The sequence below is a fragment of the Streptomyces sp. NPDC127108 genome (assembly GCF_042677545.1).
In the GTDB taxonomy this organism is placed as follows: Bacteria; Actinomycetota; Actinomycetes; order Streptomycetales; family Streptomycetaceae; genus Streptomyces.
On the sequence record NZ_JBHXTE010000028.1, the window covers coordinates 56,224 to 111,834 of the forward strand.

The 55,611-nt window shown below is 73.2% G+C and carries 48 protein-coding genes (2 of these 48 cut by a window edge); 28 read left to right on the forward strand and 20 right to left on the reverse strand.

From position 1 onward, the window contains the following. Nucleotides 1–565, reverse strand: the 5' portion of a protein-coding gene (locus ACFVHO_RS23965; protein WP_385718096.1) for a response regulator transcription factor. Its footprint begins 281 nt before the window's first position; the window shows 565 of its 846 coding nt (coding positions 1–565); the start codon lies at nucleotides 563–565; its stop codon lies beyond the left edge, outside the window. Between the two features lie 301 nt (nucleotides 566–866). On the opposite strand from ACFVHO_RS23965, the gene ACFVHO_RS23970 reads away from it, so the two are divergent. The 7 genes from ACFVHO_RS23970 to ACFVHO_RS24000 all read left to right on the forward strand — a co-directional run bounded on the left by ACFVHO_RS23970 (nucleotide 867) and on the right by ACFVHO_RS24000 (nucleotide 5,818). Further along, nucleotides 867–1,712: an alpha/beta hydrolase family protein gene (locus ACFVHO_RS23970; protein ID WP_385718098.1), complete on the forward strand. Its 846-nt coding sequence runs from the start codon at nucleotides 867–869 to the stop codon at nucleotides 1,710–1,712. 21 nt (nucleotides 1,713–1,733) lie between these two features. Beyond that, a complete protein-coding gene (locus ACFVHO_RS23975) occupies nucleotides 1,734–1,988 on the forward strand; it encodes a MoaD/ThiS family protein (protein ID WP_030362231.1) in 255 nt (84 codons plus the stop codon). 10 nt (nucleotides 1,989–1,998) lie between these two features. Continuing rightward, nucleotides 1,999–3,255, forward strand: a complete 1,257-nt coding sequence (locus tag ACFVHO_RS23980) for a hypothetical protein (RefSeq protein WP_385718101.1) — start codon at nucleotides 1,999–2,001, stop codon at nucleotides 3,253–3,255. A 129-nt stretch (nucleotides 3,256–3,384) separates the two neighbouring features. Next, nucleotides 3,385–4,137 (forward strand): DUF2993 domain-containing protein, encoded by a 753-nt coding sequence (locus tag ACFVHO_RS23985; RefSeq protein WP_087884730.1) that lies wholly within the window; start codon nucleotides 3,385–3,387, stop codon nucleotides 4,135–4,137. Nucleotides 4,138–4,356: 219 nt separating this feature from the next. Then, on the forward strand, nucleotides 4,357–4,437 hold the full coding sequence (locus ACFVHO_RS23990; protein WP_350893136.1) for a putative leader peptide: 81 nt from the start codon (nucleotides 4,357–4,359) through the stop codon (nucleotides 4,435–4,437). Nucleotides 4,438–4,645: 208 nt separating this feature from the next. Then, a complete protein-coding gene (locus tag ACFVHO_RS23995) occupies nucleotides 4,646–5,491 on the forward strand; it encodes a sulfurtransferase (protein ID WP_385718104.1) in 846 nt (281 codons plus the stop codon). Nucleotides 5,492–5,530: 39 nt separating this feature from the next. Next, nucleotides 5,531–5,818 carry a DUF1416 domain-containing protein gene (locus ACFVHO_RS24000; RefSeq protein WP_030362227.1) on the forward strand — a complete coding sequence of 96 codons (288 nt, stop codon included), beginning with the start codon at nucleotides 5,531–5,533 and terminating at the stop codon, nucleotides 5,816–5,818. 77 nt (nucleotides 5,819–5,895) lie between these two features. Here the strand turns inward: ACFVHO_RS24000 and ACFVHO_RS24005 are convergent, their stop codons facing one another. Continuing rightward, nucleotides 5,896–6,153 carry a DUF3099 domain-containing protein gene (locus tag ACFVHO_RS24005; protein ID WP_385718107.1) on the reverse strand — a complete coding sequence of 86 codons (258 nt, stop codon included), beginning with the start codon at nucleotides 6,151–6,153 and terminating at the stop codon, nucleotides 5,896–5,898. Between the two features lie 239 nt (nucleotides 6,154–6,392). Here ACFVHO_RS24005 and ACFVHO_RS24010 point away from each other — a divergent pair, with 239 nt between their 5' ends. Genes ACFVHO_RS24010 through ACFVHO_RS24020 form a run of 3 tightly spaced genes read left to right on the forward strand, consistent with a single transcriptional unit; the run spans nucleotide 6,393 to nucleotide 8,484 of the window. Next, nucleotides 6,393–6,965: an FABP family protein gene (locus ACFVHO_RS24010; RefSeq protein ID WP_087884728.1), complete on the forward strand. Its 573-nt coding sequence runs from the start codon at nucleotides 6,393–6,395 to the stop codon at nucleotides 6,963–6,965. A 49-nt stretch (nucleotides 6,966–7,014) separates the two neighbouring features. Beyond that, a complete protein-coding gene (locus ACFVHO_RS24015; RefSeq protein ID WP_385718110.1) occupies nucleotides 7,015–7,464 on the forward strand; it encodes a Fur family transcriptional regulator in 450 nt (149 codons plus the stop codon). Nucleotides 7,465–7,518: 54 nt separating this feature from the next. Further along, complete coding sequence (locus tag ACFVHO_RS24020) at nucleotides 7,519–8,484, forward strand: YgfZ/GcvT domain-containing protein (protein WP_385718113.1); 966 nt, start codon at nucleotides 7,519–7,521, stop codon at nucleotides 8,482–8,484. A gap of 57 nt (nucleotides 8,485–8,541) precedes the next feature. Here ACFVHO_RS24020 and dtd read toward each other — a convergent pair whose 3' ends face one another. Continuing rightward, nucleotides 8,542–8,967, reverse strand: coding sequence for a D-aminoacyl-tRNA deacylase (dtd, locus tag ACFVHO_RS24025; protein ID WP_385718116.1), 426 nt, complete (start codon nucleotides 8,965–8,967; stop codon nucleotides 8,542–8,544). 308 nt (nucleotides 8,968–9,275) lie between these two features. On the opposite strand from dtd, the gene ACFVHO_RS24030 reads away from it, so the two are divergent. Both ACFVHO_RS24030 and ACFVHO_RS24035 read left to right on the forward strand, forming a co-directional pair. Further along, on the forward strand, nucleotides 9,276–9,917 hold the full coding sequence (locus tag ACFVHO_RS24030) for an ABC transporter substrate-binding protein (RefSeq protein WP_385718119.1): 642 nt from the start codon (nucleotides 9,276–9,278) through the stop codon (nucleotides 9,915–9,917). A 218-nt stretch (nucleotides 9,918–10,135) separates the two neighbouring features. After that, complete coding sequence (locus tag ACFVHO_RS24035; RefSeq protein ID WP_385718121.1) at nucleotides 10,136–11,119, forward strand: asparaginase; 984 nt, start codon at nucleotides 10,136–10,138, stop codon at nucleotides 11,117–11,119. A 181-nt stretch (nucleotides 11,120–11,300) separates the two neighbouring features. On the opposite strand, the gene ACFVHO_RS24040 is transcribed toward ACFVHO_RS24035, so the two are convergent. Beyond that, a complete protein-coding gene (locus tag ACFVHO_RS24040; protein ID WP_030362219.1) occupies nucleotides 11,301–11,486 on the reverse strand; it encodes a hypothetical protein in 186 nt (61 codons plus the stop codon). Nucleotides 11,487–11,764: 278 nt separating this feature from the next. Between ACFVHO_RS24040 and ACFVHO_RS24045 the strand changes: the two genes are divergently transcribed. Continuing rightward, entirely contained in the window at nucleotides 11,765–12,628 is an 864-nt protein-coding gene (locus tag ACFVHO_RS24045) for a winged helix-turn-helix domain-containing protein (RefSeq protein ID WP_385718124.1), read from the forward strand. 30 nt (nucleotides 12,629–12,658) lie between these two features. Here ACFVHO_RS24045 and ACFVHO_RS24050 read toward each other — a convergent pair whose 3' ends face one another. Then, nucleotides 12,659–12,847, reverse strand: a complete 189-nt coding sequence (locus tag ACFVHO_RS24050; protein WP_385718127.1) for a hypothetical protein — start codon at nucleotides 12,845–12,847, stop codon at nucleotides 12,659–12,661. Between the two features lie 124 nt (nucleotides 12,848–12,971). On the opposite strand from ACFVHO_RS24050, the gene ACFVHO_RS24055 reads away from it, so the two are divergent. From ACFVHO_RS24055 to ACFVHO_RS24070, 4 genes are all read left to right on the forward strand, one after another. Then, entirely contained in the window at nucleotides 12,972–13,883 is a 912-nt protein-coding gene (locus ACFVHO_RS24055) for a winged helix-turn-helix domain-containing protein (protein WP_385718265.1), read from the forward strand. A 45-nt stretch (nucleotides 13,884–13,928) separates the two neighbouring features. Continuing rightward, complete coding sequence (locus tag ACFVHO_RS24060) at nucleotides 13,929–14,636, forward strand: HAD family hydrolase (protein ID WP_385718129.1); 708 nt, start codon at nucleotides 13,929–13,931, stop codon at nucleotides 14,634–14,636. Between the two features lie 195 nt (nucleotides 14,637–14,831). Beyond that, entirely contained in the window at nucleotides 14,832–15,950 is a 1,119-nt protein-coding gene (locus ACFVHO_RS24065) for an aminoglycoside phosphotransferase family protein (protein ID WP_385718131.1), read from the forward strand. Nucleotides 15,951–16,039: 89 nt separating this feature from the next. Next, nucleotides 16,040–16,897: a hypothetical protein gene (locus ACFVHO_RS24070; protein ID WP_385718134.1), complete on the forward strand. Its 858-nt coding sequence runs from the start codon at nucleotides 16,040–16,042 to the stop codon at nucleotides 16,895–16,897. Here ACFVHO_RS24070 and ACFVHO_RS24075 read toward each other — a convergent pair. Both ACFVHO_RS24075 and ACFVHO_RS24080 read right to left on the reverse strand, forming a co-directional pair. Beyond that, nucleotides 16,878–17,609, reverse strand: coding sequence for an ABC transporter permease (locus ACFVHO_RS24075; RefSeq protein WP_385718268.1), 732 nt, complete (start codon nucleotides 17,607–17,609; stop codon nucleotides 16,878–16,880). The two genes, ACFVHO_RS24070 and ACFVHO_RS24075, sit on opposite strands and share 20 nt — an antisense overlap. A 130-nt stretch (nucleotides 17,610–17,739) precedes the next feature. Continuing rightward, on the reverse strand, nucleotides 17,740–18,765 hold the full coding sequence (locus ACFVHO_RS24080) for an ATP-binding cassette domain-containing protein (RefSeq protein WP_385718137.1): 1,026 nt from the start codon (nucleotides 18,763–18,765) through the stop codon (nucleotides 17,740–17,742). 233 nt (nucleotides 18,766–18,998) lie between these two features. Here ACFVHO_RS24080 and ACFVHO_RS24085 point away from each other — a divergent pair, with 233 nt between their 5' ends. Then, a complete protein-coding gene (locus ACFVHO_RS24085; RefSeq protein WP_385718271.1) occupies nucleotides 18,999–19,787 on the forward strand; it encodes a TetR/AcrR family transcriptional regulator in 789 nt (262 codons plus the stop codon). On the opposite strand, the gene ACFVHO_RS24090 is transcribed toward ACFVHO_RS24085, so the two are convergent. Continuing rightward, the gene (locus tag ACFVHO_RS24090) at nucleotides 19,771–20,499 is read right to left on the reverse strand and encodes a TetR/AcrR family transcriptional regulator (RefSeq protein ID WP_385718140.1); all 729 of its coding nucleotides are present in this window, start codon (nucleotides 20,497–20,499) and stop codon (nucleotides 19,771–19,773) included. The genes ACFVHO_RS24085 and ACFVHO_RS24090 overlap by 17 nt on opposite strands. Nucleotides 20,500–20,573: 74 nt before the next feature. Between ACFVHO_RS24090 and ACFVHO_RS24095 the strand changes: the two genes are divergently transcribed. Both ACFVHO_RS24095 and ACFVHO_RS24100 read left to right on the forward strand, forming a co-directional pair. Continuing rightward, nucleotides 20,574–22,763 carry a HelD family protein gene (locus tag ACFVHO_RS24095; protein ID WP_385718143.1) on the forward strand — a complete coding sequence of 730 codons (2,190 nt, stop codon included), beginning with the start codon at nucleotides 20,574–20,576 and terminating at the stop codon, nucleotides 22,761–22,763. A 93-nt stretch (nucleotides 22,764–22,856) separates the two neighbouring features. Next, complete coding sequence (locus tag ACFVHO_RS24100) at nucleotides 22,857–23,783, forward strand: SRPBCC family protein (protein WP_385718146.1); 927 nt, start codon at nucleotides 22,857–22,859, stop codon at nucleotides 23,781–23,783. A 104-nt stretch (nucleotides 23,784–23,887) separates the two neighbouring features. Here ACFVHO_RS24100 and ACFVHO_RS24105 read toward each other — a convergent pair whose 3' ends face one another. Further along, nucleotides 23,888–25,033, reverse strand: a complete 1,146-nt coding sequence (locus tag ACFVHO_RS24105) for a diaminopropionate ammonia-lyase (protein WP_385718149.1) — start codon at nucleotides 25,031–25,033, stop codon at nucleotides 23,888–23,890. Nucleotides 25,034–25,191: 158 nt separating this feature from the next. On the opposite strand from ACFVHO_RS24105, the gene ACFVHO_RS24110 reads away from it, so the two are divergent. The 4 genes from ACFVHO_RS24110 to ACFVHO_RS24125 all read left to right on the forward strand — a co-directional run bounded on the left by ACFVHO_RS24110 (nucleotide 25,192) and on the right by ACFVHO_RS24125 (nucleotide 29,439). Next, nucleotides 25,192–26,103, forward strand: coding sequence for a LysR substrate-binding domain-containing protein (locus tag ACFVHO_RS24110; RefSeq protein ID WP_385718152.1), 912 nt, complete (start codon nucleotides 25,192–25,194; stop codon nucleotides 26,101–26,103). Between the two features lie 611 nt (nucleotides 26,104–26,714). Continuing rightward, the gene (locus tag ACFVHO_RS24115; protein ID WP_385718155.1) at nucleotides 26,715–27,551 is read left to right on the forward strand and encodes a DUF4097 domain-containing protein; all 837 of its coding nucleotides are present in this window, start codon (nucleotides 26,715–26,717) and stop codon (nucleotides 27,549–27,551) included. 80 nt (nucleotides 27,552–27,631) lie between these two features. Beyond that, nucleotides 27,632–28,639, forward strand: coding sequence for an ATP-binding cassette domain-containing protein (locus tag ACFVHO_RS24120; protein ID WP_385718158.1), 1,008 nt, complete (start codon nucleotides 27,632–27,634; stop codon nucleotides 28,637–28,639). After that, nucleotides 28,636–29,439, forward strand: a complete 804-nt coding sequence (locus ACFVHO_RS24125; protein WP_385718160.1) for an ABC transporter permease — start codon at nucleotides 28,636–28,638, stop codon at nucleotides 29,437–29,439. Before ACFVHO_RS24120 ends, ACFVHO_RS24125 begins: the two co-directional genes overlap by 4 nt. A gap of 88 nt (nucleotides 29,440–29,527) precedes the next feature. On the opposite strand, the gene ACFVHO_RS24130 is transcribed toward ACFVHO_RS24125, so the two are convergent. Beyond that, on the reverse strand, nucleotides 29,528–31,069 hold the full coding sequence (locus ACFVHO_RS24130; protein ID WP_385718162.1) for an amidohydrolase family protein: 1,542 nt from the start codon (nucleotides 31,067–31,069) through the stop codon (nucleotides 29,528–29,530). A gap of 249 nt (nucleotides 31,070–31,318) precedes the next feature. Here ACFVHO_RS24130 and ACFVHO_RS24135 point away from each other — a divergent pair, with 249 nt between their 5' ends. Beyond that, entirely contained in the window at nucleotides 31,319–32,329 is a 1,011-nt protein-coding gene (locus tag ACFVHO_RS24135) for a Ppx/GppA family phosphatase (protein ID WP_385718165.1), read from the forward strand. A gap of 111 nt (nucleotides 32,330–32,440) precedes the next feature. On the opposite strand, the gene ACFVHO_RS24140 is transcribed toward ACFVHO_RS24135, so the two are convergent. Genes ACFVHO_RS24140 through ACFVHO_RS24185 form a run of 10 tightly spaced genes read right to left on the reverse strand, consistent with a single transcriptional unit; the run spans nucleotide 32,441 to nucleotide 51,765 of the window. Continuing rightward, complete coding sequence (locus ACFVHO_RS24140) at nucleotides 32,441–33,616, reverse strand: Rieske 2Fe-2S domain-containing protein (RefSeq protein ID WP_385718167.1); 1,176 nt, start codon at nucleotides 33,614–33,616, stop codon at nucleotides 32,441–32,443. 57 nt (nucleotides 33,617–33,673) lie between these two features. Continuing rightward, the gene (locus tag ACFVHO_RS24145; RefSeq protein WP_385718170.1) at nucleotides 33,674–36,472 is read right to left on the reverse strand and encodes a PEP/pyruvate-binding domain-containing protein; all 2,799 of its coding nucleotides are present in this window, start codon (nucleotides 36,470–36,472) and stop codon (nucleotides 33,674–33,676) included. After that, nucleotides 36,469–37,614, reverse strand: coding sequence for an SAM-dependent methyltransferase (locus ACFVHO_RS24150; protein ID WP_385718172.1), 1,146 nt, complete (start codon nucleotides 37,612–37,614; stop codon nucleotides 36,469–36,471). The genes ACFVHO_RS24145 and ACFVHO_RS24150 overlap by 4 nt, the downstream gene beginning before the upstream one ends. Continuing rightward, complete coding sequence (locus tag ACFVHO_RS24155; protein WP_385718174.1) at nucleotides 37,602–38,477, reverse strand: thioesterase II family protein; 876 nt, start codon at nucleotides 38,475–38,477, stop codon at nucleotides 37,602–37,604. Before ACFVHO_RS24155 ends, ACFVHO_RS24150 begins: the two co-directional genes overlap by 13 nt. 44 nt (nucleotides 38,478–38,521) lie before the next feature. Then, a complete protein-coding gene (locus ACFVHO_RS24160) occupies nucleotides 38,522–46,660 on the reverse strand; it encodes an aminotransferase class I/II-fold pyridoxal phosphate-dependent enzyme (RefSeq protein WP_385718177.1) in 8,139 nt (2,712 codons plus the stop codon). Between the two features lie 11 nt (nucleotides 46,661–46,671). Further along, nucleotides 46,672–48,351, reverse strand: coding sequence for an amino acid adenylation domain-containing protein (locus tag ACFVHO_RS24165; protein ID WP_385718180.1), 1,680 nt, complete (start codon nucleotides 48,349–48,351; stop codon nucleotides 46,672–46,674). 5 nt (nucleotides 48,352–48,356) lie between these two features. Next, complete coding sequence (locus ACFVHO_RS24170) at nucleotides 48,357–50,177, reverse strand: aminotransferase class I/II-fold pyridoxal phosphate-dependent enzyme (protein WP_385718183.1); 1,821 nt, start codon at nucleotides 50,175–50,177, stop codon at nucleotides 48,357–48,359. Next, a complete protein-coding gene (locus ACFVHO_RS24175) occupies nucleotides 50,174–50,434 on the reverse strand; it encodes an acyl carrier protein (protein WP_385718186.1) in 261 nt (86 codons plus the stop codon). The genes ACFVHO_RS24170 and ACFVHO_RS24175 overlap by 4 nt, the downstream gene beginning before the upstream one ends. Nucleotides 50,435–50,441: 7 nt before the next feature. Continuing rightward, nucleotides 50,442–50,723 (reverse strand): acyl carrier protein, encoded by a 282-nt coding sequence (locus tag ACFVHO_RS24180; RefSeq protein ID WP_385718189.1) that lies wholly within the window; start codon nucleotides 50,721–50,723, stop codon nucleotides 50,442–50,444. A 10-nt stretch (nucleotides 50,724–50,733) separates the two neighbouring features. Continuing rightward, the gene (locus tag ACFVHO_RS24185) at nucleotides 50,734–51,765 is read right to left on the reverse strand and encodes a beta-ketoacyl-ACP synthase III (protein ID WP_385718192.1); all 1,032 of its coding nucleotides are present in this window, start codon (nucleotides 51,763–51,765) and stop codon (nucleotides 50,734–50,736) included. 375 nt (nucleotides 51,766–52,140) lie between these two features. On the opposite strand from ACFVHO_RS24185, the gene ACFVHO_RS24190 reads away from it, so the two are divergent. The 3 genes from ACFVHO_RS24190 to ACFVHO_RS24200 all read left to right on the forward strand — a co-directional run. Further along, a complete protein-coding gene (locus ACFVHO_RS24190; protein ID WP_385718195.1) occupies nucleotides 52,141–53,385 on the forward strand; it encodes a beta-ketoacyl-[acyl-carrier-protein] synthase family protein in 1,245 nt (414 codons plus the stop codon). Nucleotides 53,386–53,488: 103 nt separating this feature from the next. Beyond that, on the forward strand, nucleotides 53,489–54,379 hold the full coding sequence (locus ACFVHO_RS24195) for a DUF6206 family protein (protein WP_385718198.1): 891 nt from the start codon (nucleotides 53,489–53,491) through the stop codon (nucleotides 54,377–54,379). An 86-nt stretch (nucleotides 54,380–54,465) separates the two neighbouring features. After that, nucleotides 54,466–55,611, forward strand: the 5' portion of a protein-coding gene (locus ACFVHO_RS24200) for a RedV protein (RefSeq protein ID WP_385718201.1). The gene runs 159 nt beyond the window's last position; 1,146 of the gene's 1,305 nt are visible here — the first part of the coding sequence; the start codon lies at nucleotides 54,466–54,468; its stop codon lies beyond the right edge, outside the window.

Genomic DNA, 55,611 nt, shown 5'->3' on the forward strand with positions numbered 1-55,611 from the left:
TCCGCGTACCGCCGAAGTAGTCGTAGCCCCAGACCTCCTGCAGCAGCTGGGCGCGGGTGAAGACCCGGCCCGGGTGCTGCGCGAGGTACTTGATCAGCTCGAACTCCTTGAAGGTCAGGTCCAGGACCCGGCCCTTCAGCTTGGCGCTGTACGTCGCCTCGTCCACGGACAGGTCGCCGTTGCGGATCTCCATGGGGGAGTCGTCGGCGGTGATCTGCTGGCGGCCCATGGCCAGGCGCAGGCGCGCCTCGACCTCGGCGGGGCCCGCGGTGTCCAGGAGCACGTCGTCGATGCCCCAGTCCGCGGTGACGGCGGCGAGGCCGCCCTCGGTCACCACGAGCACCAGCGGACAGCCGGGGCCGGTGGAGCGAAGAAGCTGGCAGAGGCTGCGGACCTGGGGCAGGTCGCGCCGCCCGTCGATCAGGATGACGTCGGCACCGGGGGTGTCGACGAGCGCCGGGCCCTCGGCGGGAGCCACCCGCACCTGGTGAAGGAGCAGGCCGAGGGCGGGAAGCACCTCCGTCGACGGCTGGAGGGCGTTGGTCAGGAGCAGCAGAGAACTCATCGCGGCCCACCTGCCTGGGTCGTCCGCCGGTTCCTCTGACTGTCGTGCACGTTTCGCTCGCCCATTACGTCGGTTCCTCCTCGGTCCCTGCGAGGACGTATGGCACTGCTTCGTACGTATGGCTCGTATGGCACTGCTTTGTACGGGATACACCTCCCGCGCCCTGGGAAGTGGCCGTCCGCGCCGTTCTTGAGGCTTCGTTTACGGGGCCTTGGTGAGCCTCGTGCGCGGGCCTGCCGGAAAGCACGAAAGGACCCGGGGGCTTCGCTGCCCGGATCCTCTGCGCAGCAGAATAGCCCACATGAGTTCCGGTCCGGCAGGTCAAACGGCGCGATCTTCTGTGCAGCCGATCACTCGTGTTCAGCCGCGCGCCACGTCGCGTTCCACGCTCCTTACCTCGGACGGGGTGCGGATCGAAGCCGCGTACGACCCCGGTCCCGGGCCGGTCGGCGGGCCCGCGATCGTGCTCGCGCACGGCTTCACGGGGGACCTGGGGCGGCCGCACGTGCGTCGGGCCGCGCGGGTGTTCGCGCAGCGTGCGGCCGTGATCACGTTCTCGTTCCGGGGGCACGGCGGGTCCGGCGGGCGCTCCACGGTCGGCGACCGCGAGGTGCTCGACCTCGCGGCTGCCGTGGCGTGGGCGCGCTCGCTCGGGCACACGCGCGTGGTCACGGTCGGTTTCTCCATGGGCGGCTCCGTGGTGCTGCGGCACGCGGCGCTGCACGGGGGGCGCACGGAAGCGCGCGTCGACGCGGTCGTGTCGGTGAGTGCACCGGCCCGGTGGTTCTACCGGGGTACGGCGCCGATGCGGCGGCTGCACTGGGTGGTGACGCGGCGGGCCGGGCGGCTCGTCGGGCGGCTCGGCCTGCGCACCCGGATCCACCCGCACGAGTGGGTCCCCGTCCCGCTGTCGCCGACGGAGTCCGTACCGCTCATCGCCCCGACCCCGCTCCTGATCGTGCACGGCGACCAGGACCCGTACTTCCCCGTCGACCACCCCCGGATGCTGGCCGCCGCCGCGGGCGAGGGGGCCGAGCTGTGGCTGGAACCCGGCATGGGGCACGCCGAGCACGCGGCGGACGACGGACTCCTTGGGCGGATCGGCGCCTGGGCCACGGCATCATGGACGTCGGCAACCGCCGAGTGACTTGAGCGAAAGGAGGGGGCAATGGCATCCGGGACCATTCGGTACTGGGCCGCCGCCAAGGCCGCCGCGGGGATCGCCGAGGAGCCGTACGCAGAGGCCACGCTGGCCGAGGCGCTCAGCGCGGCCCGCGCGCGACACCCCGGAGAACTCGACCGCGTGCTGCTGCGCTGCTCGTTCCTCATCGACGGCGACCCCGTGGGCACCCGCGCCCATGAGACGGTACGGCTTGCCGAGGGCGGCACGGTCGAGGTGCTCCCGCCGTTCGCAGGAGGATGACCCGTACGCGATGAGCAACGAACCGTACGACCCTTATCAGCAGTACCCGCAGGAGCCTCAGCCCCAGCAGTACCAGGGCCAGCAGCAGCCGTACGACCCGCAGTACGGGCAGTACGCGCAGTACCCGCAGGAGCCCGCCGCCCAGCAGGGGTATCCGCAGGGTCAGGGCGAGTGGGGGTATCAGGAGCCCTACGCGCAGCAGCAGTACGCCACCCAGCAGTGGGAGGGGCAGACCTGGGAGACGCAGGTGTCGGCTCCGCTGCCCGCGGTGGACGTGACCGAGACCGCGTATCTGCCGCCGCAGGCCTATGCGGAGCCGCCGCAGGGGTACCAGGGGCAGGCGTACCAGGCGCAGGCGTCCGGGCCGGACCACTCGGGGTCGTACCCGCAGGAGCCCGCTCCCGCAGCCGCACCCGCCCCCGCAGGGCCCGCCCCCGTGGACGAGCCCGAGTCCAAGCCCGACCCCGACGCCTCCGGATACGGCCCCGCCACCCTCACCGGCAACGCCCGCGTCACCGACGCCCAGCGGGCGCGGGCCGAGGGGCGGTCGCCGATCATAGAGCCGGGGATGCAGCCCGCCCTGCTCACGGCGCTGCTCGGGCTGCTGCTCGCCGGGGGCGCCGCGGCCGGGCAGTACGGGCTGCTCGTACCGCTGGTGGTGCTGCAGGGCGTGACGGCCGCCGGATGGTTCCGGCTGAACGGCATGTGGCCCGCCCGGCAGGGCATCGCGCTGGCGTTCCTCGGCGGTGTCGCCGCCGATGTCGCGCTGCTCGCCACCGGCGAGGGCAACGCCCCGGCCGCGATCCTCGGCACCCTCGGCGTGTGGGTGCTGCTCGTCCTCGTCCTGCAGCTGCGCAGCCGCGCCGGTGCCGACGAGCGGATGTACGGCCTGATGGCCACCCTCGCCTCCAGCGCGCTCACGATCATCGCGGCCGGGCACCTGGCCGCCGTGGACGACGCCGCGACCGTCGGCGGGGTCGCCGTCGCCGCGGCCGTGCTCGCCCGCGCGCTGCCGCTGCCGACGCCCGCCTCGGTGGTCGTGGCGCTGCTCGCGGCGGCCGGCGCGGGCATCGCGGTGGGCGGTGCGACGGACTTCGGCAGCGAGGGAGCCCTGCTCGGGCTCGCCGCGGGCGTCTGCGCCGTGATCGGGCACCGGGTCGCCTCGTACGACTACCCGTCGCGGTTCGTGCACTTCACGGCCGGTGTCGCGCTGCCGTTCGCGGCCGCCGCGCCCGCCGTGTACCTGGTGGGGCGCGCCCTCGGCTGAGTCCGGGCGGGAGCCGCCCGCAGCGTCACAGTCGATCTACAGGTCCCCGGCCGGGCACAGCGGCCGGGGACTTGTCCTTTAGGCTCGCGGCAACGGAACAGCCGAGGCGGGGGACGGGGAACAGCAGGCATGAGCAAGCGCGCGATACGCATACTTCTGATCGTCGTGGTGGTCCTCGGGGGCCTCTTCGTCGCCGCCGACCGGTTCGCGGTGTCCTTCGCCGAGAGCGAGGCGGCGGAGAAGATCAAGGCCCAGGAGGGCCTGAGCAGCACGCCCGACGTGTCCATCAAGGGCTTCCCGTTCCTCACCCAGGTCCTGGGCGGCAAGCTCGACGACGTCGAGATCGGCATCAAGGACTACGACGCCAAGTCCGACGGCGACACCATCCGTATCGCGAGCCTCAACGCCACCGCGCACGGCCTGGACTTCTCCAGCGACTACAGCTCCGCCACCGCCGACTCCGCCGCGGGCGTCGCCCGGATCTCCTACGACGAGCTCCTGAAGGCCGCCAAGGCCGAGCCGGTGAAGCTGCCGCTCGGCGCCACCGGTGAGGTCGTCGGCCTCTCCGACGGCGGCGACGGCAAGGTCAAGGTCGAGGTCGAGGTCAGCAAGGGCGGCACGAAGCTCCCCAAGCCCGTGCACGTGCTCAGCTCCCTGAGCGTCGAGGGCGACACGATCAAGGTGCACGCCGACACGATCCCGGACAGCCTCGAGGTGCTCGGCGTGAAGATCCCGCTGCCCGAGGGCATCGCCCGTGACATCACCGACTTCGAGGAGAAGGTCACCGACCTGCCGGGCGGCATCAAGCTCGACACCGTGCAGGCGGCCCCCGACGGCGTGGACGTGGCCGTGAAGGGCGAGAACGTGGACCTGGTGTCCTGACCGGTCCGGCCGACCGGCTCCCCGGCGGGTAGTTGTCCGTAGTACGAGACGCGGGCGTCCGTCCCTCAGATGGTGGGCGGGCGCCCGTGGTGCGTCCGCAGCCCGGCGGCCCTTCGGGGGCGACCCGGAACCACACTCGTGTTCACATCTTGGACTAAAACGTCTCAGTATCCGACACGCCGGTGACACGGCCGCCCCACCGTCCCTACGATCGGACGCATGCACCGACAGGCGGACCTCACGAAGCGGCGGGCAGTGGACCTGTGCCGCGTCGCCGCCATGCTCTGTCGCACTTTCTGAACGGGACCCCCAACTCCCGTGTTCCCCGGGCCTGTTGACCCCCTCACGGCCAACAGTGCCACCCGTGCCGTATGACCGGCGCCTCCCCGCGTACCCATACGCGCACAAATCGTGCAAACCGCATCGCCCGTGTCATCCGTGTCACCGCGTTCCGCACCCACCCGCACTTCCCCGCATCCCCGCCGTAACTGCCCCGGAGGAGAACAGCATGAGCCGCAGCGACGTCCTGGTAGACGCCGACTGGGTCGAGGCCCACATCGACGACCCGAAGGTCGCGCTCGTCGAGGTGGACGAGGACACCTCGGCGTACGACAAGAACCACATCAAGAACGCCATCAGGATCGACTGGACCAAGGACCTCCAGGACCCGGTCCGCCGCGACTTCATCGACCAGGAGGGCTTCGAGAAGCTGCTCTCCGCCAAGGGCATCGCGAACGACTCCACCGTCGTCCTCTACGGCGGCAACAACAACTGGTTCGCCTCCTACGCCTTCTGGTACTTCAAGCTCTACGGCCACCAGGACGTGAAGCTCCTCGACGGCGGCCGCAAGAAGTGGGAGCTGGACTCCCGCGACCTGGTCGACGGCTCCCAGGTGCCCAGCCGCCCGGCCACCGAGTACAAGGCCAAGCCGCAGGACGCCTCCATCCGCGCCTTCCGCGACGACGTCGTCGCCGCGATCGGCACGCAGAACCTGGTCGACGTCCGCTCGCCCGACGAGTTCTCCGGCAAGCTGCTCGCCCCGGCCCACCTCCCGCAGGAGCAGTCGCAGCGCCCCGGCCACGTGCCGAGCGCCCGCAACATCCCGTGGTCGAAGAACGCCAACGACGACGGCACCTTCAAGTCCGACGACGAGCTCAAGGCCCTCTACGAGGACGAGCAGGTCGACCTCGCGAAGGACACCATCGCGTACTGCCGCATCGGTGAGCGCTCGGCCCTGACCTGGTTCGTCCTGCACGAGCTGCTCGGCCAGGAGAACGTCAAGAACTACGACGGCTCCTGGACCGAGTACGGCTCCCTCGTCGGCGTGCCGATCGAGCTCGGCGCCAACAAGTAACCCGCGACCGACCTTCCCCCCCTCTTCATAGGAGCGCACATGTGTGGAGCCAAGGCCGGTGGCCCTGACGCCTCGACGATCAAGCCCGGTGAGACCACCATCCAGGGCCAGGTGACCCGCGACGGCGAGCCCGTCACCGGTTACGTCCGCCTGCTGGACTCGACCGGCGAGTTCACCGCGGAGGTGCCCACCTCTGCCACGGGACAGTTCCGCTTCTACGCGGCCGAGGGCACGTGGACCGTACGGGCCCTGGTGCCCGGCGGCTCGGCGGACCGCACGGTCGTCGCGCAGACGGGCGGCCTCGCGGAGGTCGCGATCGCTGTCTGAGCAGAGACAGGCCGAGCAGACAGGCCGATGGGCCGCACCCAGGGGTTGGACGCCACGGGGTGCGGCCCTCGGTCGTGCTACCGGCGGCGCCTGCCGTCGAGCTCGTCCCACCACTCGTCGGACTTCGGGTCCCCCGAGGGGTCGTCCCACCAGCGGTCCTCGGGCCCGCGCCGGTTCGCCACCATGGCCGCCACCGGGGGGATCACCATCGCCACGACGCACATCCCGACGGCGACCGGAATCGACCACAGCCGCACAACACCCCAGGCCAGGATGAACAGGGCCAGGCACGTGCCCATCATGGCGAAGTACACATGGCGCCTTCGCGCGTACATACGTCCAGCGTACGGCCGACCTCGCAGAGAGGGGCAGGGCGCGCACGGCTAGAGTGGGATGCGGCTCTGTACCGCCCTACATACCGCTCACCAAGGAGCTTCCGTGCTTGAGGCCTTCTTCTCCGCCCTCCTTGTCCTGGTCTGCGTCGGCGTCCTCGCCTTCGCGGGTCTGACCGTGAAGAAGCTGTACCAGGGCCAGCGCTGACCGCACCCCCCACCGAGAGACTCCTGAGCACCCCATGATCGAGATCCCGTCCGACCTGCACCGCGACCTCGTCCCCCTCGCCTGGCTCCTGGGCAACTGGGCCGGCGCGGGCGTCACCGACTTCCCCGGCTCCGCCAAGGCGAATTTCGGCCAGGAAGTCTCCTTCTCGCACGACGGGCGGGACTTCCTGGAGTACCACTCGCACACCTGGGTGCTCGACGCCGACGGCAACAAGGTCGAACCGCTGGAGTCCGAGTCCGGCTTCTGGCGCATCGACAAGGACCGCAAGGTCGAGACCGTCATGGTCCGCCAGGACGGTGTCGTCGAGGTCTGGTACGGCGAGCTGGCCGACCAGAAGCCGCAGATCGACCTGGCCACCGACGCCGTCGCCCGCACCGCGGCCTCCGGCCCGTACAGCGGCGGCAAGCGGCTCTACGGCTATGTGAAGGGCGACCTGATGTGGGTCGGCGAGAAGCAGACGCCCGAGGTGCCGCTGCGGCCGTACATGTCCGCGCAGCTCAAGAAGGTCGTCTCGCCCGAGGACGTCGCCGAGATGGCACGCAACCTCGGCGACCTGCCCGACGACGGGATCGCCTTCTTCAAGTAGGCCGTTCCGATTCCAGTGGGCCGTTCCGAGTGGGCCTAGACTTCAGGGTGTGGTGAGCACCGACTCCGACTGGAAGAGCGACCTGCGGCAGCGCGGATACCGCCTGACGCCGCAGCGCCAGCTCGTGCTCGAAGCCGTGGACGCACTGGAGCACGCGACCCCCGACGACATCCTCTCCGAGGTCCGCAAGACGGCTTCGGGGGTCAACATCTCCACCGTCTACCGCACCCTGGAGCTCCTGGAGGAGCTGGGCCTGGTCAGCCACGCCCACCTCGGCCACGGCGCCCCCACGTACCACCTCGCGGACCGCCACCACCACATCCACCTGGTGTGCCGGGACTGTACGCACGTCATCGAGGCCGATCTGGACGTGGCCGCCGAGTTCACCGCGAAGCTGCGGGGGATGTTCGGGTTCGACACGGACATGAAGCACTTCGCGATCTTCGGGCGCTGCGCGGAGTGCGCGGCCGCGGCCGCCGCGGAAGCCGCCGCCGAATAGCGGAAGCCGCCGCGGAATAAGCGGCCCGGTCCTCGGGTCGTAGTCTTTGTGAACATGAAGAGCCCCCTGCTTTCGCTGCCCGGCGCCGTCCCCGCCGAAGGCGTGGACGAAGGTGTCGCCGCCCACTACGGCGACCTGTTCCGCGAGCAGCGCGCCCTCGCCGACGGCGCCGGATTCGTCGACCTCTCGCACCGCGGCGTCGTCACCGTCACCGGTGCCGACCGGCTGAGCTGGCTGCATCTGCTGCTCACCCAACACGTCAGCGAGCTGCCCGCGGGGCGGGCCACCGAGGCGCTGATCCTCTCCGCGAACGGGCACATCGAGCACGCCCTGTACCTCGTCGACGACGGCGAGACCATGTGGGCGCACGTCGAGCCGGGCACCCAGGACGCGCTCATCGCGTACCTGGAGAGCATGAAGTTCTTCTACCGCGTCGAGGTCGCCGACCGCACCGCCGACTTCGCCGTGGTGCACCTGCCCGCCGGGTCCATCGCGGCCGTCCCGGACGGCGCCGCCGTCCGCGAGACGCCGCACGGCCGGGACGTCTTCCTGCCCCGCGCGGACCTGTCCTCCTACGCCGAGGCGCACGGGCCCGCCGCCGGGCTCCTCGCCTACGAAGCCCTCCGTGTCGAGCACCACGTGCCGCGGCTCGCCTTCGAGACCGACCACCGTACGATCCCCCACGAGCTGGGCTGGATCGGCTCCGCCGTCCACCTCCAGAAGGGGTGCTACCGCGGGCAGGAGACCGTCGCCCGCGTCCAGAACCTCGGCAAGCCGCCGCGGCGCCTCGTCTTCCTCCACCTCGACGGCAGCGACGTGCACCTGCCGGTGCACGGTACGCCCCTCCACCTCGCCGCGGACGGGCCCGAGGGCCGCAAGCTCGGCTTCGTCACCACGTCCGTACGCCACCACGAGCTCGGGCCCATCGCCCTTGCCCTCATCAAGCGCAACGTCCCCGTCGACGCGGAACTCCTGGCCGGCGAAACGGCCGCCGCCCAGGAAACGGTGGTCGAACCCTGACCCCACCCGCCCCGTCCTCAAACGCCGGACGGGGCTCTCTCCCGCTGGTCGGGCTGGTCAGATGTCCAGGAGGACCGTGAAGGGGCCGTCGTTGGTCAGGCCCACGCGCATCTGGGCGCCGAAGCGGCCCGTGGCCACCGTGGCGCCGAGGGCGCGCAGCCGGGCCACGACCTCGTCGACGAGCGGCTCGGCCACGTCACCGGGCGCGGCCGCGTTCCACGTGGGACGACGGCCCTTGCGCGCGTCGCCGTACAGGGTGAACTGGCTGATCACGAGGAGCGGTGCGCCGACGTCCGAGCAGGACTTCTCGTCCTGAAGGATCCGCAAGGACCAGAGCTTGCGGGCGAGTTGCCCGGCCTTCTCCGCGGTGTCGGAGTGCGTCACCCCGACCAGCACGCACAAGCCCTCACCGACGATCTCCCCGACCGTCTCCCCGTCCACGACGACACTCGCGCCGTCCACCCTCTGCACCACCGCACGCATGCCGCCCATCATGCCCTGCGCGCACGCGCCGTCCGCGCGCCGGTCCAGAACCCCCCATCCGGGGCCGATTGGGGGCACTCACGCACAGAGCGACCACTCGGGGTGGCACGATGCTCACACGCGGTGTACCGCGCCGGCTGAGGGGACGGTAGAGCCACATGAGCACACCCAGTACGCCCAGTATGCCCAGTAAGCCATGGTCGCCCGGGACGACCTGGCCGTCGGGGGCGAGACACCCGGGCGGGACGGCAGGGGCAGCGGGGACAGCGGGGGCAGTGGGCGCGACAGGGGCAGCGGGGGCAGCGGGGATGAAGGGTGTGGCCGGGGCCGCCGAGGCGGGGGGCGCGGCCGGTGCGGCGGGCATCGGCGGCACCCACGTCCCGCGCCCCCCGGTCCAGCGCACCGACAGCCCCGTCCTGCCCGACGTACCCACGCACGACCTGACCGCCCTGCGCCTGCCGGAGCTGCGCGAGCTGCGCCGCTCCACACAGCAGGACGAGGCGGACCTGAGCTACGTACGACGGCTGCTGCAGGGCCGTATCGACATCCTGCGGGCGGAGACGGCGCGCCGCAGGGTCCCGGGCCAGGCGGGACGGGACCCGGAGGACGGCACGGGGGCGGAGTCACCGCTGGTCGTGGACCGGCTCCCGGAGATCCTCACGGACGGCCCGGCCCGGCACCGCTCGTCGGCCCGCCATGTGACGCTCGGCACCCCGCACAGCGAGGAGTACCGGCGCCTCGCCGCAGAGATGCTCGCCGACGTGGAGCTCTCCGACCTGGCAGCCCGCACGGACGAGGAGCTGCACGCGGCGATGGGCCGCCTCGTCCGATATGAACAGCAGGTTTCCCGGCGGCGTCAGGAGATGCAGCGGACGACGGACGATTGCAGTGCGGAGATCGCCCGCAGGTACCGTGAAGGAGAAGCACAAGTAGACGACCTGCTCGCGTGACCCGCCGACCCCGGTGGGCACCGCCGCCCCGCCGGGCCCGGTGACGCCGCAAGGACCCGGCGGCCGCCGTCGGCCGTGATCCCGGTGGACGTCCGCGTGCGGCGCCCGCCGAGATCCCGTGATCCTGGTGGACGCCGTGTTCGGGACGGCAGCCGGGACCTCCGGTCCGGCGTTCCCGCGGGCGGTCCGTCGCACCGCCCGCACCCGGAAGGCCGAAGATGCCGACAACGACGCCGTCGTCCGCCGTCACCAGTTCCCCCGTCATACCCCCGGTCCTCGCCGAGGTCGTCCGGTCGGGCTTCGTCGAGGGCCACCACCGAGGCAGCCTGGTGCTGCTCGGGGCCGACGGCGACGTGCAGCTCGCGCTCGGCGATGTGCGGGCCCCCGTCTTCCCGCGCTCCACCAACAAGCCGATGCAGGCGGCGGCGGTGCTGCGGGCCGGTCTCGACCTGTCCGGCGAGCGTCTGGCCCTGGCCGCCGCGAGCCACTCCGGAGAAACGTTCCACCGGGATCTCGTGCTGAAGATGCTGGCCGAGCACGGTCTGACCCCGGCCGAGCTGCAGTGCCCCGCCGATCTGCCGCTGGACCCGGAGGAGGCCGAGACCTACCTGGCATCGGGCGCCGTCCGCGACCGGGTCACGATGAACTGCTCCGGCAAGCACGCCGCGATGCTCGCCGTCTGCGCCCTGAACGGCTGGCCCAAGGAGAGCTACCTCGACCCGGAGCACCCCCTCCAGCGCCTGATCCACGAGGGCATCGAGGCGGCCGCTGGCGAGCCCGTCGCCGCCGTCGGCACGGACGGCTGCGGCGCGCCCCTGATGGCCATCTCCCTGACCGGCCTCGCCCGCGCCTACCGGCACTTCGTCCTCGCCCCCGAGGGCAGCCCCGAGCGCCGGGTCGCCGACGCCATGCGGACCCACCCCGAGTACGTCGCAGGGACGCGGCGCCCCGACACCTGGCTGATGCGGGAGGTGCCCGGCGTGCTGTCGAAGATGGGCGCCGAGGCCGTCCAGGCGGTCGCGCTGCCCGACGGCCGGGCCCTCGCCTTCAAGATCGACGACGGCTCGACGCGGGTCCTCGGCCCGGTCCTGGCCCGCGCCCTGCGTCTGCTCGGCACCGACGCCCCGGTCCTTGACCGGATCGGCAGCGCGCCGCTGCTGGGGGCGGGGCGTGCGGTGGGGGAGATCCGGGCGACGATCTGAACCGACCGGGACGTTTCGACGGGGTGGCCCACGGGTGTGGGCCACCCCGTCGCTTCTTCGGGGCCCGGACCTGGCGTTGGCGGGGCCTGGAGGCCCGTGCCCCGGGTTTGACGGCTGACCGAACTCCCGGCTCCCCTCCGGATGGGAGCTCGGTCAGCCCGACTGGGCGGGCCGGTCCCGATCAGCCCGACTGGGCGAGCAGCAGCACGAGGATCAGCGCCCCGATGCCGCCCGCGGTGGTGTTCTTGGCCTTGATCCCGACAGTGAGCAGGACGAAGGCGATGATGCCCATCGGCCCGTACTTCCACTGGATGGCCTGCTCGAACCCAATGACGAGGGCGGCGATGACGACGGCGATGAACGGCATGACGATCCCCCTTACGGTACGGGGGCGGCGGGCCCCCTAGTCGGTTGCCAACTGGTCGACCCGACTGCCGGGTTCGGCCCGGCGGCCTGGGCTGGTGGCCAACCCCCCGAAGAGTCTGACCATGTCGCCCAAGTTGGCTACCAACTCCACCTGAGTTATCTCCGCGATGGCGCGTCTCATAACCACCTTCTCAGTAACTCCCCAAAGATGGCGAGAAGTTGTACTGTTTGGTGGTGAGCCCGGACCAGGCCGCCGTCAACGAGCGGAAGAGGCCGACCATGACTCCGCATCGCTCGCATCACGAGGTGGCGGACGAGCTGCGCGACCGGATCAGGTCCGGGCGGCTGCGGCCCGGACAGCGCATGCCCACGCAGGCGGAGCTCGCGCTGGAGTTCGGCGTGGAGCGCGGTGCCGTACGCCAGGCGCTGCGCATACTGCAGGGCGAGCAGCTCCTGGCCAACGTGTCCAAGGGCAGCCCCGCCACGGTCGCGACCCCGTCCGGGCCGAGCCCCGACACGGTCAGGCCCGAGCCCACGATGGTGGGCCTCGCGCCGCGGATCGCGGCCGCCTTCCAGGCGTCGCACGTGGAGATCGACGCGCTGTGCCTCACCTCCGTCTCGCTGACGATGGCGATCGGCGAACCGCTGCGGCAGATCCACGCCGGACAGCTGAAACCGGCCAAGGTCGATGTGCGGGTGCTGCTGCCGAGCCGCGACATCGACCTCGCCTTCCCCGCTCCGGTGGAGGGCGAGGACGAGGGCGGCCATGTGCACCGGCGCTGGCTCGACCAGCGCAACGCGCAGGGCCAGGTGCTCCGCCACAACCTGCGCATGCTGCGGACGACGCACGGGATCGACGTACGGGTGGAGTTCCGCGCCCTGCCCTTCACCCCGCCGGTCAAGCTCTACCTGCTCAACGGCTCCGAGGCGCTGTTCGCGTACTACACCCTCACCCAGCGCCGGGAGCAGATCGGCCAGGAGTCCATGGAGATGTGGGACGCGCAGGGAACGCAGTCGATGCTGTTTCCGTTCCACTCGGGGGACGGGCTGCGGGACACGACGTTCGTGGAGCAGTCCCACCTGTGGTTTAACGCGCTCTGGGAGACGATCAGCCAGGACTTGCAGTTGAACCCAGGTCCGTAGGACGGCCCTGGGTTCAGCGCTCGGTCCCGGTCACAGTGCCGGTCCCGTCACGATCAGGGCGAGCACGACCGCCCCGATGGAACTGCAGGTGGGGTTCTTCGCCTTGACGCCCACGGTCAGCAGCAGCAGACCGATGAGGCCGAGGGTTCCGTACTTCCACTGCACGACCTGCTCGATGGTGACGGCGAACACGGCTGCGAGGAGGGCTACGGCGGGCATGATGGTTCCCCCTTCTGCCATCTCTAGCGAGTTGGCAACCAACTCACTAGAGTTGTCCCCACTTGGTATCCCTTCATAAACAACTTTCCGTCAACTCCCCTGAGATGGCGTGCAGTTGTATCGTCTGGTCGTGACCAAGGAGAACGGTGCAGTGAACGGCAGCAGAAAGACCTCACCCCAGGACATCGCCGACGCCCTGCGCGACCGCATCCGCACCGGCACCCTCAAAGCGGGCGACCGCCTCCCCACCCAGGCCCAGATCGCCCAGGAGTTCGGCGTGGAACGCGGCACGGTGCGCCAGGCGCTCCTCTCGCTGCAGCGGGACGGGCTCCTGAACCACATCAGCCGGGGGAGCCCGCCCCGGGTGGCGGGCGACGCGGAGACATCCGCTCCGGCATCGGCACAGCCCAGACCGCAGCCGTCGATGGTGGCGCTGGCGCCGCGCCTCGTGGAGGCGTTCCAGCAGCCGCACGTGCGGATCGACGCCGTCTCGTACACGGCGGAGACCCTGATGCACGCCGTCAGCGAGCCGATCCGTCAGATCCACCAGGGCCAGCTGTGCCCGGAGTCCATCGACGTCCGCATCCTGCTGCCCAGCAGCGCCATCTCGCTCGCCTTCCCGGTGCCGGTCGAGGCCGAGGACGAACGGGACCGGCTGCGGCTGCAACAGCGCTGGCTCGCGCAGCGGAACGCGCAGGGTCAGGTGCTGCGGCACAACCTCACCGCGCTGCGGCAGTCGCACGACATCGACGTCCGCGTCACCTTCCGCGCCCTGCCGCTGACGACCCCCGTCAAGCTCTATCTGCTCAACAAGTCCGAGGCGCTGCTCGCGTACTACACGCTGGAGTCCATGGACGTGCCGCTGGACGGGGAGGCCGGGGAGAGCGTGCGCGCGTACGACGCCGGCGGACTGACCACGACGCTCTTCCCCTTCCTCGAAGGGGACAGCTCACGCGACTCGGGCTTCGTGCAAGAGTCCCAGAGATGGTTCGACGCCCTCTGGGAAACGATCACCACGGACCTGACACTCTCTTAGGTGACTCCTGATTCCGCGCGACCCGAGGCGAGAGCGACCGAGCCAGTGACAGGTGCGACCGACGATCTGCGAGAACTCATCGACATCGCCCAGTACGTGCTCTTCGATTTCGACGGCCCCGTCTGTCGCCTCTTCGCCGGGCACTCCGCCTGGAAGGTCGCGGAGGAACAGGTGCGCTGGCTGGAGGAACGCGGGCTGCACGGGCTGCTCGCCACGGGAGTGCGGGACGAAACCGATCCGTACGTCGTGCTGCGTGCGGTCGACCGGCGCCACCCCGAGAGCGACCTGGTGGCCGAGCTGGAGGCCCGGCTCACGCACGAGGAGCAGAAGGCGGTGATCTCCGCCTGGCCCACCGCCTACGCCGACGCGCTGATCCGCACCTGGCACGCCACCGGCGCCCGGCTGGCCGTCGCCACGAACAACGCGCCGGGGCCGGTGGGCACTTACCTGACCGGCAGGGGGCTCATCGACTGCTTCGCGCCGCACATATACGGCCGTACGCAGAATCTGCACCTGCTCAAGCCGGACCCGCACTGCGTCAAGCGCGCCCTCCGCGGGCTGGGTGCCGACCCGACCCGGACCCTGATGATCGGCGACGCCGGCTCGGACTACCTCGCCGCGCGCGCCGCGGGCGTGCACTTCCTCGGTTACGCCCGTAACGACCGCAAGATGCGCGTACTCCGAGAAATCGGCGCCGAACAGATAGTGACGTCACTGAAGCCGTTGCTCGACGTGCTCAAGGACAAGAAGTGACACGTGCCGCCGTGCCCGGACTTCGTGGTGAATTCGTCCCCGACATATTCACCGGGGAGGAAAACGCGCAGTAATGGCACAGGCGCGCAAGGTAAGTAAGTGCGAGCGTCCGCATACTGGTCAACTGGTCAGGTGAAAGCCCTCGGGGCGATACCCTCTGCGCTCATGTCACAACCTCTGCCCGGCAGAGCCGATTTGGCCCCACCGGCCTCGCTCGGCTGGCACGACCGGCTCATCCACCGATGGGCCACCGCGCACCGTGAACGCCCTGATGGCGAGGTTGTGACCGGTTATCACAACAGTAACTACATCGTGCCGCTCGGATGGCGCCTCGCGCTGTTGCTGCGGACGATGCCTTATCGCGCCCGCGTGAAATGCCGTACGCCGCTGCAGGTCGCCGAAGTCGCTCCGCGCATCTGGCCCAGCGAGAGCGAACTCCTCAAGGTGGTCGCCCGTCATCTGCCCGAAGTCCCGCGCTGCCTGCGGGACTTCGGTGACTGGTCCATGCACGCCTACCGCGCCGGCCGTCCGCTGACGGAGGTCGACGAGAGCGAACTCCACACCGATGAACTGATGGCCAAGCTCGCCGCGTTCTTCGCGAGAACCGTGGCCGTACCGGAGTCCGAGCTTCCGGCGCGACCCGAAGGCTGGCCCGATGACGGTGATTCCGACGGATTTCTCGCCTGGCTGATCGACTTCACCGAGGAGCGGGTGCACCGCGCCAACCGGCAGCGATTCGACGCGTTATTCGAGGACATCGGGATTCGACGCCATGCGATGACCGAGTTCAAGGAGCGGGCCCCGCACCTGCGCGAGCGCCCCTTCTGTCTTCTGCACACGGACGTCCATCGCGCCAATATCGTGATCGATCGTAAGGAAATCGCCGTAATCGACTGGGAGTTGGCGCTGTACGGCGACCCCTTGCACGACCTCGCCACCCACCTCGTGCGCATGGACTACGACAAGGAACAGCACCTTCGGATGCGACGGCGATGGGCGGAGGCGATGACGGTGGCGGGCAGGCCCGAGCTGACCGTCGGCCTCGACGAGGACCTGCACGTCTATCTGGATTTCGAGTACGCCCAGTCCGTCTTCCCGGACGTCATGCGGGCCGCGCTCGCCCTGCCCGCGCAAGCGCCGTCCGACGCCGATTTCGAGGCGGCCGCGGCCCGGGTCTGCCGGGCCCTGCTGCGGGCCGCCGAGCCGCTGTGCCTGGACAAGGTGCCGGACCGGGCCCGCGCTGTCGAGGCCGTGCGGGCCTGGCACGCCGGGGTGCACGGGCGGGAGGCGGTACGGCCGAGTCCGGTCGTGTGACGGTCCTCCGGTCTTCCTGAGCGGCCCGCCCGGGGGCACCATGAACCCTTGCATGCTCGTGTCAACTACGGGGTGGCCGGGGGGACTTGATGAGCGGTCGACGGGCGTGGCGATCCGACTCGGAGAGGTGGGCGCGGGCGGAGACCGCCGTCACCAAGGCACTGCTCCTCGCCGTGTTCGCCCTCGGCCTCCTCGCCCAGTTCATCACCCCCCTCGGCGAGGCCCTGGAAGGCAAGGCCCATTTCGGCAGCGCCATCCTCGGCCTCGTCGGATACGTCCTCTACAGCGAGGTGCGCGGGCTCAACGAAGCGCGGCGGCGGCCCGCCGAGCGGCAGGAGGTCGCGGCGAGTGAGCTGCGGGGGTTCTTCGAGGCCGCGCTGGGGCGGGCGGCGCCTCGGATCGACGCCATCGGGTACACGGGGGAGACCGTCGTCAACGAGCTGGCGCGGTCGCTTGACGGGCTGCAGGGCGCGGTCCGGCCGGAGGTGGCGGTGCGGATCCTGGTGCCGGACTTCACGCGGGAGATGGGGATACCGGGCATGCTCGACGCCGATGGCAAGGCGGTGGACGACCCGGACTTCCGGGGGGAGCTGCTGCGGCAGGTGCGGGGGTACGAGCGGGGCATGGAAGTGCTGGCCAGGCGGCTGCGCCACGACCGCAGGGGCGAGCTCGCGGTGGAGTTCCGGGTGCTGCACATCACCCCGTCCGTGAAGTTCTGCCTCGTCGACAGCGAGCACCTCTTCGACGGCATCTACGACGCCGTCAAGGAGGAGCCGTCCCGGGACCATCCGGGGCGGCAGGTCCTCGACCTCATGGGGTACGACTCGCTGCTCACCCACTGGCACATCGACGCGGGCGCGGCGGCGCGCCAGAAGATCGTGGGCCGTCGGGAGCTGTTCGAGACCTTGTGGCGCGTCGCCCGCCCCCTCACCCCACCCGCCTCCTGAACAGCGCCCCCGCCAGCCCCACCGACCCCGCCAGAATCCCCGCGCACCACGCGAGGGCCAGCCACGGCGCGCTGCCGGCCGGCTGGTCGAGGAGGAGGGCGCGGAGGGAGTCGATGACCGGGGTGACCGGCTGGTGCTCGGAGAACGTGGTGAGCCAGGCGGGCATGGAGTCGGTGGGGACGAAGGCGCTGCTGGGGTAGGGCAGGAAGCTCACGAAGAGGGTGTAACCGTTCGCCGCTTCCGGGGACTTGGCCAGGAGCCCGACCGCCGCCGACAGCCAGGACAGGGCGAGGACGAAGGACAGGAGGACGGCGATCGCGGCCAGCCATCCCGCCGGTGTCGCCGTCGGGCGGAAGCCGATCGCGAAGGCCAGGGCGAGGACCAGCGCGGTCGCCATGAGGTTGCGGGCCACCGAGGCCAGGACGTGGCCCGTCAGGATCGCCGTGCCGCCGACGTCCAGGGAGCGGAAGCGGTCGATGATGCCGCCCTTCAGGTCCTCCGTGACGGCCACCGCCGTGCCGGCCGAGCCGAATCCGGCGCACAGGAGCAGGACTCCGGGGACCACGTACGTGACGTAGCGGGTGTCGGTGCCGGTGTTGATCGCCCCGCCGAAGAAGTACACGAAGATCAGGAGCAGGAGTACGGGGAGTGCGAGGGCCGTGATCAGGGCGTCCACGTTCCTGCGGCTCAGGCGCAGGGAACGGCCGGTCATGGTGAGGGGGTTCGACGGCAGGCGCGTGAGGAGGGGGTTCGACGGCGGGCGCGTGAGGAGGGGGTTCGACGGCGGGCGCGTGAGGAGGGGGTTCGACGGCGGGTGGGGCAGCAGGCCGTTCGGCAGGGCTTCAGGCACGGGTCGGCTCCTTCGAGGGCGCGGTGGGCGCGGTGGGCGTGGGCGCCGTCAGGGTCAGGAACACCTCGTCCAGGCTCGCCGTGCGCAGCGCGAAGCGCGCCACGTCCGTCCCCGTCGGGTCGAGTTCGTCTAGGAGCGCGCGTACGTGGCGTGCGGTGCCGTCGGTCGGGAGGCCCAGGGTGCGGGTGCGCGGGTCGCTGCGGGTGGCGTGCGGGGTCCGGGCGTGGACGCGGAGGTAGGCGTCGGACGTGGTCAGGGTGATGTCGAGGTGGTGGCCCGCGACACGGGACTTGAGCTCCGCCGTGGTGCCCTCCGCGACGATCACCCCGCCGTGCAGGACGGCGACCCGGTCGGCCAGTTGGTCGGCCTCCTCCAGGTACTGCGTGGTGAGGAACACCGTGGTGCCGCCCGCCGCCAGGTCCCCCACGACGTCCCACAACTCGCGGCGGCTGCGCGGGTCCAGGCCCGTCGTCGGCTCGTCCAGGAAGATCACCTCGGGTTCGCCGACGAGCCCGGCGGCGAGGTCGACGCGCCGCCGCATGCCGCCCGAGTACGTCCGGACCAGGCGGTCGCCCGCCTCGGACAGGCCGAAGCGGGCGAGGAGTTCGTCCGCCCTGGCGCGGGCGGCGGCCCGGCCGAGGCCCACGAGGCGCCCCATCATCCGTAGGTTCTCCGCGCCCGTCTGCGCCTCGTCGACCGCGGCGAACTGCCCGGTCAGGCTGATCGCGCGGCGCACCTCGCGGCGCCGCGCCCGGATGTCGTACCCGGCGACCCGCGCCGTGCCCGCGTCCGGCTCCGTGAGTGTGGCGAGGATCCGGACGGCGGTCGTCTTGCCCGCGCCGTTCGGGCCGAGGAGGGCGAAGACGGTGCCGGGCGGTACGCGCAGGTCGATGCCGCGGAGGACGGGGAGCGGGGGGTTGGAGCCGGTTCCTCCGTAGGACTTCGTGAGGCCGGTGGCCTCGATCGCGGCGGTGGTGGTGTCGGCGGTGGTGTCGGCGGCTTTGGTGGCTGCTGGCATCGCCCCTCCCAGGGGTGTGGACCCGTACTGCGTAAGGCATACGCACTACTGCGTAAGGGTTACGCAGAACTACGATGGCCGTCAAGCGAAGGCGCGCGGAGGGTGAGGAGGCCGGGGAGATGGCTGCGGACGGCGGCGGTGGCGCGGGTCTGTCCGGGGGGTCGGAGGCGGGGGGCCCGGCGGGCCCGGATGCGGGGGTGCCGGACGGCGTGGAGAGCGGCGCGGGAGGCGGCATGGGAGGCGGTGGGGAAAGCGGCGGCGAAAGCGGGCTGCCCGCGAGTCTCGAAACCGCCTGGGGCCTGCGCGAACGCCCCTCCAAGGGCCCCCGCCCCGGCCTCAGCCTCGACCGCATCGTCCGCGCCGGCATCGGCGTCGCGGCCGCCGAGGGCATCGGTGCCGTGTCGATGGGGCGCGTCGCCAAGGAACTGGGCGTCTCGACGATGTCCCTGTACCGGTACGTCTCCGCCAAGGACGAGCTGTACGTCCTGATGGAGGACGCCGCCATCGGCCCGCCGCCCCCCATGCCCGCCGACGTCACCGGCTGGCGCGCCGGTCTTGAGTGGTGGGCGCGCGCCCAGCGCGAGGTGTTCCACCGGAACCTGTGGCTCCTGCGGATCCCGGTCTCCTCGCCGCCCGCCTCGCCGCACTCGCTCCAGTGGATGGAGCGCGGGCTCGCCGCCCTGGCCGGCACCGGTCTGGACGAGGGCCGGAAGATCTCCGTGATCATGCTGATCGGCGGCTACGTGCGCAACGAGGCCACCCTGATGGCCGACCTGCACGCCGCCATGACCGCCCGCGGCCTCGCCCCCGCCGAGGTCATGCGCCGCTACGAGCGCACCGTCGACGCCCTCACCGCCCCCGACCCCGGCCGCTATCCCGCCCTGCGGCACCTCCTCGCCTCCGGCGCCCTCGGCGTACCGGACGAATCACCGGACGCGGAGTTCGGGTTCGGCCTCGGGTGCCTGCTCGACGGGGTGGAGGTCCTCGTCGGGTCCGGGGGCGGGGCTACGCGTACCGCGTGAGCCCCGAACTCAGCTGGCCGAAGGCCTGGTTCGCCGCGCGCACGGCGTCCGCGCGCACGTCCGCGACCGGCTCGCCCGCGGTCACGCGGCGCCAGTTCTCCAGGGCGAGGACACGCTGCGTCGCGAGGATCTGGGCGGCGGCCAGGCGTGCGGCCAAGGGGGCGACGGGGGTGGCAGGGGTGGCGGGGTCGGCTGGGTCGGCGGGGGCCGCCTCGGCCGTCGGTCCGGCCTCCGCCTCGCCCGGAGCCTCCATCGGCGCCTCCGTCAGTGCCTCCGCCAGCGCCCGCTCGGCCCGCTCCTGGTAGCCGTAGAGGCGTGCCACCAAGGACGGCGTGCCGTACAGGAGTTGGTGGAAGGCCAGGACCTCGGGTGCGTCGTTGAGGCCGGTCACCGGGTCGTTCCGGGTCAGGCCCGCCAGGAAGTGGGCGCGCAGCGCGGCCAGCGGGGAGAGGTCCCGCGGGCGCCCCGAGACGACCCGCGCCGCCTCGTCCTCGTGGTCGGCGAACCGGTGCAGGACCAGGTCCTCCTTGGTCGGGAAGTACCGGAACAGCGTCGGCTTGGAGATCTCCGCCGCCGCGGCCACCTCCGCGACCGACACCTTCTCGAAGCCGCGCTCCAGGAACAGCGCGATGGCCGCGTCGGAGACGGCCTCGTACGTCCGCCGCTTCTTGAGCTGCCGCAGGCCCGAGGGCTTCGTCTCGTCGTCCGTCATGCGCCGCAGCCTACCCCAGCGTGATGCTCGGTAATAAATGTTACTCGGTAACGTTTTCTTGTACGCTCGACGGCATGACGGCACCCGGCACCTCCCTCGACACCCCCGCCCCCGACGAGCCCCCCGCCCTCGACGCCGCCCTCGCGCGGGAGCGGCGGTACCACGACCGCTGCCGCGCCGCCCTCGCCGCGATGGTCGACGGCGCCCAGGAGCACGTCGTCACCGGCGAGCACGTCGCCGCGTCCGGGGCGGACGCCGAAGTGCTCGGCTACCAGCTCCGCAGCCGCGCCAAGGAGATGCGCGAACTCCCCGACGCCCCGCTGTTCTTCGGCGCCCTCGACTTCGACGCCGAGGCGGCCGAAGCGGGCGACCACCGCGGCCAGCGCTACCACGTCGGCCGTCTGCGCGTCACCGAGGACCCCGCGGCCCCGCCCCTGGTCGTCGACTGGCGCGCCCCCGTCTCGCGCGCCTTCTACCAGGCGGGCGTCCGCGACCCGCAGGGCGTCGCCGTACGCCGCCGCTTCGGCTGGGCGCCGGGCAGCGCGGGCGACTCGGCCGACCTGACGGGGCTCGAGGACGAGCACCTGACGGCGGGGGAGGACGGGCGCCCCACGGCCGAGGAGGGCGACCACCTCGCGGCCGAGGAGGGCGACGACCTCGCGGCGGCACAGCACGGGCCGGACGGCACCGCCTCCCGCAGCCGCATCCTCACCACCGAGATCGAGCGCCCCCGCGTCGGCCCCATGCGCGACATCGCCGCCACCATCCAGCCCGAGCAGGACGACCTGGTCCGGGCCGCGCTCACCGACTCCGTCTGCGTCCAGGGCGCCCCGGGCACCGGCAAGACGGCCGTCGGCCTGCACCGCGCCGCGTATCTGCTCTACACCCACCCGCAGCGGATCCGCCGCTCCGGCCTGCTCATCCTCGGCCCCAACCGCACCTTCCTGCGCTACATCGCCGAGGTCCTGCCCTCCCTCGGCGAGACCGGGGTGCGCCAGTCCACCGTCCGGGACGAGATCGCCCGGCAGCCGGTGCGGGGCGCGGACGGGCCCGAAGCGACGGTCGTCAAGCACGACGCCCGGATGGCCGAGGTGCTGCGGCGCGCGCTGTACGCCCGGGTGCGGCCCGGCGGCGCCGAGCCGCTCGCGGTGCCGGACGGCTCGTACCGCTGGCGGGTCCCCGCCGGTGACCTCGACCGGATCGTCGCGGACGTACGCGCGGAGGAACCGCCGTACGAGACCGGCCGTGAGCGCGTGCGCACCCGCGTCGTGCGCCACATCCAGGAGCAGGCCGAGCGGCGCGCGGGCCCCGTCAGCAACACCTGGCTGCAGAAGATCTCCCGCGCCAGGCCCGTCTCCGCCTTCGTCGACGCGGTGTGGCCGAAGACGCGGCCGGAGGAGGTGCTCGCCGAACTCCTGACGGACGCGGACGTGTTGGCGTCGGTGGCGGACGGGGTCCTCAGCGGCGCGGAGCAGCGGGCCATCGGCTGGGACCGGGCCCCGCGCTCGTACAAGTCCGCGAAGTGGTCGGACGCCGACCTCGTGCTGCTCGACGAACTCGCGGGCCTCGTCGAGCGGCCCGCGGGCTACGGCCACATCGTCGTCGACGAGGCGCAGGACCTCTCGCCCATGGAGTGCCGCGCCATCGCCCGCCGCGCCGGTTTCGGCTCGCTCACCGTGCTCGGCGACCTCGCCCAGGGCACCACGCCGTGGGCGGCCCGCGACTGGCCCGCGCTCCTCGCCCACCTGGGCAAGCCGGACACCCCCGTGACCCCGCTGACCACCGGATTCCGCGTCCCGCAGGTGATCGTCACCCTCGCCAACCGGCTGCTCGACGGGCTCGGCGTCGACGTGCCGCCCGCCCGGTCCCTGCGCGGGGACGGCGAACTCGCCGTGCACCGCGTCGACGGTGGCCGCGCCGTGGCCGCCGCCACCGTCGACGCGGTGCGCGGCGCGTCGGCCCACGAGGGCTCGGTCGGCGTCATCGCCGCCGACGCCGCCGTCCCCGGGGTTACGGCCGCGCTGACCGCCGCGGGCGTCGAGACGGCCGGACCCGACGAGCTGGGCGCCCGCGTCACCGTCGTGCCCGCCTCGGTCGCCAAGGGCCTGGAGTACGACCATGTGGTCGTCGTCGAACCGGCCGACATCGTGGCCGCGGAGGAACGCGGGGCGCACCGCCTGTACGTGGCCCTGACCAGGGCCGTCTCACGCCTCGACGTGGTGTGCGGGCGGGCGGTGCCCTGGGACACCACGGACACGGCCTAGGGCCCGCCCGACGGGTCGGCCGGGACGGCCCGCGTTCCGCCCTGCGGCCGTGGGGTCCGCCGGTTATGTTGACGCGATGGAGGACCACCCGGCATGAGCCCCCGCAACCCCCACTCCGACACCCTCACCGCGGCCGAAGGCGACGGGCGGTACGCCCTGCGGATGGAGCGGCGTCTGGCCCATGCGCCCGCGAAGGTCTGGGCCGCGCTCACGCGGCCCGAGCAGTTGGCGCACTGGTTCCCGTCGGAGGTGCGGGTGGAGTTGGTGCCGGGGGGTGCGGTGGAGTTCGTGTTTCCCGGGGAGGGCGAGGGGCCCGGGGAACCTGGTGGGTCTGGTGGGACCCGTGATGCCAGTGATGCCGGTGAGGCCGAGCCCGGTATGACCGGGGTGGTGACCGACGTCGACGAGCCCCGGCTGTTCGCCTTCACCTGGGGCGAGGACCACCTGCGCTGGGAGATCGCCCCGGACCCGGAGACCGGCGGCTCGCTGCTCACCCTCGTCCACACCTTCGACGACCGGTTCGGCGCGCCGAGCTTCGGCGCGGGCTGGCACCTGTGCGTCTCGGCGCTCGGCGCCCGTCTGGACGGGGACGCGCCCGGTCCCGCGCTGGACACGGTGGACAAGGGGGAGTTGCACGAGGCCTATCTGGAGCAGTTCGACCTGGGCGGCGGGGAGATCACCCGCGGCAGGACCGTGCGCTTCGAACGGCAGTTGGTACGGGACGCGGAGACCGTGTGGGCCGAGCTCACCCAGGGCACGGGCGTGACGGAGGGCCTGCTCGCACCCGCCGGTTTCGCCGCCGACGGGGTGCCCCCGGGCCCGGTCACGGAGGCGCGGGCCCCCGCGCTCTGCGCGTACGCGAGCCCGGCGGGCGGCTCGGTCAGGTGGGAGCTCGGGGCGGGTACGGGGTACGGGGCGCGGCTCGTCCTCACGCATACGGGGGCCGCGGACGCGAGGGCGGCGCTGGCGGCCTGGCACGCGCGGTTGGAGCTGTTGGCGGGGCGGCTGTTGGAGGGATAGCCCGGTGGTGGCGTGGTCGTCGCGTCGCCCCGTGTGGGTTTGCCGCTGTTCGGGCTGGCTGTCCGGGTCCCTCGTTCGCGCCGCCCCGTGCGGGTTCGCTGCCGTCACACCGAACCGTGCGGGTTCGCCGCCGTCCCCTCCGTGCTCAGGAGCACCACCGTCGCCCCGGCCCCGAGCCCCAGCTCCGCCCGGCGCTCCCGCGCCCCCGCCCCGGTCAGCGCCGCCCGCGCCCCCGCGAGCGCGGCCGCCCCGCACGGCCCCGACGACACCCCGAGCGCCCCCAACTCCCGGCCCGCCGCCAGCGCCTCGGCGTCGGGCACCGCCACCGCCGCGTCCAGGCCGTCCCGCAGCACCGGCCAGGCGAGGCCGGACAGCGTGCCGCAGTTCAGCCCGGCCATCACCGTCTCCCCGGCCGCCACGGTCACCGATTCGCCCCGCACCAGGCTGGCGAGCCCGGGGGCTGCCTCCGTCGGCTCCACGGCGAGCAGCGCCGGGCCGCGCGTACCCCGGCTCCGGTAGTGCGTGACGGCCGCCTGCGCCAGCGACCCCACCCCCACCGGCACGGCCACCAGGTCCGGCCCGCCGACGCCCGCCGCGGCCAACTGCTCGTCCACCTCGGCGAAAAGCGTGGAGTACCCCTCCACGATCCGCGCGGGCACCTCCTCGTACCCCTCCCACGCCGTGTCCTGCACCAGGACCGAGTCCTCGGCCCGCGCCGCCGCCGCGGCCTCCCGCACGGCCTGGTCGTAGTCCCCGGCGACCCGCGTCACCCATGCTCCCTCGCCCTCGATGGAGGCCGCCGCCCCGGGGTGCACCGCCTGCGACACGAACACATGGGCCTGCTGGCCCAGTTGACGCGCGATCCGGGCCACCGCGCGCCCGTGGTTGCCGTCCGTCGCCGTGACCAGCTCCACGGGCGTGTCCGACGTGCGCTCCGCGAGGACGCGGTCCACGGCCCAGGACGCGCCGAGCGCCTTGAACGCGGGCAGGCCGAGCCGCGCCGACTCGTCCTTGACGAAGACCCGTCCGACGCCCAACTCGGCGGCGAGGGAGGGCAGTTCGGTGAGGGGGGTGGGGGCGTACGCGGGGAGGGTGGCGTGGAAGGCGCGGACCTCGGCGGGCGCGGGGGAGCAGGTCCACTCGCGTGCGGCGGGGCGGGCGTACCAGACGGGCGAGGTGCCGGGGGTGCCAGGGGTGGCGGTGTCGGGGGACGTGGTGCGGGACTCGGTGGCGGGGCCGGTGTCAGTCATGGGGCAACCCTGCGGCGCCTCGCATCCTTCGGTCCAGCTCATCTTTCCGACGTATATTCATCGGTGGAACCGAACGGTTTGAGGGGCAGTCGCGAGGGAGCCCCGGCGAAATCCGAGGGGCAGTCGTGAGGGGCCCCGGCGAAAGGGGTGCCGCCGCCATGTACGACCTCCACCGCCTGCGCCTCCTGCGCGAGCTGAAGCACCGCGGCACCCTCGCGGCCGTCGCCGCCGCCCTCTCGTACAGCCCCTCGACCGTCTCCCAGCAGCTCTCGCAGCTGGAGGCCGAAGCGGGGGTGCCGCTGCTCGAACCGGTCGGACGGCGGGTGCGGCTCACCGCGCAGGCCGAGATCCTCGTCGCCCACACCGAGGCCGTCCTCGAACGCCTGGAGCGGGCCGAGGCCGACATCGCCGCGTCCCTGCCCGGCCTCACCGGGACGGTCCGCGTCGCCGCCTTCCAGACCGCCGCCCTCACGCTCGTCCCGGACGCGCTCACCCGGCTGCGCGCCGCCCACCCCGGACTGCGCCCGCACGTCACGCAGTTGGAGCCGGAGGCCGCCCTGCCCGCGCTGCTCGCCCGGGACTTCGACCTGGTCGTCGCGGAGGAGTACCCGGGCGTGGCCGGACCGAGGGACGAGGCGCTCGAACGGGCCGACCTGTGCGCGGACCCGATGCGGCTCGCCCTGCCCCGACCGGTCCCCGAGGGCGCCGACGCCGACGACCCGCGCGCGGCCCTGCGGGCGCTCGCCGGCCTCCCCTGGGTGATGGAGCCGGAGGGCGGCGCGGCCCGGCGCTGGGCGACGACGGTGTGCCGCGCCGCCGGGTTCGAGCCCGACGTGCGGTTCGAGTCACCCGACCTGCTGCTGCACCTGCGCCTCGTGGAGCGGGGCCACGCGGTCGCGCTGCTCCCGGACCTGGTGTGGCGCGGCGGGGAGCCGACGGTCGCGCTGCGGGCGCTGCCGCCGGGGCAGGGGGCGCGCACGCTCTTCACGGTCGTACGGCGTGGCCGGGGGCGGCATCCGGCGGTCGCCGCGGTCCGGGGCGCCCTGCGGGACGCGGCACGGACCGCGTAGCCCGTCGGGAACCCGCCCGGACTTGCACCATCTGCCCAACAGCCCGGCACCTCCAGCCCGCCCCGGAGAAGTTTTCAGCCCGTCCGGCGTTTGAGGACGAGGCGCGGAGCGCCGATTCGACGGAGGCCCGTCCCACCCGAAGGGGACACCCACCCCCGGGGTCCAGGGGCGAAGCCCCGGTTTCGGCGAAGGGGCGGGACTGGGGCGCCCCGCGAGGCCCACCCACCCCCTGGCGCCCCACCAGGCACCGCCATGGCACCGCGACGGCGCCACCCCCTCCCCGTACCCCCTCCCGCTCTCCGCCCGCGCCACACCTTGACGCCCTTCTGGCGTGCCGACGGCCACGTCTCGCAAACCGACACCCGAGAGGAATCCCCAGCTCACGTGGGTCATCGCAGGGTGATTCGACGCGCCGTGCACCGCATCTCACCGACCGTGGCACCACCTGGGTGCCAAGCAGGGTTGCATTGGCGCCATAGTGATGCCATGCTGGCGTCATGGACAGCACGGCTCCAGGGGCTGAGAACGCCGGCCCGCCGGAGTGACGCAGGACAACCCATCCGCCCGCTGCCACCAGCGGGTCCGCACACCTCAGCTCAGACAGGACGGCCATGCCTACTTTCGACACCCCCGAGCCCCTCTCCGCCCTCATCGAGTTCGAGATCGGCACCGCCCGCATCTCCGCCGGAAAGCGCCTCGACACCGTCGTGTCGGTGCTCCCGAGCGACGGCCGCGAGGACGTCGACGTGAAGGCCGCGGAGCAGGTCCAGGTCACGTGCAACAACGGCCGCCTGGTCGTCAAGGGCCCCAAGAAGCGCTCGCTGTTCGGCAAGGGCGGCTCGATCGAGGTCAGCGTCGAGCTGCCGGCCGGGTCGGACGTCCAGGGCCTCTCGCCCGCCGGTGTCTTCAGCACCGAAGGCCGCCTCGGCGACTGCCGGTTCGAGTCCGCCGCCGGTGACATCCACGTCGCGGAGGTCGGCGCCGCCTTCCTCCGGTCCGACCACGGCGACGTCCGCGTGGACCGCGCCACCGGCGACGTGGAGATCGACGCGGCGGGCCGCATCGACCTCGGCAACATCGCGGGCGCCGCCAACATCCGCAACCGCAAGGGCGACACCACCCTCGGCGAGGTCACCGGCGAGCTGCGCGTCAACTCCTCCAACGGCCGCATCGCCGTCGGCGTCGCCCACGCCGGAGTCGATGCCAAGTCGGACAACGGCACCATCAAGCTCGGCGAGGTGGCCCGCGGCCAGATCACCCTCCAGACCGCCGACGGCGACCTGGAGGTCGGCATCCGCGAGTCCAGCGCCGCCTGGCTCGAGGTGAACTCCCAGGCGGGCACGGTCCACAACTCGATCGGTTCGACCGACGGCCCCGGCCCGGACGCGGAGACCGTCCAGGTCCGCGCCCGCACCGGCCTCGGCGACATCGTGATCCGCCGCGCCTGACCGCACCCGCACACGCAAGGGCTCGTGACACGCAGAGACCGGCCTCGCATCAACTACGGAAAGAAGAAGGAGGCGGCACGATGACTGCCACCACCGGTTTGACCGCCCCGCCGAAGGGGATCACCGCCCAGGGGCTGCGCAAGTCGTACGGCGAGAAGGTCGTACTCGACGGGATCGACCTGCAGGTCTCTGAGGGCACGATCTTCGCCCTGCTGGGCCCGAACGGCGCTGGCAAGACCACCACCGTCCAGATCCTCTCCACCCTCATCTCGGCCGACGGCGGGGACGCCCGGGTGGCGGGACACGAGCTGGCACAGGACCCGGACGCCGTCCGCAGCTCCATCGGCGTCACCGGGCAGTTCGCCGCCGTCGACGGCCTGCTCACCGCCGAGGAGAACCTCTTCCTCATCGCCGATCTGCTGCACCTCGACAAGGCCGAGGGCAGGCGCCGCGCCGCCGAACTCCTGGCCCGCTTCGACCTCACGGACGTCGCGAAGAAGTCCGCGTCGGAGTTCTCCGGCGGTATGCGCCGCAAGCTGGACCTGGCGATGACCCTGGTCGGCAGGCCCAGCATCATCTTCCTTGACGAGCCGACGACGGGTCTGGACCCGCGCAGCCGCCGCACGATGTGGGACATGATCCGCGACCTCGTCGCCCACGGCACCACCATCTTCCTGACCACGCAGTACCTGGAAGAGGCCGACCAGCTCGCCGACCGCATCGCGGTCCTCGACGGCGGCAAGATCGTGGCCGAGGGCACCGCGGACGAGCTGAAGCGCCGCATCCCCGGCGGCCACATCAAGCTCCAGTTCAACGACATGCAGCACATGAACGCCGCCGCCCACCGCCTCGCGCTCTCCACCGTCACCCGTGACGACGAGACGCTGAGCCTGCAGATCCCCAGCGACGGCTCCATCCCCGCCCTGCGCGCGGTGCTCGACGTACTCGAAGGCGCCGGCATCCATGCCGAGGCGCTGACGGTGCACACCCCCGATCTCGACGACGTGTTCCTGGCCCTGACGGGTCAGGGCCGTAAGTCCACCTCTGACGTGAACAGCGCGACCGCTGTGAAGGAGGCTCAGCGATGAGCACCAACTCGTATGCCGTGCGTGACTCGATGACGATGCTGCGCCGCAACCTCAAGCACGCGCAGCGCTATCCGTCGATGACGATCTCGGTCGTCGCGATGCCGATCCTGATGCTGCTGCTGTTCGTGTACGTCTTCGGCGGGGCGCTGGGCGGCGGCATCGACATCCCCGGGGTCGGCGGGGGCGGGGACCGCGGTGACTACACCAACTACGTCACGCCCGGCATCCTGCTGATGGCGATCACCTCGGGGGCGGTGTCCACGGCGGTGGCGGTGTGCTCGGACATGACCGAGGGCATCATCAACCGGTTCCGCACGATGGCGATCTCTCGGGCCTCGGTGCTGGTCGGGCATGTGGTGGGCAATGTGGTGCAGACGCTGATCAGCCTGGTCCTGGTCATCGGTGTGGCGCTTGCGGTGGGCTTCAGGCCGAACGCGAATGTGGTGGAGTGGGTGGCCGCGATCGGTCTGCTGGTCTTCCTGGCCTTCGCGCTGGCGTGGATCTCGGCGGCGATCGGTCTGGGCTCGGACAGTGTGGAGACGGCCTCGAACGCGCCGATGCCGCTGACGTTCCTGCCCTTCCTGGGCTCGGCGGTGGTGACGCCGGACTCGATGCCGGCGGGGATCCGCTGGTTCGCCGAGTACCAGCCCTTCACGCCGATGAACGAGACGCTGCGCGGTCTGATGCTGGGCACCGAGATCGGCAACGACGCCTGGATCGCCCTGGGCTGGCTCTTCGGCCTGTCGATCCTGGGCTACCTGTGGGCCAAGGCCTCCTTCAACAAGGACGCCAAGCGGTAGGAGCGACGCTCCCCCTGAACTGAGGGTCTCGGAGTCGGCGGACTCCGAGACCCTCTCCTTGTGCCCCGCGTCCGGGGGTGACGGGCCCTCAGCGCCGCACCGGCCGCCCCGGCAGCGCCCCCGCCACCACCTCCCCGTCCGCCACCACCGGCGTCCCGCCGACCAGCACATGGGCGAACCCCGCCGACGGCAGGGTGCTTTCGGCGTACGTGGCCCGGTCGCCGACCGTCGCGAGGTCGAAGGCGACGAGGTCGGCGTCGCAGCCGACCTGGACGCGCCCCTTGTGGCGCAGCGCGGGCACGCCTGACTCCAGGACGCGCGCGGGCAGCAGTGTGGCGCGGCCGACGGCGTCGAGGAGGCCGAGGGCGCCGAGTTCGCGTACGTAGCGGCGCAGCATCCTCGCGAACGTGCCCGCGGTGCGCGGGTGCGTGACCGCGGCGCCCGGCGGCAGCGGCCACGCCAGCGGGTCCGGCGCCGGGCCGGTCCAGGTCAGCGGCATCGCGTCGGAGCCGACGACCGTCGAGGGGTGCAGCAGGGCCCGGTCGATGAACGCCCGGTCGTGCGCGTCGGTCTCGTCGAGGAAGTGCAGGACGGCGAGGGCACCCGGGTCGGCGGCGCGCAGCTCGCGCAGCCGGTCGGTGTCGCGGATCCGCTCGCCCGTCGCCGCGAGGACGACGTCGGTGACGTCGAGCCCGGCCGCGGGAAGCAGCTCCGGCGCGAGGAACGCGGCGCCGACGGCGGTCATGCCCGCGCCGTACGGATAGGCCTCCGTGGAGACCCGGCCGCCCTCGGCCCGGGTCCGGTCCATGAGGGCGAGCACCCGGTCGGTGTGCCGCCGGGACGTCGACGTCACATGGCAGTAGTGCGCGTGCACACCGGTCTCGCCCGCCGCCCGCGCGATCTCCTCGGCGCCGTCGACGGGGACGTCCGCGACGTGCTCGACGAGGCTGCGGGCGTGCGTGAAGGTCGGAAGGCCCGCGAGCGCGGCGACACGGGCCACGGCCAGGTACTCCTCGGGCCGGATCCGGGGCGCGTAGCCGACGATCAGGCCGATGCCGAGGGCGCCGTCGGCGAGGTCGCGGCGCAACAGTTCCAGCAGCGCGTCCTCCTGGGGCCGGGTGGCCTCGCGCTGCCAGGCGGCGTTGCCCAGGTGGTCCAGGGCGGCCGCGGCGCCGCCGCCGTGCGGGAGTGCACCGACGGCGGCCATGCGGGCCTGGGCCCAGGAGGCGGAGAAGCCGTAGTTGAGCGGTCGGCCCTCGACGGCGGCCTGCCGGTAGGCCTCCGCGACGGGGGAGAGGCCGAGCTCCAGTTCCAGGGCCGTCGTCACCCCGTCGAGAGCCTGCAGACGATGGCCTGCCACGGTGTGCGAGTGGCTGTGCAGATCGATGAAGCCCGGGGCGACGACCAGACCCGTCACATCGAGCGTCCGGCGTGCGGCCAGGCGCCACGGCGGTTGCGCGGAGGCCTCGGGCGCGGGGGCGTCCGGGGCCGTGGGCGACACCGCCGAGATCGTCCCCGCGGTCACGGCCACGTCGGCGATCGCGTCGAGCCCGGACTCCGGATCGAGGACCCGGCCCCCGCGCAGGACCAGATCGTGGAGATGTCCGGGCGGTGCGGCGGCAGAAGTCATGGAGCCACGCTAGGGCCTCACGGCAGCCCCTTCCCCCTCGTCTCCCAGCCGCGTTTCGAGCGGGGGATGCTTCATCCAAGGACACCGGAGTCTCACGAGCGACCGGAAAGCCGCCAACGGATCAGGGGGCGAAATGACCTTTCCCTGCGCGACGGTTGACGAAAAGATGTCGTACAGAAGAAGTATGAGGAAACGACAGGTGTCTGAATCGTGGCGCGTGTCGGGACGCGCGGGGGGTACTGAGGGCTCATGCGAGTGAGCGTGCTTGATGTCGGATCGCGCACGGTGCGCCTCGTGGTGGCGGACGCCGCGGGCGGCGCGCCGCTGCCCGTGCACACCGCGAAGTGGCGGCTGCGCCTGTCCGAGCGGGTGGAGCCCGGCGGACCACTGGACGAGGAAGCCGTGCGGCACCTCGTGCGCGCCGTCGACGAGGCCGCGGTGACGGCCGAGCGGTGGGGGGCCGACGCGCCGTTGGCCTTCGCGACCGCGGTCGTGCGGGACGCGCCGAACCGCCTCGACGTGCTGCACGCCGTCCGGGCGAGCACCGGCGTCGGCCTCTGCACGCTGCCCGGTGAGCTGGAGGCGGAGCTGACGTTCCTCGGCGCGCGGCGGTGGCTGGGCTGGCAGGCGGGGCCGCTCGTCCTGTTCGACATCGGCGGCGGCTCGCTGGAGGTGGCGTTCGGACGCGGGCGGCTGCCGGACTTCGTGGCGAGCCTGCCGCTCGGCGCGAACCGGCTGACGCACGAGTTCCTGCACGAGGCGGACCCGCCGTCGCCGCAGGCACTCAAGGCGCTGCGGCGCCGGGTGCGCCATCAGCTGCGGGACGTGGCCGCGCGGATCCGCTGGGAGGGGCCGCGCTCGGCCGTCGCCACCTCGCGGACGTTCCAGCAGCTGGCGCGGCTGACCGGTGAAGTGCCCGGCCGCCATGGCCTGTTCGCCTCCCGGCGCCTTGAGCGGTCCGCGCTGCGCCGGGCCAGGGACCAGCTCGCGCTGCTGTCCGCGGCCGACCGCGCCCTGCTTCCGGGGATCTCGGTGCCGCGGGCGGCCCAGAGCCTGGCCGGGGCGGTCGTCGGGCACACGGCCATGAAGCTCATGGGCGTCAAGTCGGCGGACATCTGCCCCTGGGCGGTGCGGGAGGGCATCCTGCTGCGCCACATCGAGGAGGGCGCCCAGTGGTGGGCGGGCGTGACGAGGGAGCTCACGGACGGCGAGAGCCGCCGTCGGACGGGGCGGATGTCGCTGCGGGTCGCCTCGTCCTGACCCGCGCCTAGTCCGGACCACCCGCGTCCGGACCAGCCCTCGTCCTGACCCGCGCCGCGTCCCGGCGTGCGGTGCACGTTCCGGCTGTCGGCGCCGGAACGCGCACCGGGCTCAGGTCGCGGTCCTGCTGAGGCCACCCGCGCGGGCGCCCTTCCCGGACCGCTTGGCGCCGCCGTTCCCGTTCCCGCTGTCGTTCCCGTTCCCGTTGCCCTGCTCGTGCCCGTGCGCGCCGCCCGTCGCGGTCACCGCCACCGGCCCTTCGGCACGCGCCTCCGCCTTCAACCGGTCCCGCATCTGCAGGTACTTGGCGTTCATCTCGTCGACGGCGATGAACTTGTTCACCCCGCGCTCGCTGACCTTCGGCTCCTGGCGCGCCATGATGTCGTTGTCCTGCCGGTCCTGGACGTACTGCTCCATCATCAGCGAGAGCCGCAGGACCAGCGGCCGCAACGGCTTGAGGGGCACCATCCACTTGAGCAGCGGATACTCGTAGAGGCGCATGATCGCCTGGGTGTGGTGCTCGTCGATGGGCACGAGCCAGGTCGTGACCTCCAGGAGACCCTGGCGCACGTGCGTCATGCACGGGGCCTGGTAGATGAGGTCGAAGTGCCAGGTGTTGTCGGGGTTTCCCTCCTCGCACTGGTCGAAGGTGTTGCGGATGATCGTGCCGTCGACGTCCACGCGATGGTTGACGATCTTGTTGGCGGCGATGTAGCGCTCCCGGCCGTCCGTCCATAGCTTCTTCCAACTGCCGTACATGAACGTGTAGTCGATGATGTTCGCCCAGTGGTCCCGGTGCACGAACGTCACGTGGTAGAACTCGAGCAGGCTCTCGATGTAGCGCGTGTAGTGGACCGGGCGGCTGAAGGTGATGGTCTCGTACGGCCGCGGGTGCTCGGCGAGTTCATGGGGCAGCTCGATGTCCGGCAACTGCGCCCGCTTGTCGCCCCACCACAGCCACACCAGGTCGTACTTCTCCCGCACCTCGTAGGTGTCGACCCGCAACGACGCCGGGATGCGGCCTTCCGAGCCGAGCGCGGGCACCAGCCTGCACATGCCGTCGGTGCCGAACCGGAAGCCGTGGTACGGGCAGGCCACCGAGTTGCCCACCAGGCGGCCTTCGGAGAGGTTCGCGCCCTTGTGGGGGCAGCGCGCGGACTGGCAGACGAGCCTGCCGCGCAGGTCGCGCCAGAGCACCAGCTCCTCGCCCATGCGGCGCACGCCGGTCGGCGCGTCACGTTTGATGTCTTCGGTCCGCAGAATCGGATACCACTGATTCGGGATCATCTGGAACTTCCTGCCTTCCTCGGGTGCTTCCTGCCTTCCTCGGGTGGTCCGGAGCGCTCAGCCCTCCACGACCTCGACGACCCCCGTGTCGCCGTCGACCATGACCATGTCGCCGGTGTTGATCACCTGTGTGGCGTGCTTGGTGTTGACCACCGAGGGCACGTTGAACTCCCGGGACACGATGGAGCTGTGCGAGAGCATCGAGCCGATGTCGGTGACCACGCCGCCCGCGATGGCGAACAGCGGCGTCCAGGACGCGTCCGTGTGCCGGGTCACGAGGATCTCGCCCGCCTGGAACTCGTCGGCCTGCCACACCAGGTCCTCGACGATGCGGGCCCGGCCGACGATCCGTCCCGGGCTCGAACCGAGCCCGTCCAGGCGCGCCCCGTCCTTCACGGGCCGCACCGCGCGGGTGCCGTCGTGCTCGCCGACGAAGGTGAGGGGCGGCTCCGGCAGCCGGTTGTGGTACTCGTGCACGCGCCGCCGCTCCTCGATCGCGGCCCGCGCGAACGCCTCGCGCGCGGGCAGCTCACCGGCCAGATAGCGGCGTACGTCCGCGAAGTCGAGGAACGCGACCTCGTCCAGGGAGTGCAGCACACCCTCGTCGACCAGGCGCCGCCCCACCTCGTACACGACATTCCTGACCAGCCAGATCGACGTGATCATCGACATCCGGGTGGCCTCGCGCAGCTCGCTGCACAGGGCGTACATCGAGATGACGCCCTCGATGGTCGTGCGCCTAGGCAGCGGCAGCTTCTTCAGGACCTCCCGGACGTCGCCCTCCTGGCGGGCACGGCTGCGGCCCATGATGTCGTCGGCGGTGAAGCCGTCGGCGGCGTAGCGGCGGATCATCTGGAACACGTACGACGGGTCGTCGATCCAGCGCTGATGGGTGAGCTCCATCTCCTGGCGGCCCCGGGTGCCGTTGGCGCGCAGGAACGGTTCCAACTGCGCCTGCCAGAACGACTCGCCGTCGGGGTCGGCGCGCAGCCGGTCCGCGACCTCGTCGAGGGGCGCCGCCTCGATGATCTCCATGACCCGGGGCCTGGCCTTCGCGGCCTGCGCGACGCTCCAGATCTCCTGCGCCGACGCCACCGTGCGCAGACTGGACATGTCCGTCTTGATGCGGTTCTGCAGATTGTCGCCCGCGGCGCCGAGCCACTTGGCGCACAGCTCGGTCAGGATGCCGTAGAACCCGAACGCGTTGATGTAGTACGGCATGTAGCCGACGTGCGCGTCGTGGAAGTAGTCCAGATAGCGGCCGAGTTCGGCGTGCAGCTCGCGGCGGCCCATGCGGGTGAGGTCGAGGCGCCGGGCGCGATCGAACTCGTAGAGGCGGCTTTCGGCCATGTCGCGGGCGCGGCCCTTCATCACCAGCATCTCGCCCGCCGTGGCCCGCAGCCAGTGCGTCGTCGAGAGCAGGTCCTCCAGGCCGCCGGGGAACGTCCCGAAGGGGTTCTCGTACGTTGCCAGGTCCACCTCCTCGCTGACGAAGCGGCGGGTGAAGTGGCGCTGGTCGCGGGTGGGCAGGGCCTGGCCGAGCAGATACGCGGTGTAGGAGATGTTCAGGTAGACGTGGCCCTGGAAGAAGCCCATGTGCAGGCCGACGTCGCCGGTGTCGCGGACGCCGAGCGCCGCCGCGCAGTCGCCGTGGACGTGGTCCTGGTAGTGCCGGGCGAAGCTCAGGCCGAGCGGGGACATCAGGCCGACGAAGATCTCCCCGATGTCCATCCGCGACCACAGGGTGCCGTGCCGCACGGCGTCCGACTGCCGCTCCAACAGGCCCGGCAAATAGGGGCTGCGGGCGCCGTCGGAGACCTCGGGCCGGGGCCGGGTGGTGATCGGGCGGGCCTGGAGGAGGTACAGCGTGCCGTCGTGCAGAGCCCACTCGATGTCCTGCTCCGCGCCGTGGCCGTCCCGGATCTCCAGGGCGATCCGGGCGAGCGCCGCGAGCTGGTCCCGGGTCAGACAGGGCGCGTCCCGGTCGGCGGTGTCGACCTTCGTCATGCCGATGCGGCCGGGCGCGAGCGGCGCACACTTGGTGACCTTGTACCGCACGCGTTCCTCGACGACGTCGAGCGTACGGTCGTCCACCACGAAGAAGTCGCCGACGACCCTGCCCGACACCAGGCCCTCGCCGAGGCCGCAACAGGCCTCCACCACGAGCCGGTTGGGCCTGCCGCCGACCGGGTCGACCGTGAACAGCACCCCGCTGACGTCGGCGGGCACCATCTCCTGCACCACGACGGCCATGGCGCCCGCCGGGCCGTCCTCCGTGCGGTAGGCCGCCGCCCGGTCCGACCACAGCGAGGCCCAGCAGACCTTGACCGCGTCGAGGAGCGCCGCGTCGCCCGACACGTCGAGGACCGTGTCGTGCTGGCCGGCGAAGGACCGCTCGGCGGAGTCCTCGCGCGGCGCGGACGAGCGCACCGCGACCCGGGGGCGGCCCAGGTCCTCGTACGCCGTGAGGATCGTGCGGGCGACCGGCTCCGGGATGTCGCGGGCGAGCACCGACTCGCGGACGGCGAGGGCGGGTTCGCCGCGGGCCTCGGCGGCGCGGATCTCGGCGGCGAGGCCGCTCTCGCGCAGGAAGACGTCGAAGAGCCCGGTGGTGAGGCAGAACGCGGGCGGCACCGGGAGGCCCGCGGCGGTCAGTTCGTCGAGCCGGGCCGCCTTGCCGCCCAGTTCCCCGGGGGCGGCGGCGTGCGGGCGGCCGAGCACCGCCACGAGGTCGGCGTGCGGGGCGCGCGCCGGGGCCGGGGCGTCGGCGGGCTCGGCCGTGGCGGCCTCGTCGGTGGTCTCGGGGGCGGGCGCGGAACCATTGGCGGCGGAGTCGGTGGTCGCCTTCGTCGTCATGACGCGGTCTCCTCGGCGGTGGTGGGGGAGCCGGAGCGGGCCGGGGGCAGCGCGGCGGGCCCGGCCGCGGGGTTGGTGCCGACGAACGAGCGGAACGCCTGGCCGGGCAGCACCCGGGTGGCCCGCACCTCCTCGAAGCCCGCCTCCCGCAACTGGCCGAGCAGCTCGTCGGCCAGCGGCAGCGGGCCGCCGAAACCGGCGTACTCGAACCAGAGGTTGAGCACGTCGAGGCCCAGCGGACCGCCGCCCCGGCACGAGGAGGTGAGCAGCAGGGTGCCGCCGGGGGCGAGGAGGGAGCGGGCCCGGGCCAGGACCTCGGCGCGCTCCTCCTGCGGGAAGTAGTAGATGTTGTTGTGCAGCGTCACCACGTCGAACTGCGGTTGCAGGTCCAGCGTGCGCAGATCGCCCGCGCGGGTCTCGACGCGGTCGGCGAGGCCCCACTGCGCCATGTTCTTCGCGGCCTGCTCGGCGACCTCCGCCTGGAGGTCGACGGCCAGCGCCGTCAGGCGCGGGTTGAGCCCGGCCGCGTACCGGACGTACTCGCCGCTGCCGCAGCCGACCTCCAGGAGGCGCACCGGCGCGGTGCGCGGCAGCGTCCGGCTGATCGCCTCCTCCACGAAGCCGCGCACCACGAGCGTGGAGCGGGCGATGACCAGGCCGTCCTGGTCGGAGAGATCGAAGCGGCTGCCGTCCTTGAGCATCCGCGGCGCGTCGCGCAGCGCGGGCACGTGGAAGCGCAGGAGCTCTTCGAGGGCTCCGGCGACGGCGTCGTTGCCGACCTGCGCGAGCGCCTTGGCGGTGCGGCTGCGCAGGCGGTAGCAGCCCTCGCTCCGGTCGAGCTCGCCGAGCCGCACGCCGATGTCCAGCCAGGCGCGCAGCCGTTGCCGGTCGTCGGGCCCGCTCTCCAGGTGCTCGGCCAGGCTCTCCAGGTCGCACGGGCGTGCCGCCAGGCACCCGAGGACGCCGGAGCCCGCCGCCGCGGCCAGGAACGACGCCCGGTACAGGGGCGTGAACAGCGTCCGGTTGAGGACGAGAAGCAGCGGAAGGCGGGGGTCGGCGACGATCCGCGCCATCGCGGCGAGATCCGTGAACGGCTCCTGTGCCCGGTCCTTGACGGCCCTGGCCAGCCTCAGTAGGTCCATGAGGGTTCCCTCTCCTCGGCGGTACGGGTGAGTTCGGCGCGCAGCTCACGAAGGAGCGGAAGCCGTGCGGGTCCGGTCAGGTAGAAGTGGCCGCCCGCCACCCTGCGGTGCAGCAGCGAGGCGCTGGTGTACGTCCGCCAGGCGTCGACGCGGTCCGGCGGCGCCACCGGGTCGTGGGCGGCGGAGAACGCCGTCATCGGGCAGTCGAGCGGGCGCCGCGGCCGCCAGCGGTAGCGGGCGCAGAGCGTGAGGTCGGCGCGCAGCACCGGCAGCCTGCGCTCCAGGTAGGAGCCGCCCACCCGGTCGTCGGAGTCCAGGGCGCCGAGGTCGCGCACGAGGCGGCGCAGGTCGTCGTCGCCGAGCGCCTGGTCGTCGGGGCCGCCGTACAGGTGCGGGGCCCTGCTGCCGGACACGAACAGGTGCGAGGGGCCGGGGCGTGCGCGCGCCCGCAGTTCGCAGGCGACCTCGTAGGCCAGGAGCGCCCCCATGCTGTGCCCGAACAGGGCGTGGTCGCCGACGTGTCCGGCCGCCACGAGCGCGTCGGTCACATCGCGGGCCAGCGGCGCCATGTCGGTGTACGGCTCCTCCCCGAGCCGCAGGCCGCGCCCCGGAAGCAGCACCGGTACGACGCGCACGCCGGGGCCGAGCAGGTCCGGCCAGTCGCGGTACACGGACGGGGTGCCGCCCGCGTAGCTGAAGCAGATCAGGCGGGGGCGGGGGTCGGACGCGTCCGGCGCGGGCGCGGGGGTGGCTCCGGCGTCGGGCCCGGCGCCGGGCTCGGCCTCGGCTCCCGGCGGGGGCCCGAAACCGGGGCCCGCGAACCAGGATCGGGCCGATGCCTGCGGCCGTTCGGTGAGGTGCACGGCGGATTCCTCTCGAGCTCGGGTCGGCCGGGGCGGGGCGGGCCTCAGCGGGGGACGCGGGCGCGGCCCTCGGGCGAGTCGAGCCAGGCGAGCGTCAGCCGCACCCCCTCCTCGAAGCCCACGTCGCCCTTGAAGCCCAGCTCGTCGCGGGCACGGTCGATGGCGTACGACTGGTCGCGGTCGAAGAGGTGCACCGCGTGCCGGGTCAGGACCGGCCGTGACGTGATCCGCAGCGCCCCGTACAGGCCCTCCGACAGCGTCGCGACGCCGCGCGCCAGGGGCGCGGGCAGGCTGAGCGAGGGCGACTTCACGCCGAGGCCGCGGGCCAGCGCCTCGACGTACGCGCGCCAGGTCGTGCGGTCGGGGTCGCGCAGGTTGTACGTCCGGCCCGCGGCGGCGTCCGACGCGCAGGCGGCGATCATCGCGTCGGCCGCGTTGGTCACGTACAGGAGTCCGGCCGGTACGTCGCCGCCCCGGATGTACACCATCTGGCGGCTCAGGAGCAGCGTCGCGATCTCGATGACGAAGTCCTTGCTGCGCGGCCCGTACACGCTGACGGGTCGCACCACGGTCAGCGGCAGACCGGCGCGCGCCGCCGTCTCGCGCACGGCCTGCTCACCGAGGAGCTTGCTGCGGTTGTACGGCAGGCCGATGTCGCGCGGCGGGGTGTCCTCGTCGCAGGGGCGCACCGGGTAGCCGTAGACGTCGGTGGTGCTGACGTGCAGGAACCGCTCGACGGTGCCCGCGTGCCGGGCCGCGTCGACGAGGTTGCGGCTGCCGTCGACGTTGACCCGCTGGAAGTCCGCCCACGGACCCCAGTCGGCGGACAGGCCCGCGCAGTTGTACACGTGCCGCACCCCGGCCGCCGCCCGGCGCAGGCTGTCCGGATCGCCGAGGTCCCCGACGGCCACGTCGACGTCGAGCCCCGCGAACGCCGAGCGGTCGCTGCCCTCGCGGACCAGGACCCGCACGCGGTGGCCGCGTTCGGCGAGGCGGCGGGTGAGGTGGCCGCCGATGAAGCCGCCCGCGCCCGCCACGAGGACGTCGGGGGCGGGGGTGGTCGCTGCTGGCGCGGGGGTGGGGGCCGGGGCGGTGTCCGGCGCGGTCGCTCGGACCGCGTGCGCCTCCCGGCGTGCCGCCGTCCCGGTGCGCCCCGTCGTCCGGGAGGTGCCGTTCGTCTGCCTGCGTGTCGCCATGGCTTGCCCCAACAGGTCCAGTGCGCGGTCGAGTTCGTGCTCGGTGTGGTCGGCGTTGACGAAGAAGCGCAGACGGCACTCGTCGCGCGGGACGGCGGGGTGGCCGATCGGCATCACGTTCACGCCGAGGCGGAGCAGCGCGTTGGAGAGCGCCATGGTCTCCTCCCAGCCGCCGATGACGACCGGGATCACCGCGGACGCCCGCGACACGCCGATGTCGTACCCGCGGGCGCGGGCCGCGTCGCGGAAGTGCTCGGCGAGGTGCCGCAGCCGCGCCACGCGTTCCGGCTCGTCCCGCACGACCCGCAGCGCCTCCAGGGCCGCAGCCGCGTTGGCGGGCGAGATGCCGGTGCTGAAGATGTGCAGCGGAGCGGTGAACTTCAGGTACTCGACGAGCGGGCGGCGCGCGGCCACATAGCCGCCGAGGCTGCCGACGGCCTTGCTGAGCGTGCCCATCCACAGGTCGACGTCGGCGCGATCGACGCCGAAGTACTCACCGATGCCGCGCCCGGTGCGGCCGAGCACCCCGAGCGAGTGGGCCTCGTCGACCATCAGCATCGCGCCGTGCCGCCGCTTCACGTCGATGAACCGGGGCAGGTCGGGCAGGTCGCCGTCCTGGCTGTAGGCGCCCTCGACGAGGACGAGGGCGCGGCGGGCCCCGGCCCGGCCCGCGGTGAGAAGGCGGTCGAGGGCGCGCCAGTCGTTGTGCGGGAAGGGCCTGCGCCGGGCGCCGGACAGGACGCTGCCGCGCACCGCGCTGTCGTGGATCCACTCGTCGTGCAGGATCAGGTCCTCGGGGCCGAAGAGGTGCCCGATGGTCGCGACGTTCGTGGCGTGCCCGCCCGCGAACACGATCGCGGCCTCGGTGCCGAGGAACGCGGCGATCTCCGCGTCCAGTTGATGGTGCAGCGGTGTCTCGCCGAAGAGCAGCGGCGTCGCCGAGCAGGACGTGCCGTACCGGTCGACGGCGGCGCGCGCCGCCGCGCGCACCCGGGGGTGGTGGGAGAGACCGAGGTAGTTGAAGGCGGCGAAGTTGAGGACGGGGCGGCCGTCCACGCAGGACCGGCCGCTGTTGAACCCCTCGTGCGTGCGCCCGTACGGGTTGTCGCCGTCTGCCGTGGCCTGCCGCAGCCGCCCCCGCAGTTCGGCGTACTCGGGCCACTCCTCGAAGACGCGCTCCTGCCGCACGGCGGGTGCGGTTCCGTCGCCGGGCGCGGTGGCCGGGGGCGCCTCGGCGGACCCGGCTACCGCGTCGGCCATGGGGACGGCGCCCGCCAGGAGGTCGGCGAGCTGCTCCACCGTGGGGTCCTCGGGCAGCCGCTCGCGGTTGCCGTTCAGATGCCCGGGGAACCGCCGAGCCAGGGCCCGCTCCAACTCGGCGCGCATCAGCGAGTCGAAGCCGAGGTCGGCGCCGAGCCGGGCGTCGCGCGGGATCTGCGCGACGGCGTAGCCGCAGACGCGGGACACCTGCGCGAGGACTTCGTGCCGTCCGGTGCGGGCGGCGTCCGCAGGCGGAGGTGCTAGGGGTGCCGCCGGCGGAGGTGCGAGGGGTGCCGCTGGTGGTACGTCCAGAGGGCGGCGCGGCCCGGAAGCGGGCTCTTGGCCCGAGTGGAGGGGCGCTCCTGGCACGGACGTGGTTGCTTGCGTCGTGTGGAGGGGCTCTCGCGGTGCGGACGCGGTTGCTTGCGTCGTGTGGACGGGCTCCTGCGGTGCGGACGCGGTCGCTTGCGGCACATGGACGGGTCCCTGCGCTCCGGACGCGGATTCCCGCGCGGTGTGCACGGGCTCCCGAGTGCCGCGGACGGACGCGTGCCCCTCCCCGGGCGCGTCCGTCGCGGCGGCAGCGCGCCCCGCCCCGGATGCCCCCGCGTCCGGTGTGAACCAGTACGGCTCCCGCTCCCACACCGCGTGCGGCAGCGGCACCCGCGGCGCCCGCCGCCCCGCGTCGAGCGCCGCCCAGTCCACCGTGCCGCCCGCGCAGTGCAGCCGCCCGAGGGACGTGAGCAGCGTCTCCCAGTCGCCCGCCGCGCCGGGCACGGCCCCGCCCCGGCCCCGCCGCAGCGACGGCAGCCACAGCGCGGGCCGCGCGTCGGGCCCGGCGTCGGCCGGAGCCGTCGCGCGGCCCAGGCCGAGCAGGGTCGGGTGCGGGCCCATCTCGACGTACGCGGTGCAGCCGAGGCGCCGCAGGGCGGCGAGGCCGTCGGCGAAGCGCACGGTGCCGAGCAGATGGTCCACGAGGGCGTCGGCGTCGATCCGGCCGACGGGCTCACCGGTCGCGTCCGACACCCAGGTGATCGCGGGCTCGGCGAAGCGCACGGAGCGGGCGGCGGCGCGCAGCGGCTCGGCGGCGCCCGCCATCAGCGGCGAGTGGAAGGCACCCGAGACCGCGAGAGGCTTGACGACGACCGAACGCTCCGCGAGGTCCGCGCGAGCCCGCTCGACCTCCGTCCGGTCCCCGGAGAGCACCAGGTGGGTGGGCGCGTTGACGGCGGCCACCGCCAACGTCCCGTACCGCGACGCCGCTTCGCGCACCGTCCCGGCGTCCCCGACGCAGGAGATCATCGCGCCGTCGCCCGGCTGCTCCTCCATGAGCCGCCCGCGGGTCGCGGCGAGCGTGAGGGCGTCCTCGAAGGTCAGCGCGCCGGACACGCACGCGGCGGCGTACGCGCCCACGCTGTGCCCGAGGACGGCGGTGGGCCGCACGCCGAGGGACTGCCACAGCTCGGCGAGCGCGATCTCCAGGGCGACGAGGGCGGGTTGGCAGTACCGCGTGGCGCGCAGCCGGTCGGCGCCGTCGGGCGCGAACAGGACCTCGGTCAGGGGAGCGCCGAGGTGGGGCCGCAGCACGCCGTCCGCGCGGTCGATGGCGCGGGCGAACGGCTCGTGCGTGTCGTACAGGCCCCTGCCCATGCCCGGGTACTGCGTGCCCTGGCCGCTGAACAGGAACGCCGTGCGCGGCTCGGGCCCGTGCCCGGCGGCGCCGCGCACCACGGCCGTCGAGGCCTCGCCCCGTGCCAGCGCGTCGAGTCCGGCGTCGAGCGCCGCCGCGGAGCCGCCGACGACGACCGCGCGGTGCGTGAGGACGGCCCGGCCGGTGTGGGCGGCCCGGCAGAGGTCGGCGAGGGGGGCCTCGGGGCGGGCGGCCAGATGGGTGCGCCAGCGCGAGGCCAGGGTGGCGAGGGCGGTCGGCGTGTGGCCCGACAGGCACAGGGCGTGCACCGGCCGCGCGGGCGGCGCGGGCGCGGGGCCGGGGGCGGGCGGGGACTCCAGGACGACGTGCGCGTTCGCCCCGCCGAAGCCGAAGGAGCTGACGGCGGCCCGAGCCGGGCCCGCGCCGGTGAGCGGCGTCAGGCGCGTCGGCACGTCCAACCCCGAGCCGTTCCAGTCGAGTTGCCGGTTGGGTGTGGTCAGGTGCAGCGTCGGCGGCACCTCGCGCTCGCGCACGACGAGCGCCGCCTTGATGAGGCCCGCGACGCCCGCGGCCGCCTCCAGGTGCCCGATGTTGGTCTTGACGGAGCCGACCAGGCAGCGGGCGCCGTCCGGACGGCCCATGCCGTACGCGGCCGCGAGGCCCTCCCACTCGACCGGGTCGCCGAGCGGGGTCCCGGTGCCGTGCGCCTCGACGTAGTCGATCTCCTTGCCGCTCAACTCGGCGTGGGCCAGGGCCTGTTCGATGACGGCGCGCTGTGCGGAGCCCTTCGGTGCGGTCAGGCCGTTGGCGCGCCCGCCGTGCCCGGTGGCCGAGCCCCTGATCACCGCGTGCACGCGGTCGCCGTCGGCGAGGGCGGCCGACAGGGGCTTCAGCAGGACCAGGCCCGCGCCCTCGCCGCGCACATAGCCGCCCGCGGCGTTGTCGAACGTACGGCAGCGCCCGTCCGCCGCCAGCATCCCGCCGTCCGCGAACGCCACCGAGAGGCCGGGCGTGAGCATCAGGTTCACCCCGCCCGCGAGCGCCGCCCCGCACTCGCCCCTGCGCAGGCTGTCGCACGCCAGATGGACGGCCGTCAGGGACGAGGAGCACGCCGTGTCCACGGCGAGGCTCGGGCCGCGCAGGTCGAAGGCGTAGGAGAGCCGGTTGGCGGCGATGGAGTGCGCGTTGCCGGTCGCGCCGTGCACGTCGACCGTGTCGAGGCGGCCCATCTGGAGCTCGGCGTAGTCGTGGCTGCTGATGCCGACGAACACGCCGGTGGCGGTCCCCGCGTACGACGTCGGGTCGTGGCCCGCGTCCTCCAGCGTGCCCCAGGCCGTCTCCAGGAGCAGCCGCTGCTGCGGGTCCATGCGGACCGCCTCCCGCGCCGAAAGGCCGAAGAAGCGGGCGTCGAACTCCTCGACGCCGTCGAGGAACCCGCCGAAGCCGGGAGCAGCCACCCGCGCGGCGTCCCACCGGCCGCGCGGCACCTCGCCGATCGCGTCGCGGCCGTCGCGCAGGAGCCGCCAGTAGCTGTCCAGGTCGGGCGCGCCGGGGAAGCGGCAGCCGATCCCGACGACGGCGACCGGCTCGGGCGCGTCGCCGGGACCGGGCGCCGCCACGGCCGCGTGCGCCAGGGCCGCGGGCGCCTCGGCACGCGTCCCGGCCGCCGCCGTGCCCGCCGCGCCGAGATGGGCGGCGATCGCGCGGATCGTCGGGTGGTCGAAGACCACGGACGCGGGGATCTCACGGCCGGTACGGGCACTGAGCTCCGCGAGGACCGCCACGGCCTGCTTGGAGTCGAGGCCGAGCGACGCGAGCGGCCGGGACGGGTCGACGGCCGTCGCGGCGAGCCCCAGGCGCTCGGCGACCCGGGCGGTCAGCCACGCCTCGACGGAGTCCGGGTCCCAGGTCCCGCCGGTGGGCGCACGCTCGGACAGGAGCCCGGTCAGCGTGTCGACCCGGGGCCGCACGAGCAGCTCCCCGACCGGGACCGGCACGCCGAGGCGCCGCTCCAGGTCCCGTACGACGAGCAGCAGCCGGGGATGGTCGAGGCCGAGGTCCGCGAACGTGCGGGTGGCGGCGCCGGAGACGGCGGGGAAGTCGGCGACGTGCGCGCGCAGGACCTCCTCGACCGCCTCGCCCACCGACTGGACCCGCCCGTGCCCCTCCGGCGCGGCCGGGACCGGCGTGTCGCGGGTGACGCTGGCCGCCACGACCTTCAGGCCGAGGCCGAGGAAGTCCGCGCGGCAGGCCTGGCGTTGGATCTTCCCGCTGGTGGTCCGGTGCACCGTGGACCGCTTGAGCAGGACGACGGCGTGCGGTGTCACCTGGTGCTCGTCGGCTATCGCCGAGCGCAGCCCGGCGAGCAGGCCGGGCGCGTCGGCGGCCCGGCGGCCGTCGATCTCGTACGCCACCACGAGCTGCTCCGCGCCGTCCACCTCGACGGCGAAGGCGGCGCCGCAGCCCGGGCGGACGGCCGGATCGGCCCGCTCCACGGTGAGTTCGATGTCGTGGGGGTAGTGGTTGCGGCCCTGCACGATGACGACGTCCTTGGTGCGGCCGACGACGTGCAGCTGGCCCTCGCGCAGGAAGCCCAGGTCGCCGGTGCGCAGATACGGCGTGTCGGGCTCGTCCTCCAGGCGGGCGCGGAAGGTGTCCTCGGTGGCCTCGGGGCGGCGCCAGTAGCCGCGCGCCACGCTGGGGCCCGTGAGCCACACCTCGCCGATCGTGCCCTCGCCGGGGACCCGTCGCCGTGTCCGCGCGTCCACGACCGCCACGTCCACGCCGTCGACGGCGGGGCCGCAGGCGACGACCCGCGTGACCCGGCTCCCGGCGGCCTTCCCGGCCCCGGTGGCCTCGGTGGCGAGCCCCGCGCCGAGCGCCGCCGCGTCGAACTCCCCGATGGCGGGCGGCTCGTGGGCGCGCACGCCCGTCACCATCAGAGTGGCCTCCGCCAGGCCGTAGCAGGGCAGCAGCGCGCTCCGCCGGAACCCGCTCGGGGCGAACCGCTCCACGAACCGGTCCAGGGTGTCGGCGCGCACCGGCTCCGCGCCGTTCAGGGCGAGCCGCCAGTGCCGCAGGTCGAGCCGGTCGCGTTCCTCGTCGGTGATCCTGCGGACGCACGCCTCGAAGCCGAAGTTGGGGGCGACGCTGGTCGAGGCCCGCGTGTCGGACAGGGCCTGGAGCCACAGCAGGGGGCGGCGCACGAACGACATCGGCGCCATCAGATGCGCGGGGAACCCGCCGTACAGCGGCGACAGGATGCCGCCGATCAGGCCCATGTCGTGGTACGGCGGCAGCCACGACACCATCTGCGAGTCCGCGTCGTGCGCCAGCCTGCGGTGGATGGCGGCGAGGTTGTGCAGCAGATTGCCGTGGCTGACCATGACGCCCTTGGGCGCGGACGTCGAGCCGGAGGTGTACTGGAGGAAGGCGAGGGAGTCGCCGGTGAGGTCCGGCGCCCGCCAGTCGCCCGCCCCCGCGGTGTCCCCGTCGCCGTCCCCGTCTCCGCCGCCCGCCCCCGCGTCCGTGCCGCCCCCGGCGCCGGACCCGGACCCGGACCCGGCACCCGTCACCAGCCACCGCAGCCCGCCGAGCCCGAGCGCGGCGAGCTCGTCCTTCCGGTCGCCCGCGAACCGCGAGAGGCCGCCCGTGGTCAGCGCGTGCGTGGCCCGCGAGTCCCGGGCGATGGCGGCGAGCCGGGGCATGGTCTGGCCGAACCGGCGGGTGTCCGGGGGATAGGCGGGGACGGCCACGGCCCCCGCGTACAGGCAGCCGAGGAAACCGGCGATGTAGTCGAGGCCGGGCGGGTGCAGAAGCAGTACCGGGTCGCCCGCCGCGCCCTCGCGCTGGAGCAGGGCGGCGACGTGCCGGGCCCGCAGGTCGAGCTCGGCGAACGTCCAGGAGCGCTCGCCGGTCCCGGGGGCGTCGGAGCTGCCCGGCGCCGGGGTGTCGGCGTTGCCGAGGAAGCGGTAGGCGAGCGCGTCCGGCCGGTGCGCGGCGTGCCCGCGCAGCAGGGCGACGAGGGTCCGCGGCTGCTCGCCGCGTCCGTGGGTCTCGGTCGGGCCTTGGGTCATGTACGTCTCCGTCACTTGCCGGGCACGGCACGCGGGGCGGGGCCGGGCGCGGGCCGGGGTGTGGGCGCCGGGCCGCCGAGGCGCCGGTAGTCGGTCTTGCCGTTGGCGTTGTGCGGCAGCTCGTCGAGGCAGGTGGCCGTGCGCGGCAGCATGTAGCGCGGCAGGTAGCGCGCGCAGTGCCGCTTCAGCTCGATGAGGCCGGGCCGCGGCGTCTCGCCGTTGAGGGTGAAGTAGAGGGCGATCACGGTGTCGGGGCCGCCGGTGTCGGCGACGACGGCGGCGTGCGCGATGCCGGGGTGGCGGAGGACGGCCGCCTCGATCTCGCCGAGTTCCACGCGGTGGCCCGCGAGTTTCACCATGCGGTCCTTGCGGCCCCGGTACACCAGGGCGGCGCTGCCGTACCGCACGTCGTGGCTCACCAGGTCGCCGGTGGCGTGCCGGCCCCCGCGGTGTCCGGCCGCGGCGGGCTCGGCCTCCCGGCGCCAGTAGCCGGGGGTGACGCAGTCGCCCTCGACGACGAGCTCACCGAACGCGTCGGGGCCGGTGAGGGCGCGGCCGCTGTCGTCGACGACGGACACCTTGGCGCCGGGCAGGGGGGTGCCGATGGGGACGGGTTCGTGCCGCGCCAGGTCCTCGGGGCGCACCCGGTGGTAGGTGCAGACGTTGGTCTCCGTCGGCCCGTACAGGTTGTAGAGCCCGGTGTCCGGCGCCAACTGCCGTGCCAGCGCGCGCAGGTGGGGGATGGGGAACACCTCGCCCGCGAACAGGACGTACCGCAGTCCCCGCGCGGTGTCGGGAGTGAGCGCGCCCGACGCGGTCAGGAGCCGCAGAACCGACGGCACCGAGTACCAGACGCTGACGCCGTGGTCACGGATCCCGGCGGCGAGCGCGGCCACGTCACGGGCCTGCGCGTCCGGCACGATCCACAGTCCCGCGCCCGCCGACAGGGCGGTGAACAGGTCGAACGTCGACAGGTCGAAGTTGAACGAGGCGTGGCCCGCGAACACGTCGCCCGGCCCGACGTCCAGCTCCTCGCGCGCCCACCGGATGAAGCACGCCAGGTTCCGGTAGCTGATCCGCACGCCCTTGGGGATGCCGGTCGACCCGGAGGTGTACAGGATCGCGGCGAGGTCGTCGCGGTCCAGGGGCGGAAGGAGGACGACGTGGCCCGCGGCACCCGCGGTGAAGGCGGACCAGCCGACGGTGGACCGGCTGACGGTGGACCGGCTGACGGGGGACCGGTCGCCCGTGCCCCCGTCCCCGCCCTCTGCCCCACTCTCGTCCACGAGCACGATCACCCGCACCGATTCAGGCAGTTGACGCTCCCTCAGCGCTTCCAGACGGCGGCCGTCCGTGACGAGCGCGACCGGCTCGGCGTCCCTGAGGATCGTCTCCACGCGGGCCACGGGCTGCCCGCCGTCCAGCGGAACGTACGCGCAGCCCGCGTGCAGGGCGCCGAGGATCGCCTCGGCGTAGCGCGGCTGCTTGTCCGTCCAGATCGCGACCCGGTCGCCGACCTCGGCGCCGACGCCGAGCAGCCCGGAGGCCAGGGCGGCGACATGCGCGGCCAACTCGCCGTACGTGCGGGCGTCGGGCCCGACGAGGGCGGGCCGTGTGGACTGTTCGGCGCTCGGCGGCCACGGCTTGCGGATGAGCGCGACGTCCGAAAGGTCCGTGGGCGGCTTGGTCATCGCGCTCACCCGGCCGACGGCAGGACGCCGGTCTCGCGGGCGGCGTCGACGAAGATGCCCGCGGCGGTCTCCAGGTCCTCGCGGGTGTGCTCGCAGGTGACGCTGATCCGCAGCCGCGCGTCGCCGAGCGGCACGCCTGGGAACACCACCGTCTGGCAGAACAGGCCGCGGGCCCGCACGGCCCGGCCCATCTCCAGGGCGCGCCGTTCGTCGCCGATGACGAGCGGCAGGATGGCGCTCTCGGTGTGCTCCAGGTCGAAGCCCGCGTCGGTGAGCCGTTGGTGCAGGAAGCGGATGTTGGACCAGAGCCGGGTGATCCGCTCCGGCTCCGTCTCGATCAGGTCGAGGGAGGCGATGAGGCCGGCGGCGACCCCGGCGGGGATGCCAGCGGCGAAGACGTAGGAGTTGGCGTAGAAGCGCAGGTACTCGACGACGTCCTCGTCGCCGACGACGAAACCGCCCATGCCCGCGAGGGACTTGCTCATCGTGCCGAGCTCCAGGTCGACCTCGCCCTTGAGGCCGAAGTGCTCGGCGGTGCCCGAGCCGCGCGCGCCGAGGACCCCCGTCGCGTGCGCGTCGTCGATCATGACGCGGGCGCCGTACTCCTTGCCGAGCCGGACGATCTCGGGCAGGTCGCAGATGTCGCCGTGCATGCTGAACACGCCGTCCGCGACGATGAGTTTGCCCGCCGTGTGGTCGTCGCAGCGCTTGAGGACGCGCTCCAGGTCCGCCATGTCGTTGTGCTGGTAGATCTTGCGGACCGCGCCGGAGAGGCGGGCGCCGTCCACGATGCTCATGTGGTTGAGCTTGTCGACGATCAGCGTGTCGTAGCTCTTGACCAGCGCGGAGATGGTCCCGAGGTTGGCGGCGTACCCACCCGGATAGACGATGCACGCCGGACGGCCTTTGAACGCGGCCAGGCGCCGCTCCAGCTCCTTGTGCAGCATGTTCGTGCCGCCGATGAAGCGCGACCCGGTGTGCGTGGCGCCGAAGGCGCGGGTGGCCTCGCAGACCGCCTCGATCACCTTCGGGTGGTTGGCGACACCCAGGTAGTTGTTGGAGGCGAACATCAGGAACTCACGCTTCTGGCCCGTGAGTTCGTCGAGGATGAGCGCCCGGCTGCCGCAGCGGGAGTGCAGCGGCATCCCGTACCAGTACAGGTGCTCGGCCTCACGGCCGCGCAGATGGCCGCGGAAGCTGCGGGTCTTGGCGAAGAGGTCGCCGTCACGGCCCTCCACGAAGTCCTTCATGGAACGGCTGTCCCAGGAGGCGGCGCGGCCCGGAGCCGCGGTGCCACCGCTGTCGCGGTACGCCCGCAGCTCGGCGATCAGGTCGCGCAGGGTCGGCGCGGTCAGGGTGCCCGCGAGGTTGTCGGGCAGGCCTAGGGCGCGGGCGCAGTCGGCGACGATCGACACCAGGACCACCGAGTCGATGCCCAGCTCGCCCTCGAAGTCGGCGTCCAGGGGCAGTTGGTCGCGCCGGTACTGGGTGTGGTGCGAGGCGGCGCGGAGGACGGCCTCCAGGACGGGGTCCTCGGCGGAGGAGGAGGCGAGGGCCTCCTCGACGGCGGCGGTCAGTTCGCGGATCGTGTACAGGCCGTCGGGCAGCGGCGCGCCGAGCGCGAAGCGCTCCTTCACCAGGGCGAGGATCGACTCGTGGATCACGGAGTCGATGCCGAGGTCGGCCTCGAAGTGGCTCTCGGGCAGCAGGTACGACTCGTCGTACAGCGTCCGGGAGGCGACGATGTCCACGATCTCGCGCCGTACGGCGGCGCCCTCGTGGCCTTTCGCGGTGGCTTCGGTGTCCGCTGTGGTGGCTTCGTTCATCGCACGCTCTCCCCCTGGGCCCGCAGTCGCTCGACGAGTGCGGCGATCGTGTCGACGGATCGGAAGTTCGCCGGGGAGATCTCCCGCAGCGGCACGGTGATGCGGAAGTCGCTCTGCAGGTAGTGCACGAGGTCGAAGATCCCGGCCGAGTCGATGATGTTCAGCTCGGCTATGGGCAGTTGGGCGTCGAGGCCCTCGGCGTCGCCGTCGAGCCAGACGTCGGCGATGTAGTTGATGATCGACTGCTCGGTGGTCATGGCCGCCCTACGCCCGCTCTCCGGTGGCCGACGCCGCGGGGGCGCTCGGGCTCGTCACGGAGAGCCCCTCCTGGATCAGCGCGGCCACCGCCGCGACCGTGTCGCCCGGGGTGGCCGCGTCCTCGCCGACGGCGACCCGGAACTCGGACTGGATGACGAGGAGCAGCTCGACGAGGAACAGCGAGTCCATGTCGAGGTCTTCGAACTTGGTGTCGGGGCCGATCTCCGCGCGGTCCACCTCGAACCGGTCGACAAGGAGATCGACCAGCCTGTCGTACGTCTCGCTCATGCGGTTCTCCTCAGGTGTGGTCAAGACTCGGCCAGGTCAGCACGGTCGACCCCCAGGTGAGGCCGCCGCCGAACGCGGTGAGCAGCACCCGGTCGCCCGCCCGCAGGACGCCGTCGGCGTGGGCCTGGTCCAGGGCGAGGGGGACGGACGCGGCGGCGGTGTTGCCGACGTCGGCGATGTTGCTGAAGCAGCGCGGCCGCGGGATGCCCACCTCGTCGGCCACGTGGTTGGTGATGCGCAGGTTGGCCTGGTGGCCGACCAGGTGGTCGACGTCCGCGGGGGTCCAGCCGGCGCGGTCGAGCACGGCCCGCGCGGACGCGGACATGCGCTGCACGGCGTGCCGGAAGACCTCCTTGCCGTCCATCGTGAAAAAGCGCTCGGCGGCCTTCGGGGAGCGGCCCGACAGACGCTGGCGCGAGCCGCCCGCGGGCACCGTGATCAGGTCCTCGCGGCCGCCGTCGCTGCCCAGGTCGAACGGGCCGAGCGCGCCCGGCTCCGCGGGTTCGCCCGCGCGCAGCACCACCGCGCCCGCGCCGTCACCGAAGATCACCGAGGTGGAGCGGTCGTCCGGGTCGAGCAGCGTGGAGAACGTCTCCGCGCCGATCACCAGGACCCGGTCGGCGGCGTCGGCGGCGATCAGCCCCGCCGCCGTGGCCAGGGCGTACACGAAGCCCGTGCACACCGCCGAGACGTCGAAGGCGGCCGTCCCGGTCAGGCCGAGGCGCGCCGCGACGGCGGGCGCGGTCGCCGGGCACGGCCGGTCCGGCGTGGTGGTGGCGAGCAGCACGGCGTCGACGACGGGCGTGCCGGACGACTTCAGGGCCTTGGCGCCCGCGCCGACCGCGAGATCGGAGGTGGCGGTGCCCGGCGCGGCGAAGTACCGCTGACGGATCCCGGTGCGGGAGCGGATCCACGCGTCGGAGCTGTCGAGGCGTACTGCCAGTTCGTCGTTGCTCACGGCGGTCGGCGGCAGACAGCCGCCGACCCCGGTGAGCACCGCGGCACGGGTCGGCGACGGTCGGCTCGGTGGGGGTGCGGTCACGCGTGCTCCTCGGTCTCCCGGACGGCAGGACGTGGGTGCGGTCATCGAGTCTCGCCGGGCGTGCTGACGGGCAGCGGCCGCGCGTGCTGACGGCTCGCTGACCGCCCGCTGATCACCTCCGGCCGGCGCGGATCGGGGCGGTCCGGCGGCCCGCCCGGTCAGCGATCGGTCAGCGTCCGGCGCGGCGGGCGGTCAGGCGCGGACCCCAGACTCGACCCCAGGCGAGCGGAGAGGTGGGGCGCATTCGATGAGCGCGACGTACGGCAGGTCGGCGAGGCCCGGGGACACGATCGGGGCGGTGGCGGTGGCGGAGGTCCCGGCGCGGAAGACGGGGCCCGTGGCGGGTGGGGCGGGGTCGGTACGGGTGCCCGCCTCATGACGCGCCCCGCATCCGCCCGCGGCCCGGACGACATCGCCGTCACCGGCCTCGGACTCGTCACCGCCGCGGGCATCGGGGTGGCCGACACCTGGGCCGGGGTGTGCCGGGGGCGGTCCGCCGCGGCCACCGACCCGGGGCTCGCCGGGCTGCCCGTGGACATCTCCTGCACGGTGCCGGGCTTCAGCGCCCGCCAGCACGTCGGCCGCCGCAGCGCGTTGACGCAGGACCGGTTCAGTCAGCTGTCCGTCGCCGCCGCGCGCGAGGCCGTCGCGGACAGCGGCCTCGACCCGGGGACGTGGGACGGGGCCCGCGTCGGCGTCGTCGTCGGCTGCGGCCTCGGCGGCGTGGCGACCTGGGAGGCCCAGCACCGCCGCCTCCTCGACCAGGGGCCGCAGGCGGTGTCGGCGCTCCTGATCCCCATGCTCGTACCGAACATGGTCGCCGGGCACCTCGCCATGGACCTGCGCGCGACCGGACCGAACCTGGTGACCGCGACGGCCTGCGCGTCCGGCGCGACCGCCGTCGGCACGGCGCTGCAGCTGCTGCGCGACGGCAGTTGCGACGTGGTGGTCGCGGGCGGCGGCGAGGCCGGGGTGACACCCCTGATGGTCACCGGCTTCGCACAGATGGGCGCGCTGTCCCGGCGGCTCGACGAACCCGCCGCCGCCTCCCGGCCGTTCGACCGGGACCGGGACGGGTTCGTCATCGGCGAGGGCAGCGGCATGCTCGTCCTGGAGCGCGCGGCGGACGCCCGGGCGCGCGGTGCCACCGTCCGGGCCCTCGTCGCCGGGTACGGCGCGTCGGCCGACGCGCACCACATGACCGCGCCCGACCCGCGGGGCACCGGTGTGCTGCACGCGCTGCGCACGGCGCTCGCGCGGGCGGGCGTCGTGCCGGACGAGGTCGACCACGTCAACGCGCACGGCACCTCGACGCCCCTGAACGACGCGGCCGAGGCGTCGGTGCTGCGCAAGTTCCTCGGCACGGGCGCCGCCGTCACCTCCACCAAGGGGGTGCTCGGCCACACCCTGGGCGCGGCCGGCGCGATCGAGGCCGCGCTGACCGTCCTCGCCGTCCAGCACGGCACGGTGCCGCCGACCGCCAACCTCCACGACCAGGACCCCGACATCGACCTGGACATCGTCTCCGGGACCGCGCGCACCCGGAAGCTCGACGTCGCGGTCAGCAACTCCTTCGGCTTCGGCGGCCAGAACGCCGTCCTGGTGGTGACGGCGCCGTGAGCCGGGGCCCACGGCGCCGCGCCCGGGGCCGACGCCGCCGAGCCCGACGACCGCGCCACGGTCGCCCCCGTAACGCCCCGCTGCTGCCGAGAGCGAGACACCCATGACCCTCACGGTCCCGCACACCGCCCTTGTCCACCTGGAGGAACAGGTCCAGGACGCGCTGCGCCGAGCCGACGACGGCGCCCTCGACGTGCTGGGCCACGGCGAGATCACCCTCGTGCTCCGGCTCCGCACCGAAGACGGCTCCTTCGCCTGCAAACGGCTGCCCGCCTTCCGCGACCGGGACCGCTTCGAGGGCTACCGCCGGTCGCTCGACGCGTATCTGCGCCGACTCGCCGAGCGGGGTCTTACCGTCGCGCCCACCGAGGTCTGGCACACCGCCGGGCCCTCCGGGCGGATCACGGCGTACTGCGTGCAGCGCGAACTCCCGCCGGAGCGGCTCTGCTCCCGGCTCCTGCACACCGAGGACGAGGCATGGGCGAAGAACTTCTTCGCCCGTTTCCTCGACCGCGTCGACGCCGCCGTGCACCCGACGCTAGGCCTGGACGCGCAGGCGTCCAACTGGGTCGACATGGACGGTGAGTTGACGTATCTGGACGTCACCACACCGCTGATGCGTGACGGCCGCGGCCGTGAACTCCTGGACGTGCGGCTGTTCTTCACCTCGCTGCCGTGGATCCTGCGCGACGTCGTCCGCGTCTCCGTGGCCAAGTCGATCTTCGACAAGTTCTACGCGACGCGCGGCGTCCTCCTGGACTTCCTCGGCAACCTCCACAAGGAACACCTCGACGCGCTCGTCCCCGTGTTCCTCGAGCAGGCCAACGCCCGCCTCGCCGAGCCGATCACGGCCGCCCAGGTCGCCTCCTACTACCGCGACGACGCGCGCATGTGGGAGCTGATCCAGCGCCTGCGCGCCGCCGACCGCCTCTGGCACCGCAAGATCCGGCGCAGGCCCTACCCCTTCCTGCTGCCGCCGCCCGTGGACCGCTGACCCGATGGCCCTTCTCGTACGCGCCGCCGCACCCCGCATCGACGACTGCTCACTTGCCCTCGTGTGGAGCTGAGGAGAACACGACGATGACCACAGACCGGGCCCGTGCCCCGGGCGCGCCCGCCGCGCCCGCTTCCGCCGACCCCGCTGATCTCACCGACCCCGCCGACTCCGCCCACTCCACCGGTTTCGCCGCAGCCCTGCGGGAGGCAGCCCGCATCGCCGTGCTCAGCCCCTCGTCCCACAACTGTCAGCCGTGGGCGGTGGCGTGGGCCAGGAGCGAGGTGTCGCGTGTGGCCGCCGCGCGGGTGGTGGACGGGGAGGCCGACGGCCCCGGGGGCGGGCGCGGCGACGGCACGTACCAGTACCTCGTCCTCGGCCTCGACCGGAGCCGCGAACTGCGGTCGCTGCCCGCCCACGCCGTCGAGATGCTGCTGAGCTGCGGTCTGTACTGGCAGCTCCTGCTCCGGGCCCTGGAGGCGCAGGGCTGGACGGTGGACGCCCTGCGCTTCGCCGATGGCCCGTTGGACGCGGGGGCGGCGCGCGGCGCCGAACTGCCCGGGACCACGTGGCCCCGGTCGTGGGCGGCGCTGTGCGTGGCGCGGCTGCGTGGCCGGGGTGGGGCGGAAGCCCAGCCCACGAACGGCGGCGCGGAGCTGCGTGCCCTGCGCGCCGCCGCCCGCGCCCGCCGCACCAACCGCGCCCCCTATCTGCCCCAGCCCGTCCGGCCCGCCCTCCTGGACGGCCTGCTCGCCCCCTCGGGGTGCGCGGCGGCACGCGACGCGGCCGTCACCGTGCGGCATCTGACGTCCGGCGCCGACCGCGCGGTGTTCGCCGACTTCGTGGCCGAGCACGGCGGCCGCGACTTCAGCCACCGCGAGGCCTGGCGCGAGACGCACGCGTTCCTGCGGGCCGACCGGGCCCGGGCCGACGCGAGCGGTGACGGGTTCGCCCTGGACCAGTTGTTCGGGCCGTTGTCGTGGCCGAGCAGGCAGGCGCTGCGCGCCGCCCTCGCGCCCGCGACGATGCGGCTGCTCGGCCCCGTCCGCTACGACCGCTTCGTCGGCCGCCGCCTCGCCCACGGACTCGCCCGGATGGTGCGCCCGACGCCCGTCGTGGTCGCCATGAGTTTCGACCGGACCGAGCCGACGCTCGCGGATGCCGTCAAGGGCGGAGCGCGACTGGCCGATTACTGGTTGTGCGCGACCGCCGCCGGGCTCGCCCTGCATCCC

What these genes read in the sequence shown, in the direction of transcription:
- ACFVHO_RS23970 (WP_385718098.1), top strand. Translation starts at nt 867, where the DNA reads ATGAGTTCCGGTCCGGCAGGTCAAACGGCGCGATCTTCTGTGCAGCCG.
- ACFVHO_RS23975 (WP_030362231.1), top strand. Translation starts at nt 1,734, where the DNA reads ATGGCATCCGGGACCATTCGGTACTGGGCCGCCGCCAAGGCCGCCGCG.
- ACFVHO_RS23980 (WP_385718101.1), top strand. Translation starts at nt 1,999, where the DNA reads ATGAGCAACGAACCGTACGACCCTTATCAGCAGTACCCGCAGGAGCCT.
- ACFVHO_RS23985 (WP_087884730.1), top strand. Translation starts at nt 3,385, where the DNA reads ATGAGCAAGCGCGCGATACGCATACTTCTGATCGTCGTGGTGGTCCTC.
- ACFVHO_RS23990 (WP_350893136.1), top strand. Translation starts at nt 4,357, where the DNA reads ATGCACCGACAGGCGGACCTCACGAAGCGGCGGGCAGTGGACCTGTGC.
- ACFVHO_RS23995 (WP_385718104.1), top strand. Translation starts at nt 4,646, where the DNA reads ATGAGCCGCAGCGACGTCCTGGTAGACGCCGACTGGGTCGAGGCCCAC.
- ACFVHO_RS24000 (WP_030362227.1), top strand. Translation starts at nt 5,531, where the DNA reads ATGTGTGGAGCCAAGGCCGGTGGCCCTGACGCCTCGACGATCAAGCCC.
- ACFVHO_RS24005 (WP_385718107.1), bottom strand. Translation starts at nt 6,153, where the DNA reads ATGTACGCGCGAAGGCGCCATGTGTACTTCGCCATGATGGGCACGTGC.
- ACFVHO_RS24010 (WP_087884728.1), top strand. Translation starts at nt 6,393, where the DNA reads ATGATCGAGATCCCGTCCGACCTGCACCGCGACCTCGTCCCCCTCGCC.
- ACFVHO_RS24020 (WP_385718113.1), top strand. Translation starts at nt 7,519, where the DNA reads ATGAAGAGCCCCCTGCTTTCGCTGCCCGGCGCCGTCCCCGCCGAAGGC.
- dtd (WP_385718116.1), bottom strand. Translation starts at nt 8,967, where the DNA reads ATGCGTGCGGTGGTGCAGAGGGTGGACGGCGCGAGTGTCGTCGTGGAC.
- ACFVHO_RS24030 (WP_385718119.1), top strand. Translation starts at nt 9,276, where the DNA reads ATGAAGGGTGTGGCCGGGGCCGCCGAGGCGGGGGGCGCGGCCGGTGCG.
- ACFVHO_RS24035 (WP_385718121.1), top strand. Translation starts at nt 10,136, where the DNA reads ATGCCGACAACGACGCCGTCGTCCGCCGTCACCAGTTCCCCCGTCATA.
- ACFVHO_RS24040 (WP_030362219.1), bottom strand. Translation starts at nt 11,486, where the DNA reads ATGCCGTTCATCGCCGTCGTCATCGCCGCCCTCGTCATTGGGTTCGAG.
- ACFVHO_RS24045 (WP_385718124.1), top strand. Translation starts at nt 11,765, where the DNA reads ATGACTCCGCATCGCTCGCATCACGAGGTGGCGGACGAGCTGCGCGAC.
- ACFVHO_RS24050 (WP_385718127.1), bottom strand. Translation starts at nt 12,847, where the DNA reads ATGCCCGCCGTAGCCCTCCTCGCAGCCGTGTTCGCCGTCACCATCGAG.
- ACFVHO_RS24070 (WP_385718134.1), top strand. Translation starts at nt 16,040, where the DNA reads ATGAGCGGTCGACGGGCGTGGCGATCCGACTCGGAGAGGTGGGCGCGG.
- ACFVHO_RS24075 (WP_385718268.1), bottom strand. Translation starts at nt 17,609, where the DNA reads ATGACCGGCCGTTCCCTGCGCCTGAGCCGCAGGAACGTGGACGCCCTG.
- ACFVHO_RS24080 (WP_385718137.1), bottom strand. Translation starts at nt 18,765, where the DNA reads ATGCCAGCAGCCACCAAAGCCGCCGACACCACCGCCGACACCACCACC.
- ACFVHO_RS24085 (WP_385718271.1), top strand. Translation starts at nt 18,999, where the DNA reads ATGGGAGGCGGTGGGGAAAGCGGCGGCGAAAGCGGGCTGCCCGCGAGT.
- ACFVHO_RS24090 (WP_385718140.1), bottom strand. Translation starts at nt 20,499, where the DNA reads ATGACGGACGACGAGACGAAGCCCTCGGGCCTGCGGCAGCTCAAGAAG.
- ACFVHO_RS24095 (WP_385718143.1), top strand. Translation starts at nt 20,574, where the DNA reads ATGACGGCACCCGGCACCTCCCTCGACACCCCCGCCCCCGACGAGCCC.
- ACFVHO_RS24100 (WP_385718146.1), top strand. Translation starts at nt 22,857, where the DNA reads ATGAGCCCCCGCAACCCCCACTCCGACACCCTCACCGCGGCCGAAGGC.
- ACFVHO_RS24105 (WP_385718149.1), bottom strand. Translation starts at nt 25,033, where the DNA reads ATGACTGACACCGGCCCCGCCACCGAGTCCCGCACCACGTCCCCCGAC.
- ACFVHO_RS24110 (WP_385718152.1), top strand. Translation starts at nt 25,192, where the DNA reads ATGTACGACCTCCACCGCCTGCGCCTCCTGCGCGAGCTGAAGCACCGC.
- ACFVHO_RS24115 (WP_385718155.1), top strand. Translation starts at nt 26,715, where the DNA reads ATGCCTACTTTCGACACCCCCGAGCCCCTCTCCGCCCTCATCGAGTTC.
- ACFVHO_RS24120 (WP_385718158.1), top strand. Translation starts at nt 27,632, where the DNA reads ATGACTGCCACCACCGGTTTGACCGCCCCGCCGAAGGGGATCACCGCC.
- ACFVHO_RS24125 (WP_385718160.1), top strand. Translation starts at nt 28,636, where the DNA reads ATGAGCACCAACTCGTATGCCGTGCGTGACTCGATGACGATGCTGCGC.
- ACFVHO_RS24130 (WP_385718162.1), bottom strand. Translation starts at nt 31,069, where the DNA reads ATGACTTCTGCCGCCGCACCGCCCGGACATCTCCACGATCTGGTCCTG.
- ACFVHO_RS24135 (WP_385718165.1), top strand. Translation starts at nt 31,319, where the DNA reads ATGCGAGTGAGCGTGCTTGATGTCGGATCGCGCACGGTGCGCCTCGTG.
- ACFVHO_RS24140 (WP_385718167.1), bottom strand. Translation starts at nt 33,616, where the DNA reads ATGATCCCGAATCAGTGGTATCCGATTCTGCGGACCGAAGACATCAAA.
- ACFVHO_RS24145 (WP_385718170.1), bottom strand. Translation starts at nt 36,472, where the DNA reads ATGACGACGAAGGCGACCACCGACTCCGCCGCCAATGGTTCCGCGCCC.
- ACFVHO_RS24150 (WP_385718172.1), bottom strand. Translation starts at nt 37,614, where the DNA reads ATGGACCTACTGAGGCTGGCCAGGGCCGTCAAGGACCGGGCACAGGAG.
- ACFVHO_RS24160 (WP_385718177.1), bottom strand. Translation starts at nt 46,660, where the DNA reads ATGACCCAAGGCCCGACCGAGACCCACGGACGCGGCGAGCAGCCGCGG.
- ACFVHO_RS24165 (WP_385718180.1), bottom strand. Translation starts at nt 48,351, where the DNA reads ATGACCAAGCCGCCCACGGACCTTTCGGACGTCGCGCTCATCCGCAAG.
- ACFVHO_RS24170 (WP_385718183.1), bottom strand. Translation starts at nt 50,177, where the DNA reads ATGAACGAAGCCACCACAGCGGACACCGAAGCCACCGCGAAAGGCCAC.
- ACFVHO_RS24175 (WP_385718186.1), bottom strand. Translation starts at nt 50,434, where the DNA reads ATGACCACCGAGCAGTCGATCATCAACTACATCGCCGACGTCTGGCTC.
- ACFVHO_RS24180 (WP_385718189.1), bottom strand. Translation starts at nt 50,723, where the DNA reads ATGAGCGAGACGTACGACAGGCTGGTCGATCTCCTTGTCGACCGGTTC.
- ACFVHO_RS24190 (WP_385718195.1), top strand. Translation starts at nt 52,141, where the DNA reads ATGACGCGCCCCGCATCCGCCCGCGGCCCGGACGACATCGCCGTCACC.
- ACFVHO_RS24195 (WP_385718198.1), top strand. Translation starts at nt 53,489, where the DNA reads ATGACCCTCACGGTCCCGCACACCGCCCTTGTCCACCTGGAGGAACAG.